The organism is Bifidobacterium sp. LH_389 (genome assembly GCF_056357235.1).
In genome coordinates this window covers 288,358-345,532 of record NZ_JBKEVR010000003.1, presented here as the reverse complement: position 1 = coordinate 345,532, position 57,175 = coordinate 288,358, and the positions used below count along the sequence as shown (strand labels likewise).

At 65.2% G+C, this 57,175-nt stretch carries 51 protein-coding genes, 2 tRNA genes and 1 other RNA gene (1 of these 54 cut by a window edge); 23 read left to right on the top strand and 31 right to left on the bottom strand.

What is annotated here, in order from left to right; translation table 11 throughout:
- Window positions 1-24: 24 nt before the first annotated feature.
- Together AC1AZA_RS05600 and ffs are read right to left on the bottom strand one after the other, a co-directional pair.
- The gene (locus tag AC1AZA_RS05600) at window positions 25-1,185 is read right to left on the bottom strand and encodes a phosphatase PAP2 family protein (RefSeq protein WP_476513749.1); all 1,161 of its coding nucleotides are present in this window, start codon (window positions 1,183-1,185) and stop codon (window positions 25-27) included.
- 23 nt (window positions 1,186-1,208) lie between these two features.
- Window positions 1,209-1,305: signal recognition particle sRNA small type (ffs, locus tag AC1AZA_RS05595), an RNA gene on the bottom strand.
- A 104-nt stretch (window positions 1,306-1,409) separates the two neighbouring features.
- On the opposite strand from ffs, the gene glf reads away from it, so the two are divergent.
- Window positions 1,410-2,570, top strand: coding sequence for a UDP-galactopyranose mutase (gene glf, locus AC1AZA_RS05590; RefSeq protein ID WP_476513748.1), 1,161 nt, complete (start codon window positions 1,410-1,412; stop codon window positions 2,568-2,570).
- Window positions 2,571-3,081: 511 nt separating this feature from the next.
- Here glf and AC1AZA_RS05585 read toward each other — a convergent pair.
- A complete protein-coding gene (locus tag AC1AZA_RS05585) occupies window positions 3,082-4,224 on the bottom strand; it encodes an inositol-3-phosphate synthase (RefSeq protein WP_476513747.1) in 1,143 nt (380 codons plus the stop codon).
- A gap of 260 nt (window positions 4,225-4,484) precedes the next feature.
- On the opposite strand from AC1AZA_RS05585, the gene AC1AZA_RS05580 reads away from it, so the two are divergent.
- On the top strand, window positions 4,485-6,824 hold the full coding sequence (locus AC1AZA_RS05580; protein WP_476513746.1) for a transglycosylase domain-containing protein: 2,340 nt from the start codon (window positions 4,485-4,487) through the stop codon (window positions 6,822-6,824).
- 175 nt (window positions 6,825-6,999) lie between these two features.
- On the opposite strand, the gene leuA is transcribed toward AC1AZA_RS05580, so the two are convergent.
- Complete coding sequence (gene leuA, locus AC1AZA_RS05575; protein ID WP_476513745.1) at window positions 7,000-8,910, bottom strand: 2-isopropylmalate synthase; 1,911 nt, start codon at window positions 8,908-8,910, stop codon at window positions 7,000-7,002.
- Between the two features lie 209 nt (window positions 8,911-9,119).
- Here leuA and AC1AZA_RS05570 point away from each other — a divergent pair, with 209 nt between their 5' ends.
- Complete coding sequence (locus AC1AZA_RS05570) at window positions 9,120-10,529, top strand: metallophosphoesterase family protein (protein WP_476513744.1); 1,410 nt, start codon at window positions 9,120-9,122, stop codon at window positions 10,527-10,529.
- Between the two features lie 40 nt (window positions 10,530-10,569).
- On the opposite strand, the gene nagA is transcribed toward AC1AZA_RS05570, so the two are convergent.
- The 3 genes from nagA to AC1AZA_RS05555 form a co-directional block, all read right to left on the bottom strand.
- A complete protein-coding gene (gene nagA / locus AC1AZA_RS05565; protein WP_476513743.1) occupies window positions 10,570-11,832 on the bottom strand; it encodes an N-acetylglucosamine-6-phosphate deacetylase in 1,263 nt (420 codons plus the stop codon).
- A gap of 73 nt (window positions 11,833-11,905) precedes the next feature.
- Complete coding sequence (gene nagB, locus AC1AZA_RS05560; RefSeq protein ID WP_476513742.1) at window positions 11,906-12,718, bottom strand: glucosamine-6-phosphate deaminase; 813 nt, start codon at window positions 12,716-12,718, stop codon at window positions 11,906-11,908.
- A gap of 101 nt (window positions 12,719-12,819) precedes the next feature.
- Window positions 12,820-13,440 (bottom strand): DUF5701 family protein, encoded by a 621-nt coding sequence (locus AC1AZA_RS05555; protein WP_476513741.1) that lies wholly within the window; start codon window positions 13,438-13,440, stop codon window positions 12,820-12,822.
- A gap of 134 nt (window positions 13,441-13,574) precedes the next feature.
- Between AC1AZA_RS05555 and asd the strand changes: the two genes are divergently transcribed.
- Complete coding sequence (gene asd, locus AC1AZA_RS05550) at window positions 13,575-14,669, top strand: aspartate-semialdehyde dehydrogenase (RefSeq protein ID WP_476513740.1); 1,095 nt, start codon at window positions 13,575-13,577, stop codon at window positions 14,667-14,669.
- Window positions 14,670-14,819: 150 nt separating this feature from the next.
- Here asd and AC1AZA_RS05545 read toward each other — a convergent pair whose 3' ends face one another.
- The 9 genes from AC1AZA_RS05545 to AC1AZA_RS05505 form a co-directional block, all read right to left on the bottom strand.
- A complete protein-coding gene (locus tag AC1AZA_RS05545) occupies window positions 14,820-15,383 on the bottom strand; it encodes an ACT domain-containing protein (protein ID WP_476513739.1) in 564 nt (187 codons plus the stop codon).
- Window positions 15,384-15,479: 96 nt separating this feature from the next.
- Window positions 15,480-16,244 carry an aspartate kinase gene (locus AC1AZA_RS05540; protein WP_476513738.1) on the bottom strand — a complete coding sequence of 255 codons (765 nt, stop codon included), beginning with the start codon at window positions 16,242-16,244 and terminating at the stop codon, window positions 15,480-15,482.
- Between the two features lie 341 nt (window positions 16,245-16,585).
- Window positions 16,586-17,188: a recombination mediator RecR gene (recR, locus tag AC1AZA_RS05535; protein WP_476513737.1), complete on the bottom strand. Its 603-nt coding sequence runs from the start codon at window positions 17,186-17,188 to the stop codon at window positions 16,586-16,588.
- A gap of 77 nt (window positions 17,189-17,265) precedes the next feature.
- Window positions 17,266-20,271 (bottom strand): DNA polymerase III subunit gamma/tau, encoded by a 3,006-nt coding sequence (gene dnaX / locus AC1AZA_RS05530; protein WP_476513736.1) that lies wholly within the window; start codon window positions 20,269-20,271, stop codon window positions 17,266-17,268.
- A gap of 137 nt (window positions 20,272-20,408) precedes the next feature.
- Entirely contained in the window at window positions 20,409-21,542 is a 1,134-nt protein-coding gene (locus tag AC1AZA_RS05525; RefSeq protein WP_476513735.1) for a diacylglycerol/lipid kinase family protein, read from the bottom strand.
- Window positions 21,543-21,593: 51 nt separating this feature from the next.
- On the bottom strand, window positions 21,594-21,953 hold the full coding sequence (locus tag AC1AZA_RS05520) for an Rv3654c family TadE-like protein (protein ID WP_476513734.1): 360 nt from the start codon (window positions 21,951-21,953) through the stop codon (window positions 21,594-21,596).
- A gap of 57 nt (window positions 21,954-22,010) precedes the next feature.
- On the bottom strand, window positions 22,011-22,364 hold the full coding sequence (locus AC1AZA_RS05515; protein ID WP_476513733.1) for a TadE family type IV pilus minor pilin: 354 nt from the start codon (window positions 22,362-22,364) through the stop codon (window positions 22,011-22,013).
- Entirely contained in the window at window positions 22,364-22,630 is a 267-nt protein-coding gene (locus AC1AZA_RS05510) for a DUF4244 domain-containing protein (RefSeq protein WP_476513767.1), read from the bottom strand. The genes AC1AZA_RS05515 and AC1AZA_RS05510 overlap by 1 nt, the downstream gene beginning before the upstream one ends.
- Before the next feature lie 184 nt (window positions 22,631-22,814).
- Window positions 22,815-23,528, bottom strand: a complete 714-nt coding sequence (locus AC1AZA_RS05505) for a hypothetical protein (RefSeq protein ID WP_476513732.1) — start codon at window positions 23,526-23,528, stop codon at window positions 22,815-22,817.
- Window positions 23,529-23,891: 363 nt separating this feature from the next.
- Between AC1AZA_RS05505 and AC1AZA_RS05500 the strand changes: the two genes are divergently transcribed.
- Entirely contained in the window at window positions 23,892-24,458 is a 567-nt protein-coding gene (locus AC1AZA_RS05500; protein ID WP_476513731.1) for a LuxR C-terminal-related transcriptional regulator, read from the top strand.
- 15 nt (window positions 24,459-24,473) lie between these two features.
- Here the strand turns inward: AC1AZA_RS05500 and AC1AZA_RS05495 are convergent, their stop codons facing one another.
- The 4 genes from AC1AZA_RS05495 to AC1AZA_RS05480 are packed head-to-tail and all read right to left on the bottom strand — an operon-like array spanning window position 24,474 to window position 27,698.
- The gene (locus AC1AZA_RS05495) at window positions 24,474-25,055 is read right to left on the bottom strand and encodes a hypothetical protein (RefSeq protein WP_476513730.1); all 582 of its coding nucleotides are present in this window, start codon (window positions 25,053-25,055) and stop codon (window positions 24,474-24,476) included.
- Entirely contained in the window at window positions 25,052-25,711 is a 660-nt protein-coding gene (locus tag AC1AZA_RS05490) for a type II secretion system F family protein (RefSeq protein ID WP_476513729.1), read from the bottom strand. The genes AC1AZA_RS05495 and AC1AZA_RS05490 overlap by 4 nt, the downstream gene beginning before the upstream one ends.
- Before the next feature lie 6 nt (window positions 25,712-25,717).
- Window positions 25,718-26,809 carry a CpaF family protein gene (locus AC1AZA_RS05485; protein ID WP_476513728.1) on the bottom strand — a complete coding sequence of 364 codons (1,092 nt, stop codon included), beginning with the start codon at window positions 26,807-26,809 and terminating at the stop codon, window positions 25,718-25,720.
- A complete protein-coding gene (locus AC1AZA_RS05480) occupies window positions 26,796-27,698 on the bottom strand; it encodes a CpaE-like family protein (protein ID WP_476513727.1) in 903 nt (300 codons plus the stop codon). The genes AC1AZA_RS05485 and AC1AZA_RS05480 overlap by 14 nt, the downstream gene beginning before the upstream one ends.
- 952 nt (window positions 27,699-28,650) lie before the next feature.
- Here AC1AZA_RS05480 and AC1AZA_RS05475 point away from each other — a divergent pair.
- The 4 genes from AC1AZA_RS05475 to upp all read left to right on the top strand — a co-directional run bounded on the left by AC1AZA_RS05475 (window position 28,651) and on the right by upp (window position 33,681).
- Window positions 28,651-30,888: an RNA degradosome polyphosphate kinase gene (locus AC1AZA_RS05475; RefSeq protein ID WP_476513726.1), complete on the top strand. Its 2,238-nt coding sequence runs from the start codon at window positions 28,651-28,653 to the stop codon at window positions 30,886-30,888.
- A gap of 208 nt (window positions 30,889-31,096) precedes the next feature.
- Complete coding sequence (locus AC1AZA_RS05470; protein ID WP_476513725.1) at window positions 31,097-32,146, top strand: NUDIX hydrolase; 1,050 nt, start codon at window positions 31,097-31,099, stop codon at window positions 32,144-32,146.
- A 49-nt stretch (window positions 32,147-32,195) separates the two neighbouring features.
- Window positions 32,196-32,864 carry a hypothetical protein gene (locus AC1AZA_RS05465; RefSeq protein ID WP_476513724.1) on the top strand — a complete coding sequence of 223 codons (669 nt, stop codon included), beginning with the start codon at window positions 32,196-32,198 and terminating at the stop codon, window positions 32,862-32,864.
- Between the two features lie 175 nt (window positions 32,865-33,039).
- A complete protein-coding gene (gene upp, locus AC1AZA_RS05460) occupies window positions 33,040-33,681 on the top strand; it encodes a uracil phosphoribosyltransferase (RefSeq protein WP_476513723.1) in 642 nt (213 codons plus the stop codon).
- 372 nt (window positions 33,682-34,053) lie between these two features.
- On the opposite strand, the gene araA is transcribed toward upp, so the two are convergent.
- The 4 genes from araA to AC1AZA_RS05440 form a co-directional block, all read right to left on the bottom strand.
- On the bottom strand, window positions 34,054-35,571 hold the full coding sequence (gene araA / locus AC1AZA_RS05455) for an L-arabinose isomerase (RefSeq protein WP_476513722.1): 1,518 nt from the start codon (window positions 35,569-35,571) through the stop codon (window positions 34,054-34,056).
- A 165-nt stretch (window positions 35,572-35,736) separates the two neighbouring features.
- Complete coding sequence (locus AC1AZA_RS05450) at window positions 35,737-36,429, bottom strand: L-ribulose-5-phosphate 4-epimerase (RefSeq protein WP_476513721.1); 693 nt, start codon at window positions 36,427-36,429, stop codon at window positions 35,737-35,739.
- A gap of 45 nt (window positions 36,430-36,474) precedes the next feature.
- Window positions 36,475-38,106: a xylulokinase gene (locus AC1AZA_RS05445; protein WP_476513720.1), complete on the bottom strand. Its 1,632-nt coding sequence runs from the start codon at window positions 38,104-38,106 to the stop codon at window positions 36,475-36,477.
- A gap of 294 nt (window positions 38,107-38,400) precedes the next feature.
- Window positions 38,401-39,780, bottom strand: a complete 1,380-nt coding sequence (locus AC1AZA_RS05440; RefSeq protein WP_476513719.1) for a sugar porter family MFS transporter — start codon at window positions 39,778-39,780, stop codon at window positions 38,401-38,403.
- A gap of 626 nt (window positions 39,781-40,406) precedes the next feature.
- Here AC1AZA_RS05440 and rplS point away from each other — a divergent pair.
- The 8 genes from rplS (at window position 40,407) to AC1AZA_RS05400 (ending at window position 46,429) form a co-directional block, all read left to right on the top strand.
- Window positions 40,407-40,781, top strand: a complete 375-nt coding sequence (gene rplS, locus AC1AZA_RS05435) for a 50S ribosomal protein L19 (RefSeq protein WP_476513718.1) — start codon at window positions 40,407-40,409, stop codon at window positions 40,779-40,781.
- 169 nt (window positions 40,782-40,950) lie between these two features.
- Complete coding sequence (gene lepB, locus AC1AZA_RS05430) at window positions 40,951-41,781, top strand: signal peptidase I (protein ID WP_476513717.1); 831 nt, start codon at window positions 40,951-40,953, stop codon at window positions 41,779-41,781.
- The gene (locus AC1AZA_RS05425; RefSeq protein ID WP_476513716.1) at window positions 41,781-42,524 is read left to right on the top strand and encodes a ribonuclease HII; all 744 of its coding nucleotides are present in this window, start codon (window positions 41,781-41,783) and stop codon (window positions 42,522-42,524) included. Before lepB ends, AC1AZA_RS05425 begins: the two co-directional genes overlap by 1 nt.
- Window positions 42,525-42,609: 85 nt before the next feature.
- Complete coding sequence (locus tag AC1AZA_RS05420; protein ID WP_476513715.1) at window positions 42,610-42,936, top strand: type II toxin-antitoxin system prevent-host-death family antitoxin; 327 nt, start codon at window positions 42,610-42,612, stop codon at window positions 42,934-42,936.
- Window positions 42,933-43,265 carry a type II toxin-antitoxin system RelE family toxin gene (locus tag AC1AZA_RS05415; RefSeq protein ID WP_476513714.1) on the top strand — a complete coding sequence of 111 codons (333 nt, stop codon included), beginning with the start codon at window positions 42,933-42,935 and terminating at the stop codon, window positions 43,263-43,265. Before AC1AZA_RS05420 ends, AC1AZA_RS05415 begins: the two co-directional genes overlap by 4 nt.
- Window positions 43,266-43,420: 155 nt before the next feature.
- On the top strand, window positions 43,421-44,518 hold the full coding sequence (locus tag AC1AZA_RS05410; RefSeq protein ID WP_476513713.1) for a LacI family DNA-binding transcriptional regulator: 1,098 nt from the start codon (window positions 43,421-43,423) through the stop codon (window positions 44,516-44,518).
- A 35-nt stretch (window positions 44,519-44,553) separates the two neighbouring features.
- Complete coding sequence (locus AC1AZA_RS05405; RefSeq protein WP_476513712.1) at window positions 44,554-45,228, top strand: LuxR C-terminal-related transcriptional regulator; 675 nt, start codon at window positions 44,554-44,556, stop codon at window positions 45,226-45,228.
- A gap of 1 nt (window position 45,229) precedes the next feature.
- The gene (locus AC1AZA_RS05400) at window positions 45,230-46,429 is read left to right on the top strand and encodes a hypothetical protein (protein WP_476513711.1); all 1,200 of its coding nucleotides are present in this window, start codon (window positions 45,230-45,232) and stop codon (window positions 46,427-46,429) included.
- Here AC1AZA_RS05400 and AC1AZA_RS05395 read toward each other — a convergent pair.
- From AC1AZA_RS05395 to AC1AZA_RS05385, 3 genes are all read right to left on the bottom strand, one after another.
- Window positions 46,426-47,301, bottom strand: coding sequence for a CPBP family glutamic-type intramembrane protease (locus tag AC1AZA_RS05395; protein ID WP_476513710.1), 876 nt, complete (start codon window positions 47,299-47,301; stop codon window positions 46,426-46,428). The genes AC1AZA_RS05400 and AC1AZA_RS05395 overlap by 4 nt on opposite strands.
- A 524-nt stretch (window positions 47,302-47,825) precedes the next feature.
- Window positions 47,826-49,523 (bottom strand): glucose-6-phosphate isomerase, encoded by a 1,698-nt coding sequence (pgi, locus tag AC1AZA_RS05390; protein ID WP_476513709.1) that lies wholly within the window; start codon window positions 49,521-49,523, stop codon window positions 47,826-47,828.
- Window positions 49,524-49,740: 217 nt separating this feature from the next.
- Window positions 49,741-50,874, bottom strand: a complete 1,134-nt coding sequence (locus AC1AZA_RS05385) for a mannose-1-phosphate guanylyltransferase (protein WP_476513708.1) — start codon at window positions 50,872-50,874, stop codon at window positions 49,741-49,743.
- Between the two features lie 177 nt (window positions 50,875-51,051).
- Between AC1AZA_RS05385 and AC1AZA_RS05380 the strand changes: the two genes are divergently transcribed.
- Both AC1AZA_RS05380 and AC1AZA_RS05375 read left to right on the top strand, forming a co-directional pair.
- Window positions 51,052-51,124: transfer RNA gene (locus tag AC1AZA_RS05380), tRNA-Thr, on the top strand.
- Window positions 51,125-51,172: 48 nt separating this feature from the next.
- Window positions 51,173-51,254, top strand: a tRNA-Leu gene (locus tag AC1AZA_RS05375).
- 184 nt (window positions 51,255-51,438) lie between these two features.
- Here the strand turns inward: AC1AZA_RS05375 and AC1AZA_RS05370 are convergent.
- The 3 genes from AC1AZA_RS05370 to AC1AZA_RS05360 form a co-directional block, all read right to left on the bottom strand.
- Window positions 51,439-52,104 carry a non-canonical purine NTP pyrophosphatase gene (locus AC1AZA_RS05370; protein ID WP_476513707.1) on the bottom strand — a complete coding sequence of 222 codons (666 nt, stop codon included), beginning with the start codon at window positions 52,102-52,104 and terminating at the stop codon, window positions 51,439-51,441.
- Window positions 52,105-52,115: 11 nt separating this feature from the next.
- A complete protein-coding gene (gene rph / locus AC1AZA_RS05365; protein ID WP_476513706.1) occupies window positions 52,116-52,883 on the bottom strand; it encodes a ribonuclease PH in 768 nt (255 codons plus the stop codon).
- 127 nt (window positions 52,884-53,010) lie between these two features.
- On the bottom strand, window positions 53,011-53,649 hold the full coding sequence (locus AC1AZA_RS05360) for a Pr6Pr family membrane protein (RefSeq protein ID WP_476513705.1): 639 nt from the start codon (window positions 53,647-53,649) through the stop codon (window positions 53,011-53,013).
- 136 nt (window positions 53,650-53,785) lie between these two features.
- Here AC1AZA_RS05360 and AC1AZA_RS05355 point away from each other — a divergent pair, with 136 nt between their 5' ends.
- Entirely contained in the window at window positions 53,786-55,117 is a 1,332-nt protein-coding gene (locus AC1AZA_RS05355) for a nicotinate phosphoribosyltransferase (RefSeq protein ID WP_476513704.1), read from the top strand.
- 330 nt (window positions 55,118-55,447) lie between these two features.
- Window positions 55,448-55,876: an HIT family protein gene (locus tag AC1AZA_RS05350; protein WP_476513703.1), complete on the top strand. Its 429-nt coding sequence runs from the start codon at window positions 55,448-55,450 to the stop codon at window positions 55,874-55,876.
- Window positions 55,877-56,066: 190 nt separating this feature from the next.
- Here the strand turns inward: AC1AZA_RS05350 and AC1AZA_RS05345 are convergent, their stop codons facing one another.
- Window positions 56,067-56,369: a DUF3039 domain-containing protein gene (locus AC1AZA_RS05345; RefSeq protein ID WP_476513766.1), complete on the bottom strand. Its 303-nt coding sequence runs from the start codon at window positions 56,367-56,369 to the stop codon at window positions 56,067-56,069.
- 118 nt (window positions 56,370-56,487) lie between these two features.
- Between AC1AZA_RS05345 and coaD the strand changes: the two genes are divergently transcribed.
- Both coaD and AC1AZA_RS05335 read left to right on the top strand, forming a co-directional pair.
- The gene (gene coaD, locus AC1AZA_RS05340; protein ID WP_476513702.1) at window positions 56,488-56,991 is read left to right on the top strand and encodes a pantetheine-phosphate adenylyltransferase; all 504 of its coding nucleotides are present in this window, start codon (window positions 56,488-56,490) and stop codon (window positions 56,989-56,991) included.
- Window positions 56,992-57,155: 164 nt separating this feature from the next.
- Window positions 57,156-57,175: the beginning of an ATP synthase subunit B family protein gene (locus AC1AZA_RS05335; protein ID WP_476513765.1), read on the top strand. 916 nt of this gene lie beyond the right edge of the window; only the first 20 of its 936 coding nucleotides appear in the window; the start codon lies at window positions 57,156-57,158; its stop codon lies beyond the right edge, outside the window.

Below are 57,175 nucleotides of genomic sequence, written 5' to 3'. Positions count from 1 at the left end.
ATGCGGCGGGCATGACACGCAGCCCTATTCACCGGCCCGCGCAGACGGTGAAGACGGCACAGGCGGGGCGGGAGGGGCGCCGACCAGTCCAGCCTTGCTCAGCGGAGCCGCGGTGAGCTGCCGGAGCGCCAAGGCAAGCCCGAACGTGAGCGCCGCGCATCCCGCGATCGTCACCTTCGCCACCGCGCACGCCGGGGACGCCATCCACTCCGGCCCCACGTCCAGCGACGGCGCGAACTGCCAGACCACGTACGCCGAGTACAGGCAGGCGATCGCACCGGCGGTGATCGCCACGCTGGCAGCGATCTGCACGCTGACCGAGCTGACGCGCGTGCCCGGACGGTCCATGCCCGAGCCGCGGGTGAACGCCAGCGCCAGCAGCGTCAGGCCCCCCACCAGCAGGTAAGCCATGACGACGTCGCTCGGACGGTGCCATCCGTTGGCGATGAGCAGCACAGATACCAGCGCGGACCACGAGGCGGTCAGCACGGCCGCCAGCGCCCGGAAAGCCCGCGGCACCGCGCACACCAGCACCAGTCCGGCCGCGATGGTGAGCACCGCATGCCCGGACGGCGCCGTGTTGATCAGGGGCGCGCCGGACTCGGTCACCACCGTGCGCACCAGCGTCTCGCGCGGCAGCAGTTCCTTGAGCAGGCGGGCCGCCGCGTAGGCGATCACGGCAAAGGCCGCCGTCTGGCCGACGAGCCGCCAGCGCCTGCGCATGAGGGCGATCGCCAGTCCCGCCACGCCCATGGCCACCGCCACGCCGATCATGAACGCCGACGACGAGAGCACCGCCCCCACGCCGACCGTACCGGTCATCCACCCGGGCACGGTCTCATAGAAGGATCCGAGGATCATGTCGTCAAGCTGCTGGCCTGCCACCGTGCGCACGGCCAGCCACCACACGCCGCCCGCCGCGGCCAACAGCAACACGCCCAGCAGCGCGCACAGCACCGCGCTCGAGAGTCGCGGGCGGGAGGCGAGCGGGTCGGAGGCAAGCATGTCGAGCGCATGCGCGCCCCGCGAAACGCTCCCGTGTGCGCCGTGCGCCCCCTGATCGGCGGCCGTGTCCCGGGGCCGCACGACGGGCCGGCGCACCTCCTGCGGGTCGGCAATCTCCAACGGTGCGAAGGTGGGTTCGGGGCGATTCTGCCCGGAAATGTCCTGCGGATGATCGGTCATGCCTACGACTGTAGCGCGACGGCATAAGAAAACCCCCACGCACCCGTCAGAGGCCACTTACCCTTGCTGCATTCCTGCCCTGGGGGAGTTGGGTGACGTAACGCCACGTGGAGGCTCTGGCAAGTATACACCACCCCTACCCATTCGGCGCGCGGGGCGCCGGCAAACCACCGGGTACCATGGAAACGAACATCTTGCATGAAAGAAACGGAAGGACACCACACATGGATGCGGATCTGGTGATCGTGGGCGCCGGCCTGTTCGGCCTGACCGTCGCACAGCAGGCCGTCGAACACACCGGCGCGAAGGTGGAGATCATCGACGTGCGCCAGCACATCGGCGGCAACGCCTACAGCTACGTGGACAAGGAGACCGGCGCGGAAATCCACCAGTACGGCGCCCACCTGTTCCACACCTCCAACAAGCGCGTGTGGGACTACGTGAACCGCTTCACCGAGTTCACCGACTACGTGCATCGCGTGTACGCCACGCACGACGGCGAGGTCTACCCGCTGCCCATCAACCTGGGCACCATCAACCAGTTCTTCCACGCGCACTACACGCCCGCCGAGGCGCAGAAGCTCATCGCCGAGCAGGCCGGCGAGCTGGCGGGCACGGACCCGACCAACCTCAACGACAAGGGCATCCAGCTCATCGGCCGCCCGCTGTACGAGGCGTTCATCAAGAACTACACCGGCAAGCAGTGGCAGACCGACCCGGCCGAGCTGCCGGCGAGCATCATCAAGCGCCTGCCCGTGCGCTTCAACTACGACAACCGCTACTTCAAGGACACGTGGGAGGGCCTGCCCAAGGACGGCTACACCGCTTGGATGGAGCGCATGATCGACGACCCGCGCATCCACGTGACGCTGGGCGTGGACTTCTTCGACGAGTCCCAGCCGCTGAACAAGAAGGCACTCGTAGGCAAGGTGCCGGTGGTGTACACGGGCCCGGTGGACCGCTACTTCGACTACGAGCTGGGCGATCTCAAGTGGCGCACGGTGGACTTCAAGGAGGCCCGCTACGACGAGGGCGACCACTTCGGCTGCCCGGTCATGAACTTCTCCGATGCGGACGTACCCTACACCCGCGCCATCGAGTTCAAGAACTTCAACCCGGAGCGCCGGGATTCCCAGAACCCGAACAAGACCGTGGTATGGGAGGAGTACTCCCGCTTCGCCGAGCGCGGCGACGAGCCGTACTACCCGGTCAACACCGCCGAGGACAAGGCCCTGTACGCGCAGTACGAGGCCAAGGCCGCCGCGGAGCCGAAGGTGGTGTTCGGCGGCAGGCTCGGCACGTACAAGTACTACGACATGCACAACGTGATCGACACGGCCCTGACCGCCTATGAGGAGCAGGTGGCCCCGCTGCTGGCCAAGTGACGGCAGCCGCCGGGCGCACGCCGTCGATGCGGCGGCGGAAGCATTGCGTGTCGATGCGGTAGCATAACCGCCGCGTCGACACGCCGAATGCCGCACATGCAATGATCAACCGCACGAATGCATTTTCGATTCGTGTGGTTGATTTTTGCCCTCCGGCCATATATCGGCGTTGGCATTCCGGCCATATTGCAACGAGGCTATCCGGCCGGAGACGGGAAAACAACCACACGAATCGGAAATATGATTTCCGGCCTCACCCCAAGAAGTCAATACAAAACAACTTTTAATCTATCTCTATTCAAAATTGACTATCCGCGGTAGACAAGGGACGACGCGTCACAATCGACGTCGCCGCGGAGCCGCAATCGGAACCGCAGACGGAACGACAAAACGGCAGCAAACAGCGGAGGGCTCCCCCACACAGGGGAGAGCCCTCCTTATATGCGGCTATGCTTCCTCACGCGCTCACGGCAACCGCGGCGCCGCGGCGACCGCGCATCCGACGCTCCGTTCAGGCGTGCCAGACGTCCTTGCCGGCGGCCTTGGCGGCGGCCACGTCGGCGTCAAGCTGCGCCTCGGTGCCCTCGGATTCGCCGGTGATGAACTTCTCCACGAGCGCCTTGGCCTCGTTGTCCTCGTGCTGCACGGCCGGCGACTTCATGAAGTACGCGGAGGCGGACAGCACCGGACCACCCAGACCGCGGTCCATGGCGATCTTGCAGGCGCGCAGGGCGTCGATCACCACGCCGGCGGAGTTCGGAGAGTCCCACACCTCGAGCTTGTACTCAAGGTTCAGCGGCACGTCGCCGAACGTGGTGCCCTCGAGGCGCACGAACGCGAACTTGCGGTCATTGAGCCAGGCCACGTAGTCGGACGGGCCGATGTGCACGTTCTTCGGGTCCATGTCGTGCGGGACCACGGAGGTGACCGCGCGGGTCTTGGAGATCTTCTTGGATTCGAGGCGGGAGCGCTCGAGCATGTTCATGAAGTCCATGTCGCCGCCCACGTTGAGCTGGTAGGTGCGGTCCAGACGCACGCCGCGGTCCTCGAACAGGCGGGCCATGACGCGGTGGGTGATGGTGGCGCCCACCTGGCTCTTGATGTCGTCGCCCACGATCGGCAGCTTGGCGTCGCGGAACTTCTGCGCCCATTCCGGGTCGGAGGCGATGAACACGGGCAGGCAGTTGACGAAGCCGCAGCCGGCGTCGAGCGCGGCCTGCGCGTAGGCCTTGTCCGCCTGCTCGGAGCCGACCGGCAGGTAGGAGATGAGGATGTCCACCTTCTTCTCCTTCAGCACGGCGGCCACGTCCACGGGCTCGGCGTCGGATTCGGTGATCATCTCGCGGTAGTACTTGCCCAGACCGTCACCGGTCGGGCCGCGCAGTACCTCCACGCCCAGATTCGGCACGTCGCAGAACTTGTAGGTGTTGTTCTGCGAGGCGAAGATGGCCTCGGACAGGTCGGTGCCCACCTTGGCGGCGTCCACGTCGAACGCGGTGACGAATTCCACGTCACGGATGCGGTAGCCGCCGAAGTTGGCGTGCATGATGCCGGGGATCTTGGCGTCGTCCTTGGCGTCCTTGTAGTACTCGACTCCCTGCACCAGCGAAGAGGCGCAGTTGCCCACGCCTGCGATTGCAACGCGGATACTCATGTATTCACTCCTTTTGAGGAAATGGGAAAACGATCCAAACGAACAGCTTACCGTTTCATCTGAGTGCAATACCAGCCATATTCTGAAAAGACGCTGGAAAATGCAGGCAAATGCGACACCCCCGCGAACGGTGTCGTTTTGCATTCGGTGCACGGAACCGCACGGAACCGCACGGAACGAGCACAATCTATGTACGGAACCTATGGACGTTTGCCGTCCCGCCGCCGCATTTTCACCCCCGGCCATTACGGTATGGGGTCATGACTACCGTTACCAGAACCGCGAGTTCCTCCGCAGGCCGCCCCCGCTCGGCATCGTCGTCGGGCCCACGACGCAAGGCCGCGGCGACGTCGAACCGCCACCGCCGGCACGGTATGGGCGGCGACGCCGGCGGCAGAAGGAACGCCGGCAACGGCCGCAACGGCAAGAAGCACCATCTGATCCTCAAATGCCTCGGCGGATTCATCGGCATCGTACTCGCACTCGGCATCGGAGCGTTCGCCTACCTGTACGTCACCACCGAGATCCCCGAGCCGGAAAAGTTCGCCATGGCGCAGAAGACCACCGTCTACTACGCGGACGGCACCACGCAGATCGGCTCGTACGCCTCGCAGAACCGCGAGATCATCGACTGCACCGCGCTGCCCGCCTACGTGGGCCAGGCGATCGTCGCCTCGGAGAACCGCACGTTCTACACGGATCGCGGCATCGACCTCAAGGGCATCGGCCGCGCGCTCATCAACAACGTGACCAAGGGCACGCGCCAGGGCGGCTCCACCATCACCCAGCAGTACGCCGAGCGCTATTACATGGGCGAGACCACCTCGTATCTGGGCAAGCTGCGCGAGGCGATCATGGCCACCAAGATCGCACAGACGGAGAGCAAGGACACCGTGCTGTGCAACTACATGAACACGATCTACCTCGGCCGCGGCGCGTACGGCATCCAGGCCGCCTCCAAGGCGTACTTCGGCAAGGAGGCCAAGGATCTGACCGTGTCCGAGGCCGCCATGCTCGCCGGCATCATCCCCGCACCCAGCACGTGGGATCCGGCCAAGAACCCCACCATGGCCGAGCAGCGCTTCGACCGCGTGCTGGACATCATGGCCCAGGACGGCTACATCACCGCCGAGCAGAAGGCGTCCGCCGCCATGCCCACCACCATCGAATACAGTCTGGAGAACGTGTACGAGGGCACGGACGGCTACCTGCTGCGCATGGTACGCGACGAGCTGACCGGTTCCGGTGCGTTCACCGAGGACGATCTGGACACCGGCGGCTACCGCATCATCACCACCATCCAGAAGGACAAGCAGGACCTGCTCTACCAGTCCGCCAGCCCCACGGCCAACGCCATGCCGGACGGCGTGCAGGCGGGAGCCATGAGCGCCAACCCGAAGGACGGCTCGATCATCGCCATCTACGCGGGTGAGGACTACCTGACCCACCAGCTCAACAACGCCACGCAGGCCACCTACGAGGTGGGCTCCACCATGAAGCCGTTCGCGCTGCTCACCGCCATCGAGCAGGGCACGAGCCTCGACACGGTGTTCAACGGCAATTCGCCGCGCGCATTCACCGGTCTGAGCGAGAAGATGAGCAATTCCGGCAATGCGAGCTACGGATACATCGATCTGTACACCGCCACCGCCAATTCGGTGAACACCGTGTACATGGACATGGCCCAGCATCTGGGTGACCATTTCGGCGCCAAGGAGATCGCCGAGACCGCCAAGACGGCCGGCGTGAGCGGCACCATCACCACCGAGGGCTCGGGCGCGTCCTACACCGTGCTCGGCAACGACGGTCTGAGCGTGAAGGACATGACCCAGGCGTACGCCACGTTCGCCAACGGCGGGGCCAAGGCCACGCTGCACATGGTCTCGCAGGTGCTGGATTCCGCGAACCAGAACCTGTACAACGCGCCCACGGCCACGCAGCAGGTGTTCGACGCGAATGACGTGGCCCTGCTGGACAAGGCGTTGACCGGCGTGGTCGAGTCGGGCACCGGCAAGACGCTGAGTTCCATCGGCAAGACCATGGCCGGCAAGTCCGGCACCGCGAACGACAACCGTGCCGTGAGCTTCATCGCGTTCACGCCGTCCATGGTCACCACCGTGGCGCTGTGGAACTCCGGGCAGGACGGCTCCGCGCAGGTGATGCCGAAGATCAAGGGCTATTCGTACGCCATGGGATACCCGGTCACGCTCGTCAAGGCGTACATGAGCCAGGCGCTCAAGGGCGTGGCCGACGAACCGTTCCCCGACGCGACCGACAACGGTACCGTCGGCGGCACCGACGGCACGTGGGGCACCGGCCGGCGCACGTATGCCACGCCGTCGCCCAAGGCCTCCGCCACCCCGTCCGATTCGGCATCGGCATCCGAGTCGGCATCGCCGTCCGCGTCCGCCAGCGCTTCGCCCTCGGCATCGGCAAAGCCCTCGGCATCCGCGAAGCCGTCCGCCAGCGCATCCGCGTCGCCGTCCGCCTCCGCGAAGCCGTCCGCCTCTGCGTCCGCCAGCGCAACGCCGTCCGCCAAACCGTCTTCCGGTTCGACCGCGTCGCAATCCGCATCGAACGGCGGCAACAGCGGCAACTGATCGCAATACCGCATATACGGGTGAGGGCCCGTCCCCGGTGCAATGCCGGGGACGGGCCCTCATCATATGGTCAGCGGTCAGCGCTCCGACGAACGGTCCGGTGGAGCGTTCGTAGCCGGCGCAACACCACGGAGTGCCGCGCCGGACACAGCACGCTGACCGGACGACCGGACGGTCAGCGTTCGGAACGGTTGATGCCCGAAATGATGGCCTTGAGCGAGCTGGTGATGATCGAGGAGTCAATGCCCACGCCCCAGATGATCCGCGCGTCGGAGTCCTCGCCCACCTGGCATTCCACGTAGGAGGCGGCCATGGCGTCCGTGCCCACGGACATAGTGTGCTCCACGTAGTCCATCACCGAGGCGTTGATGCCCAGATTGGAGACGGCGTTGAGGAACGCGGCGATCGGGCCGTTGCCGATGCCGGACAGCTCGCGCGTGACCGGCTCGTCCTTGCCGGGCTCCGCGCCGCGGTCGAGCAGCCTGACCTTGATGACGGTGTCCGAACCGTCCTCGCCGGAGCTGACGGCCACCTTGAGCAGCTTGAGGCGGCCCCACTGGCTGAGGCTGTCGTCGCGCACATCGCCCACCACGGCGCCGGCCGCGGTGACGCCGGACTCCTCGACGGGCAGGTACTCGTCCTTGAACAGGCGCCAGATGTCCTCGTCCTTGACTTCCTTCTTGGTGTCGTCCGCATACTTCTGCACGATCTTGTCGAACTCCACCTGCAGGCGCTTGGGCAGGTCGAGGTTGTGGTTCGTCTTGAGCAGGTAGGCCATGCCGCCCTTGCCGGACTGCGAGTTGACGCGGATGATCGCCTCGTACGTGCGTCCGATGTCCTTCGGGTCGATCGGCAGGTACGGCACGAGCCACACGAAGTTCTCCAGCGCGGCGCCGGCGCGGTCGGCGGCCACCTGACGGGCCTCGAGGCCCTTCTTGATGGCGTCCTGATGCGAGCCGGAGAACGCGGTGAACACGAAGTTGCCGGCGTACGGGTGGCGCTCGGAGATCTTGATCTGGTTGCAGTATTCGACGGTCTTGCGGATCTCCGGCACGTTCGAGTAGTCGATCTGCGGGTCCACGCCCTGCGTGAGCAGGTTCAGGCCCAGCGTGACCAGATCCACGTTACCGGTGCGCTCGCCGTTACCCAGCAGGCAGCCCTCGATGCGGTCCGCGCCGGCCAGGATGCCCAGCTCGGCGGCGGCCACGCCCATGCCCTCGTCGTTGTGCGGGTGCAGGGACAGCACCACGGATTCGCGGTCCTTGAGGTGCTCGGAGACGTACTCCACCTCGTCGGCGAACACGTTCGGCGTGGTCATCTCCACGGTGGCCGGCAGGTTGATGATCATCGGGCGCTCCGGCGTGGGCTTGATCACGTCGATCACCGCGTTGCACACCTCCACGGCGTACTCCGGCTCGGTGCCGGTGAAGGATTCCGGCGAGTACTCGTAGTACAGGTCGATGCCCTTCGCCTCGCCCTCCAGACGCTTGCACAGCTCGGCCGCGTCCGTGGCGAGCTGCTTGATCTCCTCCTTGTCCTTGCGGAAGACGACCTCGCGCTGCAGCACGGACACGGAGTTGTAGAAGTGTACGATCGCGCGCTTGGCGCCCTTGAGCGCCTCGTACGTGCGGCGGATGAGGTGCTCGCGGCACTGGGTGAGCACCACGATGGTCACGTCGTCGGGAATGAGCTCGCGCTCGATGAGCATGCGGATGAAGTCGAAATCGGTCTCCGAGGCGGACGGAAAGCCCACCTCGATCTCCTTGAAGCCCATGGAGACCAGCAGGTTCCAGAAGCGCAGCTTGCGCTCGGAATCCATCGGGTTCACCAAGGCCTGGTTGCCGTCGCGCAGATCGACCGAGCACCAGCGCGGGGCGCGGCGGATCTTCTTCTCCGGCCACGTGCGCTCCGGGTAGTCGAACGGGATCTGCCTGTCGTACGCCGCGTACTTGGTGTACGGCATGGCGCTGGGCTTCTGCGGGGAACCGATGAAACGCGCCGGCGGCAGCAGCGGGTCGTTGTTCCCTCCATTGGACGCTGCGGCCACGGCCGCAAGATCAAACACGGACGATTGATCCTGACCCATTACTCCTCCTTTGCTTGAAAATCGGCGCATCGCCGCCTTCGGGCAGATGCACGCTGCATTTGCGTTGCCGGGCACGTTACATGCCCGTAACAGCATCCCATCGTACCGTCTGCGCCGCCCAACGCCGCGCCCGTGCCACATAGCGGCTGCCATGCCGCAAGCCCGGCGAGCCCGCTGCGCGAGGCAGGCCCGGGGCTAGAGTGGAAGCCATGACGACTTTGCGTTTCCGGCCGGACGGCAGCTTCAGGGTTCTACAGATGGCGGACGTCCAGGACGGTCCCGACGTGGATCCGGACACCGTGGCGCTCATCGAGGCGGCGATCCGCGAGGCGGATCCGGATCTGGTGGTGTTCACCGGCGATCAGATCCGCGGCTACGACCCCGCCTGGATGCGCACGTTCCTGCGCCGGCGCGACGACCGGCCCGGCGACCACGTGCGCGAGGTGACGCGGCTCGAGGCGTGGTGGCGCAACACGTTCGGCGGCGCCCGCCTGCCCGATCCGCCCGAGACCGTCACCGACCGGGACACGCTGCTTCAGGACGCGCGCGCCAAGGTGAGCCGCTGCTTCGCCGGATTCCTCGGGCCCATCGTGCGTGCGGGCGTGCCGTTCGCCGCCACGTACGGCAACCACGACTTTCAGTGCGGCATCCTCGCCGATGAGCAGGACGGCCTCTACCGCCGGTTCGACGGATGCCTGAACCCCGTGCCTGGCACGCCACTCGCCTGCGAGCCCGGCACGTTCGCCCTGCCCGTCGAGGCGTCCGATGGCTCCGGTCGCGTCGCCATGAGCGTCATGATGGTCAACTCCGGCGATTACGCCACCGAGGATCCCTCCCCCGCGGACACCGTAGACGGCGAGCCGTCCGCACACCTCAAGTCCGAGCATCCCACGCCGTCGCAGTACGCCGCCAATCCGCGCGGCCTCGATCTGGCCGACTCGGACGGCTACGGCACGCCCACGCCCGCCGCGCTGGCCTGGCTCGGGGACGTGCAGCGCACTCTGGCCAGTCGCAACGGCGACGGCCGTCCCGTGCCCGCGATCGCCTTCCAGCACATTCCCCCGCAGGAGTTCTACCGGTGCCTGAAGGAGGTTCCGCCTTTCACACCCAACGCCGTGGAGGGGGCGCGCACGTTCGCCGGCCGCTGCTACGTGCTGGACCGCTCGGTGTGCCGCCCCGGTTCCGTGCTCGGCGAGTCGATCGGCTGCGCGGACGTGAACTGCGGCGAGGTGGAGGCGATGCAACGGGCCGGCGGCTACTTCGCACTTTATTGCGGCCACGACCACAAGAATGCGTTCGTGGGCCACGTGGACGGCATGGATCTGGGCTACGCACCCACCTGCGGATTCGCCTCCTACGGGCCCAAGTCCCGCCTGCGAGGCATCCGCCTGTTCGAATTCCGGGAATCAGATCCGTCCGCCTACGTCACGCGCATGCTCACCTACGGCGACCTGGTGGAGCGCTACAGCCACAACGAGGTGCGCGCGTTCATCGGCGACCATCTGGTGACCGGCGGCCCCACCCTGCGCGACCAGCTGCGCCGCCCGACCGTCTTCGCCACGCTCGCAGCGCTGGTCTCCTCGCTCGCCGCCGTCTGCATCCGCCGTCTGCGCCGTTAGCGGCACCGCGCGCGGCACGTGCGTGCAGCGGCGGCGGTGCTTACAAGGCCCGGCGTCCGGCGCACCACACGTGGCGGACCTCCAGCGTGCCCGGATCGGTGAGCAGCAGATCCGCCGCATAACCCGGGGCCACGAGACCGAGCGGGGCTCCGGTAACGGTATTCGGCCGGTCGAGGCCCAGCGCGCGCGCCGGCGTAAGCGTGGCGGCCTCGAGTGCATCCGCAAGCCCCATGCCGAGCTCGCGCGCGGCACGCCGCACGGCCACGTCCAAGGTGAGCGTGGAACCGGCGATGGCTCCGTTGGACACGAGCCTCGCATGCCCGTCCGTCACAGTCACATCGAGCGCGCCGAGCTTGTAGGCGCCATCCTCGCAACCTGTGGCGGCCATGGCATCGGTCACGAAGGCGATCCGGTGCGGCGCAAACCCCAGTCCCAGCCGCAGGGCCGGATCCGCCACATGGAAGCCGTCGTTGATGAGCTCAACGGTCACGCGCGCATCCTCCGCGGCGGCCGGGATCGGACCGGGCTCGCGGTGGTGCAGGCCATTCATCGCGTTGAACATGTGGGTCATGATGCGCGCGCCGGCGTCGAATGCCGCCCGAGCCGTGGCGTAGTCGGCATCGCAATGGCCTACGGCAGGCACCGCGCCTGCGGCGGCGAAGCGACGGATCGCCTCCATGCCGTGCGCACGCTCCGGGGCGAGCGTGATCTGCCGCAGCGAGCCGTCGGCCGCCTCGAGCAGCCGCTCCACGCGTTCCGGCGTGGGATCCGTCAGGCAGTTCGGATCATGCGCGCCCTTGCGGCTCAACGCGAGGAACGGCCCCTCCAGATGCGAGCCGAGCACGTCCGGGCGGGCGGCTGCAGCAACCTTCACGCGCCGGAGGTTGCGTTCCATCACGTCCAGCGGGTTGGTGATGAGCGAGAGCACCTGGCGCGTGGTGCCATGCAGCATATGGCATGCACGCGCGGTGTCAATGGCGTCCGGGCCCGGGTCGTCGAACGAGCGCTCCCAGCCGCCGTGCGCGTGGATGTCCACGTATCCGGGCGTGACGAGCATGCCGCCGGCGTCGATCACGTCCACGCGGCCGGAACCGCCCAGACGGGCGATGCGGGTCTCGCAATCCGCATCGCCTACACCCACGGCGTCGATCGCGCCGTCGTCCGTCACGCTCACCCACGCACCGGGCAGTATGCCGCGCGCATCGGCCTTCACGGCGTGCCGTATCACGAACGCGCCTTCGGGCTTGCCCCGCAGCGCCGCCGTCACGCGCGCCACGGTCTCGGTCCGTTCACGAACGTCCATTCGTTTCCGCCTTTCCTTGTCCGTCTCCGTCTGCCCGTCAGCGTCCAACGCCTCGCGCATGGGCCGGCCTTCGTCAGATGGACTGCCAGGCCGGCTTGTGCTCGAACGAATACCGGTAGTAGTCCTTGTTGCGCAGACGACCGGCAGCCTCCTCGTCCACGATGATCGTGGCGTGCGGGTGCATCTGCAGCGCCGAGGCCGGGCAGAACGCGCTGATGCCGCCCTCCACCGTCTCCGCCACGGCCTCCGCCTTGCCGGAGCCGAACGCGAGCAGCACCAGATGCCGCGCCTTCATGATCGTGCCGATGCCCTGCGTGATGCAGTGCGTGGGCACTTTGTTAATGTCATTGTCAAAAAAGCGGGCGTTGTCGATGCGGGTCTGCTCGGTGAGCGTCTTCACGCGCGTGCCGGAGGCAAGCGACGAGCCGGGTTCATTGAATCCCACGTGCCCGTCGGTGCCGATGCCCAGAATCTGCACGTCAATGCCGCCTGCCGCCTCAATGGCCGCATCGTACGCGGCACCTGCGCCCGCAACCTTCTCGCCGTCCTCGAGGGGCGTGCCATCCAGCACGTCGCCGGGCACGTGCACCTTGGCCGGGTCGAGGCCCAAAGGCCCCACGACCGTGCGATGGATGGTCGCATGGTAGGACTCCGGGTGGCTCAACGGCAGACCGATGTACTCGTCCAGCGCGAAACCCTGCACGCCGGAAACATCAATCGATTCCTCCTTGACGATCTTGGCGAGCGCCCGGTACGCGGCCAGAGGGCTGGAACCGGTGGCCAGCCCCAGCACCGCATTCGGCTTGCGCTTGATGAGATCCGCCACGCATCGGCCGTACAGCGCCCCGGCCTCCTCCTGATTCTTGACGATGATGACTTCCGCCATATCACACCACTTCCTTGTTAGGTATGTTTACATAAATAATCATGCGACCATCCCCGGACGCCGCACCCCTCCGCGACACGCCCGCCGGCGCAGCCCCGGTTTCAGCGGAACAGCGAGACGCCCCGCCGCCCCATGCAGAACGCATTGCCGAGCCACGTGTGCTTGGAATTCGGCCACACGGCTCCCAGCCTAGGTGCATTCTGACTCATCCAGATGCTCGGCACGCGCCCGTCCGCACTGCGCGAGCCGAGCAAGTTGAATCCGTTCTTCTCCTTGAGCCAAATGGGATGCTGCGTGGCTATGGCAAGCCCCTCCTCCAGCGTGAGCGGAATGCGCTCGTCCGAATCGATGAGCTTGCGCGCCACGTCGGGTTCCCGATTGGTGTACTTGGTGCCGGTATGCGGCTCCACCACAATGTAGAACGGCCCTTCCGGCGGCTCGAACCCGTCCTGCGGCAGGAAGCTCGCAATGTCTCGCGGGGGCATGGTGGTGAATCCGGCCATGCGGTTGATGGACGTTCGGGCGATCAGCGACTCCGGAGACACCAGCTCGCGCGTGGGGACGAGCAGGATGCGTTCGTCCAGATCGGTATGCTCGAGCGCCGCGATGAGCGGCTTGGCGAGCGAACGGAACGCGGCGGCGCTCATGTCCGCCACGTCCGGATACCCCAGCGCCACGATGCGGTCCAGCTGATGCTGCGCTTCCACGGATGCCTTCGACATGCTTCCAGTGTAGAGCACGCCCGCCGTCTTCTACCATGTGGAAACGGCAAGCGCCCGCCGCACATGCGCCCGTAGAATTGGTGGTCACGTGCATGCGCACGCATCCGCAAAGCCAGAAAAGCCAGAAGGTTGTTATGTCCGAAAAGTTGAAGGTGGGCGTCCTGGGCGCCACCGGCATGGTCGGCCAGCGTTTCGTCACCCTGCTCGAGAACCATCCGTGGTTCGAGCTGGTCACCGTGGCCGCCTCCGCGCACAGTGCCGGCAAGACGTACGAGGAAGCCGTGGGCGACCGTTGGAAGATGGAAACCCCCATGCCCGAGTTCGTCCGGCACATGACCGTGGTCGACGGCGACGACGCCGAAAAGGTCGCCTCGGGAGTGGATTTCATGTTCTCCGCGGTGAACATGCCGAAGGATCAGATTCGCGCCGTCGAGGAGCGCTATGCGAAGACGGAGACCCCGGTCGTCTCCAACAACAGCGCGCATCGGTGGACGCCGGACGTGCCGATGGTCGTTCCGGAGATCAACCCGGAGCACTTCGACGTGATCAAGTACCAGCGCAGGCGTCTGGGCACCACGCGCGGGTTCATCGCCGTCAAGCCGAACTGCTCCATTCAGGCGTACACGCCGGCGCTCGCCGCATGGAAGGAGTTCGAGCCGCGCGAGGTGGTGGTGAGCACCTATCAGGCGATTTCCGGCGCCGGCAAGACGTTCCGCGACTGGCCCGAGATGGTGGGCAACATCATTCCGTTCATTTCCGGCGAGGAGGCCAAGAGCGAGAAGGAGCCGCTCAAGGTCTTCGGCCACGTGGACGAGGCAAGCGGGCAGATCGTGCCGTTCGAGGGCCCGCTCAGGATCACCTCGCAGTGCATCCGCGTGCCCGTGCTCAACGGCCACACCGCCACGGTGTTCCTGAACTTCGGCAAGAATCCCACCAAGGAGGAGCTTGTCGACCGTCTGGTGAACTACACGTCCGAGGCGGCCAAGCTCGGCCTGCCGCACGCGCCGAAGCATTTCATCCAGTATCTCACCGAGGATGATCGCCCGCAGGTGAAGCTCGACGTGGACTACGAGGGAGGCATGGGCGTGTCGATCGGCCGTCTGCGCGAGGATTCGATCTTCGACTGGAAGTTCGTGGGTCTTGCGCACAACACGCTGCGCGGCGCTGCGGGCGGTGCACTCGAATGTGCGGAGATGCTCAAGGCGCTCGGCTACATCGAGGCCAAGTAAACGGCAGCCAAGTAACGCGGCGCCTCCAACGGCAGGGGCTCCCTGTAGCGGTTCGATCCGCCACGGGGAGCCCCTGCCGTTCTATGCGTTCAACGATTCGGACCTACACGATTCGGACCTGCATGCGTCAGTTTGCAGACCCGACCGCGGTCAGCGTCCAGTGCCGCCGTACACCACGGCTTCCACCTGATCGGCGTCAAGGCCGTAGGCGGTGTGCAGAGCGCGCACGGCGTCGTTGAGCTGGGCGAGCGGCACGAGTGCGGCGATGCGGATCTCGGAGGTGGAGATCATGAGCACGTTGATGCCCTTGTCGCTCAGGGCGTTGAAGAACTTCGCGGCCAGACCGGAGTGGGTCTTCATGCCCACGCCCACCACGGCCACCTTGCCCACGGCCTTGTCCACGTCGAACTCGCGGTAGTCGAGGTCGTCGTGGGACTGCTGGAGCACTTCCTCGGTCTTCTTGCATGCGGTTTCCGGCACGGTGAAGGAGATGTCCGCGGTGCCGGTGGAGGCGCCTGCCTGCACGATCATGTCCACGTTGATGCCTGCGGTGGCCAGTTCGCTGAATACCTTGGCGGCCATGCCCGGTTCGTTCGCCACGCCGCGCACGGTGACCAGCGCTTCGGTGCGGTCGTGCGCCACGCCGGAGATGACCGGGGCTTCGGGGCCAAGGTCGGGGAACAGATCTCCCATGGATGTGGTGTTGTCGCTCATTGTTGATTGCCTTTCACGCGAGATTGCGGACGGACGATCGCTGTCGCGTCCCGCCCGTCTTGTTCGCTTCGTTCGTTCTTTCGGGTTGTCTTCGGTTCAGTCGATGTTGGGCAGGGTGCGCGGGTTCACGCCGTCGGGCACGATCAGTGTGCCGGGGCGGTGGGAGAACGAGGAACGCACGTGCAGGGGCATCTTGAAGCGCTGGGCGTATTCCACGCAGCGCAGGGCAAGCACCTTGGATCCGCAGGATGCCATTTCAAGGATGGAATCGTAGTCGATGAAGGGGATGCGGCGCGCGGTGGGCACGATGCGCGGGTCGGCGGTGAACACGCCGTCCACGTCGGTGTAGATTTCGCAGATGTCCGCGCCGAGAGCCACCGCAAGGGCCACCGCGGACGTGTCGGACCCGCCGCGGCCGAGCGTGGTCGGGTCGCCGTCCTCGTTGATGCCCTGAAAGCCGGCGACGATCGCCACTTCGCCTTCGTCCAGCACCTGCTCGACGCGCGCGGGGCGCACGGCCTTGATGTGTGCGGCACCGTAGCGTGCATCGGTGAGGAAGCCTGCCTGCTGCCCGGTGAAGGAGTGCGCGCGGGATCCGGCGGCGTGGATGGCCATGGCCAGCAGGCTCATCGAGATGCGCTCGCCGGCGGTCATAAGCATGTCCATTTCACGCTCCGGCGGATTGCCGTCGATGCTCATGGCCTGATCGATGAGGTCATCGGTGGTGTCGCCCATGGCGGAGACCACCACGGCAACCTTGTTGCCCTTCTTTTTGGTTTCGATGATGCGCTTGGCCACGCGCTTGATCGAATCGGTATCGGCGACCGACGAGCCGCCGTACTTCTGTACGATGAGAGCCACGACTTTCCAATCTTCTCCGGGGTGTTCGCCTGCATGCACTGTAGGTGCAGGCGCACTGATTATACCGGGATCGGACTCGCCGTTCGTCGCCGGCATTCAGGATGCGGACCGGATGGGCGCGACGGCATGCCCAGCAATCTTTCAGGAAACGTCATCGTCCCTTGCATGTTGGTGCGGTTATATGGTTCTTGCCGGCGGCAACCGGCGAGGATCCGCAAGAATCCCCACAATTGAATCCCTTCTCTTCTTCTTTCCTTTTTCCTTTCCGTCGAGGAGCCCGGCCCAACCCGCCGGGCTCCTTGGCGTTTGCGGGCATCCCGCACGCAGTCAGACCTCTCCTCTCACACTTCGCGTCGACCGGCGAGCGCGCGTCCCAGCGTAATCTCGTCGGCATATTCCAGGTCACTGCCCACCGGCAGGCCGCTGGCGAGCCGCGTGACCTTGACGCCCAGCGGCCCCAGCAGGCGTCCCAGATACGTGGCGGTCGCCTCGCCTTCGATGTTCGGGTCGAGCGCCAGAATGATCTCGGTGACCGTGCCGTCCTTGAGCCGTTCGAGCAGCTGCGGGATGCGCAGATCGCTCGGCCCCACGTTGGCCATGGGGTTGATGGCGCCGCCGAGGACGTGGTACATGCCGCGGAATTCGCGCGTGCGCTCGATGCTCATCACGTCCTTGGGCTCCTCAACCACGCAGATCACGGTATGGTCCCGCCGCGGATCCTCGCACACCGGGCATGGGCTGGTTTCGCACACGTTGCCGCAGATTTCGCAGAACCGCACCTTCGCCTTGACTTCGCTGATCGCATCGGCGAGCTCCTGCGCCTCGCTGTCGGAGGCGCCGAGCAGGTAGAACGCGATGCGCTGCGCACCTTTGGGCCCTATGCCCGGAAGGCGCGAGAACGCGTCGATGAGGTTCTGTATTGCACCGTCATAGGCGAGCGCCATGATGGTCCTTTCTCTCGATGTTCCGAGGTCCTCCGACCGCGGCGAGCGGGCCGGCCGAGCCGACTGCGCGGTTCGCGTCACTCGTCGTCATGGGCTTTGGCCTTCTGCATGTTACCGGGGTTGCGCGGATCGTCGGCGGCGAATTCCTCCACCTTCTTGACCTCGAACAACTTCTTGAGGTCGTCCATGGCCATGGCGGTTCCCTGGCCGAGCACTTCGTCGTTCATCGAGTACTCGTCGTCGTCCGGGCCCACGCCCGCATTCGGCAGCGGCACCTCGCTCTGCGGACCGGTCTGCGCGGCATGGAACCGGCCGGCAACCGGCACTCCGAGCTGCACGCCAGTCCGCATGCCTCCGGGCTGTCCCGCCGTAGGCCGCGTCCACGGATCATCCTGCTGCCGAGCGTCGCTCCCGTATGGCTCCCCGCCGTACGGCTCGTTCCCGTATGCGCCGGCAGCCTCCCGATCGTCGTACGCAGGCATCGGGCGATCATCCGGTTCCGGCTCGTACGGCAGCGGCGGGACGGGGCCGTTCGCGGGGAATGGACCGTTCACAGGTACCTGCTGCGCTTGGTTCCCCGTCCGCACAGCCTGCGCGCCGATGGCACCGGTTTGCGGCCGGGAATCCGTATCGGGTACGCCGGACTCGTTTGGCTTGCCAGCCGCGCTGGACTCGCCGGCCGAGCTTGGCGGCGTGGCCCATGGATCGGTGTCGTCGCTCAGATCCGGCACCGCCACATGCTTGGTGTGGTGTTCCTCATGCTCCTGCGTCCGGGGCGGCTCGGTCACGGATGCCCCTGCGTCGGCCTGACCTGCCGGAGTGACCCACGGATCGTCGTCCGGCAGATCGGATGCGGAAGGATTGCCGTGCTGTGGCCTCACGCCAGACATTGCCGGAGTGCCGAATGCCGCCGCAGTGCCGGTCGAAGCGGCCCACGGATCATCCCCATCGTCCGGACCGCCGTTTGTCTGCCCGGTTCGACCGGTATCCATGTGGCCGGCCCACCCAGCCACGCCGGACTGCTCAACCTGACCGGACCGAGCACTCTGGTCGGACCGCTCGGCCCGCCCGCCTCGGTGTACGTCGTCGGCGTCGGCCGCGGCGGCGTCCCCCGCCGCGGAGTCGGTCTTCGGCTCCTTGGCGGCGACCGGTCCGGCGATGGCCGATGCCAGGCCTGCAGCGGCGATCCCGGCCTTGGCCATAGCGATCCGCGACTTGATGCTGCTCTGCTCGGCAGGCGTCAACTGGCTCAGGGGAGGCGCCATCTGCCCGTCCGCCATCTTCTCGGCGGGTGCAAGCAACACGCGCTCGCCGAACGTCCTGCGGGTGGCCGCGCGCAGAATGTCCACCACCTTGCGCGAGCCGTCCACGTCCTCGTCCGCCATGGCGATCGCGAAGGCGTACTTGCTCAACGGCGTATCGAACTTGATCCACAGCCGTCCGGCACCGGTGCGCGCGTCCTGTACGAGCTTGATGCGCGGCACCTTCTCGCGGGACACGTACGCCGCCACGTCCGCGGGCAAACCGGCCACGAGCGCATCCCAGCGTTCGTCGGGCGTGCCCTTCCCCTCTCCGGCCGAAACGCCGGCCGAAACGTCAGGCGATGCCGCCGACTGCCCCGAAACCTGAGGAGCCGGGGCCGAAACGCCGGGAGCCTGTCCGCGCTGCGCCTCCGGCGCGTCCGAGGCGGGCATGGCAGGCGTCTGCCCCCATCCGGTCCCCGCACCCGCTGGCGTCTGAGCCGTGGCGACGGGGGCAAACCCGGTACCGGCGTTGCCCACGCCCGCCTGTTCGTGCCGTTCGGCAGGCCCCAAGGAATCGTGTCCCTCCTGCCGACGCAGCACCCCAGCAAAGCCAGTGTGCTGCTGATTGCGCGCGGCGCCGGCGAATCCACCGCGGGCTGCCGGCGCGGCTTCATGGCCGGCGACGGAATCGCCGGCTCCGGCCTCGGCGGAAGCTCCAGCAACGGCTGCCGCAGTCACGGGCCCTGCGAGCAGCCGTGCGGCTAGCAGCTCGAGGCGCATGCGCGGCGATGTCGCCCCGGACATCGATCCCAGCGCGGTGTTGATGGTTTCCGCCATGGCGGTCAGCCGCTGCAATCCCAGCGCCTGAGACTGCCGTTTGAGCTCGCCCATGTCCTCGGCGGCCGCATCGTCGCTGAGGACCGATTCCGCCTTGGCTCCCCCGAGCGTGAGCACGAGCAGGTCGCGCACGCGGGAGAGCAGGTCCTCCACGAACCGCCGCGGGTCGAATCCGCCGACCACCACTTTCTGCACCACGCCGTAGAGCGCTTCACCGTCATGGTCCGTCACCGCATCGATGGCCTCGCCGATGAGCGCGCCCGGCGTGAAGCCGAGCAACGCCACGGCGCTGTCTTGACTGATCACGCCGTCGACCGATCCGACCATCAGCTGATCCAGCACGGACAGCGTGTCTCGCACGGACCCGCCGCCGGCACGCATGGTGAGTCTGAGCACGCCCGGCTCCGGCTTGATGCCTTCCTTGGCGCAGATGCTTTCCAGGTACGGCCCCATCACCTCGGGCGGCACCAGCCGGAACGGGTAGTGGTGAGTGCGCGAGCGAATGGTGCCGATCACCTTGTCCGGTTCGGTGGTGGCGAAGATGAACATCACGTGGTCCGGCGGTTCCTCCACGGTTTTGAGCAGGGCGTTGAAGCCCTGCGGCGTGACCATGTGGGCCTCGTCGAGGATGAAGATCTTGTACCGGTCGCGCGCGGGCATGGCGGCCACGCGGTCACGCAGTTCGCGGGCGTCGTCCACGCCGTTATGGCTGGCCGCGTCGATCTCCACCACGTCGATCGATCCGGGCCCGCCGGTGGCAAGGTCACGGCAGCTTTCGCACTCGCCGCACGGATGCGAGGTGGGGCCCTTGGCGCAGTTGACGCACCGGGCCAGAATGCGCGCGGAGCTCGTCTTGCCGCAGCCGCGCGGACCGGAGAACAGGTAGGCGTGGGTGAGTTTCTTCTCGTCCAGGGCGCGCATGAGCGGCACGGTGACCTGATCCTGACCGATCACCCCTTCAAAGGTATCCGGCCTATACCGACGGTACAGTGCCAAAGCCATGGTTCCTCCCTGTTCGTTGCCGAAGCTCTACCCTACCGTTCTAACCTACCGTCACCCGGCTATAGGCGTCGCGCATCCGCCCCGGGAGCCCCGGGAGAGCCGATCGGAGCCGATCCGGGGCGACCGGACGGTCTCGGTCACGCAGCCGGTTCGCTCCCCACGAACGCGCCGGTTCGCTCGTCTCGGCCGTCCCGCCGGAGCATGCCGGCCACGTCGCGTGCCGTGCGCACGGATTCCCCTACAGCCACCGCAGGCGGCACCAGCACGCGCAGCGCCCGGTCGCAGGCCGTCACCTTCACCGGCAGGTAGCCGATGTACTCGCCGTCCGCCATGAACACGGGAGGCTCCTCCCCCTCGTTCGCCCTCGTGATCTCGACGCTGCGCACGCGCTTCCAGCCGAAGCACCGGCAACTGAGCAGCCGGTCGCCGTATGCCTTGGAGATCGCCTCGGCGCATTCCGGCAGGTTCGGCACATGGTCCATCCAGATCAGGTCGAGCAGACCGTCCTCGAACAGCGAGTACGGGGAGACCTGGATGCCTCCGCCGATGTGCCGTGAGTTCGCCACCGTGAGCAGCGGGGATACGATGTCCCGCTCGTCCACGGTACCGTCCTCCAGCACGGCGCGCACATGGTAGCCGTAGCTGCGCATGTGGGTGAGCTCCACGAGTACCGCGGATAGGTAGCGCAGTGTGCCGTTGGGTAGCCGCGAATGGTTGGCGCGGTCGTTGATGCTGGCGTCCAGCCCGCAGGACAGCATGCCGGCGTAGTAGCGGTCGATTGGGGCGTCGGGCCGTTGCACGGCGTCGATCGGCGCTCCGGTACTCGGTTCCACGGCCCGTCCGCCGGGCAGCGACATCACGTGGCCCATGTCCACGTCGATGTGCGATCCGCGTACGATCGCCCCGACGATGCCTTCCACGGCCACGGTCACGCGGTCGATGGGCAGCTGCAGCCCCCGCGCGAAGTCATTGCCCGATCCGATGGCCACGATGCCGAGCGGCTTGCCGCTGTTGCCCACCGCGTTGGCGCCGAGAGCGATCATGCCGTCGCCGCCCACCACGACCAGATAGCCGTAGCGATCCGCTTCCGCCCTAGCGCGTGCCAGAGAATCGTCGAAGCTGGTGCCGGTCAGGTCGATGACGCTGAAGCCGTGACGTTCGCCCGCCGCCTGCAGCAGGCTGACCACCTGCGCATCGATTCTGGCGCCTCGCCCCTTGTCCGACGTGGGGTTGCCGATCACCGCCACGGTTGCGTACTGCTGCTGAGTCATACCGTTCAAGATAACCCAGCGGCCGCGGTGCGCGCCAGCCTCGCGCAGACGTTATTCGCAAAGCTCCGGTCCGGCGCGGGACTCGTAGGTCGTCTCGCGCATCACGGGCAGCCCGGTGTCCATGGCGGCGATCACCGTCACGTCGCCGTTGTCAAGCGCGCAGGAGACGAGCCGCACGTCGTGCTGCCGGGCCACGGCGTCGGCACGGGCACAAGGGTCGGTGGCACCTTCGCTATAGGCCATGGCGGCGGCGATCGCCATGGAGTCGGCTGCGGTGCCCGTCCGGGACCGGCACAGCATGAGCCGGCCGGCGACGGCGACCGTGCACAGCAGTACCGCCGCCAGCATGACCAGTGCGGCACCGACGACGGTCATCGAGCCTCGGTCGGCCCGGTTGCGCAGCATGTGCATGGTCGGTCTCCTTTCTGATGCATGGCACTGCATGACGGATACGTTCGGACGGCGGCATCAGTCCGGCACCGCCCGCTTGAATCCGATGGCATGCCCTTCCACGTGCGCCGGCAGCACGCCGAGCGGGCCGGGCAGCAGCGGGCAGCTGACACGTATCTCCCACCGGTCGGGCAGGTCGCGCACCGTCACGTCGGCGTCGCCGGCGATCGCGTGCGCAACGGATCCGTAGTCATCGGCGGTTTGCGTCACCGCGATCGACCGGGCGACGCTGCGGGCCGCCTCCTGACAGTCAAGGGAGACGGCGATGGCCCGGGTCAATGCCAGTAGCAGGAGCACCATGGCCATCACCGCCGGCAGCACAACCGCGAATTCGGCGGTAGCCGAACCGCGGTCGTAGCGATTGCGGATCATCAGCCCACGTTGAGCGCGGTCTGGATGATCTTGGTCAGCAGCGTCTTGACGGGCCCGGATTTGATGATGGCGAGCAGCACGCCGGCGAATGCGGTGGCCGCGACGAGCACCACGGCGTATTCGGCGGTGGCCGCGCCCTTCTCCGGTTCCGCGGTGACGGTTTTCAGGCGCGCGTCCAGCGTGCAGACGGCGCGCTGCAGACCGGCATGCGCGCGTTGCAGCGGGGTGGCGGGTTGCAGGGATTCGAGGGTGGTGGTGGGTGTCATGGTTGACGGGGACATGATCGTTCCTTTCTGGGCCTTGCCGGGAATGATTCCGATCGGATGACCGGATTCACCCGCCACCATGACTGATTCACCCGCTGAACTTAATGGTTTCGAGGTGATGTGGTCGAACGTGCCCCCCGGTCTCGGTTTCCGGGCGTGTCGCGGTCAGCCGCACCGCCGGCGGTCACCAGCCGACGTCCTGATACGCGTCGTTCTGGTGGCCGACCGCGATATTGCTCGCCACCTCGCAGGCGCGTGCTTCCGGAGCAAGCTCATCGTACGAGTACTCGCCGGTTCTCAGTTCCCGCGAATAATCGTCGGCGGCATAGGATTTCGGCACAATCTCGGCCCTGCGCAGACAGTCAGCCATCTGCATGTGCGGGTCCTGGTACAGGTTCGGATTGTCGACCTGCGAATTGTAGGCCATCGTAACGTACAGCACTTCCGCCGTATGGCATTGGATGGAAGCGGAGTAGAACGCACCGGCCTTCTCCGGACTTCCCCGCAACCCTCGTTGCGCATACAGACCATTGGCATAGCGATTGAGTTCCGGCTCCGGCTGGCCTTTGTCCGTCACGCACCGCTTGTAGTTTGCCCACGCCTTTTCGTAGTCCGACACGGCAATGCCGCCGGCCTGAACGGATCTTTCAAGAATGGCGATCTGACTGTCGGACGCATTGACGTCGTTTTTGGCATATTGCAGATTCATCGCAGTCCACTCCCGCTGCGAGGAAGCGAACTTTTCCGAAGGATTGCGGGTAATGATCCCCTGCTCCGACGCGGAGGGCGCAGAGGTCTGGCCGCCGGTTGCCCCGACGGACGAACCGCCGGCGCAACCCGCCAGAGCCAGCAGCAACACAGTAACCGCGCCGAACACGGCAATTCGTGATGGTTGCATGGTGCATCCTTCCGATACGGTCGACGAAATCGGGGTTCGCGCGATCCTCGTTGACGGCTGGTAATCCCGATGGCCCCATCGTAGGCATGCAGATCACGGCCGCCGGAACCGGCATGCACGCTCCGTTCAGAAATCCCCCATCCACCCCTTTCCCGTTACAGAATCTGCACAATGCCTGCCGTCGCGCAGACCACTGACTATGCTGGATGCTGAACACGGCAGAACAATCGGGGGAACAGGGATGCCATGGCAACGACTACTACCCGCACACCAATGCACGCAAGGAGGCGGCAGACCACCGCGAGATTCACCATGGGCATCGTCAATGCGGACGCCCTGTCCATGCGTTCCCTGCGCGAGATCATGCTCGATCTGGTTCCCGAGGCGCATATCCTGTGGACGGAACGCGACGGACGCGAGGCAGTGAAGCACTGCATCGCAGACCGCATCAAACCAGATCTGGTACTGATCGACCTGCTGCTCTACGGTTTGCAATGCAGCGACGCATGCCTGCTGATCCGCAGACGGTCGGCAAGCATCAAACTGCTGATCATGCAAACCTTCCCCATGGCAGACTCACGCAGCATGGCGGCGCGAGCCGGCGCACAGGGACTCATCGGCAAGGATGACGACGCCGCGATCGCAAACGCCCTGAAAACCGTGGCTGCCAGCGGCACCATGCCCGGCTTTCCTACTGCCGAGGAGGCGCATCGGCGAATCATGGAACGTCTGGGCACTGCGGGCAACCGCTTCACCGTCAGGGAAATGGAAATCATGGGGTTTATGGCGGACGGCGCCTCGAACGAGGCCGTCTGCGCTTCGCTCGGCATCGGTTCCGCCACATTGCGCCGGCATCTGCAGGATATTCGCATCAAACTGCATGCCCGAACCAACGTGCAGGCCGTGCTGACATGGCTTCAGGGAGGCTAGGCGCATCAGCCGAAATCAACCGAACAGCCCCACACCGAAGGAAGCGATGGCGGGCACCACGCCAAGGAGCAGGAACGACGGCAGAAAGCACAGGCCGGTGGGCACCAGCATGCGCACGCCGAGCTGAGCCGCGGCCTCCTCGATGCTCCTGCGGCCCTCGCGGTCCTGCTGCTCCACGGCGGCCTCGATGCGCGGCAATGGCGAACTGCCGTGCCGGTAGGCGGGCTCCAGCGTGTCCTCCAGCACCGCCATCAGTTCACCGAAGCGAGGATCCGCGCGAGCCACGGCCCATGCGCTGCGCCATCCCGTTGCGCGATGCAGCACCGCTGCCACGTGTTCCAGCAACGCACCGCAGTCCCCTCCCCACGCGCCGCCCACGGCTTCCAGCGCACGGGGAATCGACGCGCCCTGACGGATGGCCACGGCCAGCATCTCCAGCAGCAGCGCGGCGGACGGAAACTCGGCTCGCTCGATTCGCCCGGCAGTCCCGGCGCCGCCTCCGGCGCACACCAGCCGGTCGGGCCGTCGCATCCGCAGCCATACCGTACAGCCAGCGCATGCGGCGCTCGCCATGCCCGCCAACAATGCCGTCGTCATGTCGTTCCCCCGTCCTTCGTCTGAGGCATATCCATGTTCTCCAGCAATCGGCGCATCCAGCCCAGGCCTGCCGCGTACAAGGCCAGCCCGAGCGTCAGGCACAGCCACCCGGCCGGCGAGCCGAACAGCCACGGCACGGGATGCGCGCCCATGGCCTCACCCAGCAGCACGGTGAACACCGGCAGACCGGTAAGCAGCCGGACCGTCGCCTGAGGGCCGGCCTTCGCCTCCCTGCGGCGATCATCGGCAAGGCGCACCCTGCGATACGAGGTGCCCACGGCCTCCATGCAACGCGACGCCTCGCAGCCCAGCCGCTCGCTCAGCGCACATGCCGCAGTGAGCTGCCGACCCACCGTGCGCACGCATGCCTCGTCTTCGTGTTCGTCCGCACGGCGGGCCAGCGCCTCGACGGCCCGCGCCTCGCTCACCCGTGAGGTTGCGAAACGTCGACCGGCCTGCTCCTCGAAGGCCTGTACCATCGTGGCTCCGTTGCGCAGGGCGGCTACCATGGCGGCAATCGTCTGGGATATGCCGATGGCCGTGGCTTGCCTTCCGTCTCGATGCATCAGCGACGACAGGCGACGCCCGGCGCGATCGCGGCCGACCGGCCACAGCATGATCGCCAGCACCACGAACAGGGCAGTGAGCGCAGGCATGGCCGTTCACCTCGTCAACGGTACGGGCGGATCCGGCAGCCCGCTCGGAGCCGGCGGCACGCCCATCGCCCCGGGCACGCCCAGCCCCCAACGGTTGGCAAAACGGGACCATCCGCTCCGGTATTCGGGGGCACGCGCGCCGTCCCAGTACGCCAGCGCGCAGCCGCGCAACCCTCCGGAACTGCCCGCGGCCAGCGTGCCGATGCAGGCGATCCTGCGCCCCCGCCTGGTGCGTTCCGCATGGAGTACCACATCGAACGCGCCTTCCGCGAACAACGCCAGCGCGGCCGGTTCCATGCCGGCGAGCATGCCCAGCGCAGCCAGACGGGCCGGTACGCGGGCCACGCTGTCCGCATGGAGCGTGGCCATGCCGCCGTGGTGGCCGGAGTTGAACGCGCGCAGCAGGTCGGCGATCTCCTCGCCGCGGCACTCGCCCAGCACCACGCGGTCGGGCCGCATGCGCAGCGTGGCCTTGACGAGCTGCGGCAGACCGATCGCTCCCGCGCCCTCCACGTTAGCTTCGCGCGTGACGAGCGAGACGTGGTTGCGGTGCCCGAAGTCCCCGAGTTCGCGCACTTCCTCGACGGTGACAATGCGCTCGCTCTGCGCACATTCGGCCAGCAACGCCTTGAGCAGCGTGGTCTTGCCGGTGCCCGTGCCTCCGGTGATGAGCATGCTGGCCCGCACCGCCACCAGTCGCCGCAGGACCGTCAGCCAGGCCGGAGGCATCATGCCCTGCGCACACAACCGGTTCAGGTCCGCGCCGACGCGATCGGGAAAGCGGATGGAGATGGCGGCGCCCTGCGGCACCAGCGGGGCTATGACCGCATGCACGCGAATGCCGTCCGCGCTGGAGGCGTCCGCGATGGGACAGGCGTCATCCAGACGGCGGCCCAGCTGCGAGCATAGTTGGGCGGCGTATTCGCGCATCGTCCGGGGATCCTGCAACGGCAGGGCGATGGGTTGCTCAAGCATGCCGTCGCCGCGGTCCGCCCATACGGTGCCGTCGCAGGTGATGGCCACGTCGGTGACGCGTGGGTCGTCGGCGAGCGCGGAGAGCGGCCCGAAGTGCAGCCGGTCGCCCTCATGCCGTTCCATGGCCTATCACCGTCTCGACTTGACCGGCCAGAGCGTCGTAGACCCGCCTGTAGGCGCGCGGCACCTCGCGGATTCCGAGTCCTTCCAGCAGCTCGGCGGCCAACGTGGGTCTGGGTTCGATCTCGCCTGCGAGCGGGCAGCCGAGGTACGATTCGGCTTGTTCGGCATCCACGCCCGCCTTGCGCCGGGGCACGCCGCGTGGGTAGACGCCCAGCAGCCATTGTTCGCCCGACCGTTCGCCGCGCATCCGTTCCAGTCGTGCTCGAAGCGCGCGGGCGCGGGCCAATCCCGGTACCGAGAGCTCCACGACCATGAGCGTGGGAGCCCTGCGCAGCGCGGGGATGTTCTCCATGGGCGCACCGTCCCCGCAATCGACCACCACCGCACCATGCACCTGCGCCAGCGCGGTGACGGCGGCCTGCACGTTCCACCATTGGGCGGCCCCGTCGCGCCACGGGTCGGCACCGAGCACGCGTACGCCTTCCCACTGCGGCAGTTCTCGGCTCAGTGCCTCACCGTCAAGACGGCCCAGCGGCGCTTCGACGTCACTCATGCGCATGCCCGGCTCGCGTTCCAGTCCCAGCAGCACGTCCAATCCTCCGGAGGCGCAGTCGGCATCCACCAGCGAACAGGTGATGCCTCGTCCTGCCAACGTCAGGGCGAGCATGGCGGCGCAGACGCTCAGTCCGGCTCCCCCGCTGGCGCAGACGCATGCGATGGCGTTGCCGACGGACGGGGCATCGTTCTGCGGCACCGTGTGGCGGCTCGGACGCGAGGAGGGCGCAGGCCCTTCCATGTAGTATCTGGGCGGCGGCTTGGGCGTCGGATCGCCCGTCGCGGATTGCGGTTGCGCCGTCATGCGCGGCGGTGAGGTCAATGTCATGGTCATGGTCCGATCGAACGCCTTCGGGGCGGCGATGCGCAAGCCGGACGGCCTCCTGTGCACGAATGTACCCCCCCGATTCGGCATTGCGCGGCGTGTTGACGGGCACGTTCGCGCACAATCCCGCCCGGTGCACGAACGTGACGGGAGCCGGTGCGGCAGATGCTGTGCGAATGCACAGGAGACCTTCACGACACGCCGCTTACAGGCGTCCGTTCGCGGCGCGGAAGCGCAGAACGGCACATGACTGCACATGGCCACATAAGTCAAACGATGCACTCGCACGCAATGCACCACCGATACGCGCAGAAACCGCACAATCGCACAGCATTCGCACATTGCGCCGAGTCTTCCGCAGTCGACTTGCATCGCCCCGGGGAGGCGAATAATGTACCAACTACAAGGACAACTTCACAGCGCAGACCCACAAAGGTTATGGTCACGAGGACTGTTCCGTTGAGCGGGTATTGGATAGACTTACCGTTGCAACGAGGATGTTGTGCAGAGATTCTGCCCGTGAAAAGTGTTCTTGCAGGGAGGGCTTCCCTATCCGGAAGCCCTCCTTTTTTGTTCCGCGCGGTGCCCGCACGCACGCATGCAGCGCATATACGGCATACGGCGCATACCGCATGCAGCCGGAAGCCAGCACGTTTCGTCCATTCGGCCCAACCTGCACGCTCCAAAACGCAGCTTGGACCGATCATGCGAAAAAACGGCCGTTTTCGGGGCCGAAAATCGCTCGATCGGTCCAAGCTGCGAATTCAGGGGCACAGGTTGGACCGATCGTGCGAACGCGGGCGCGACCGCGCACACGGTCGCACGCTTCCTCGCGCGCACGCGTCCCCGGCCGCATACGCACGCAGCCTCCCGGCCGCACTCGCACAAACGTAGGTGAACTGCGGTTGAATTCTGCCGCCCGATTGCCGTGTCCCCCTCCTAAGCCTCTAAAGTAAGATGTATGGCCCAAATATTCGATGCACCCTCCAAGGCGATTCTGCGATCCCAGATCGCGGAGCATATCGCCGAGACCGACAAAACCGATAAGCGCGAGGCCCGAGCCGACGAACAGCCGTTGCCGGACAACCGCTTCTTCGACCGCGAGCTGAGCTGGCTGCTGTTCAACAAGCGCGTGCTGGAGCTCGCCGAGGACGAGACCCTGCCCACGCTGGAACGCGCGAGCTTCGCCGCGATCTTCGCCTCCAACCTCGATGAGTTCTTCATGGTCCGCGTGGCCGGGCTGAAGCGCCGCATCGACACCGGCATCGCCGTGCCGTCCGCGGCCGGCCTAAGCCCGCGTCAGGAGCTGCGCGCGATCAGCGAGCAGGCCCACCGCCTGCAGAACGAGCACGCCAACTACGTGATCAACCACATCCTGCCCGACCTCGCCAAGGAGAACGTCGTCCTCCTGAGCTGGGACAAGCTCACCGGCCCGGAGCAGGAGCGCCTGTCGCGCTACTACCGCCAGCAGGTCTTCCCGGTCCTCACCCCGCTCGCCGTGGACCCGGCCCACCCGTTCCCGTACATCTCCGGCAACTCGCTGAACCTCGCCGTGATCGTGGAGAACCCGTCGTCCGGCAAGTCCCACTTCGCCCGCGTCAAGATCCCCGGCAACCTCAACCGTCTGGTTCCGGTGGACGACCTGACCGACGAGGAGAGCCGCGAGGAACGCTATGGCTTCATCACCATGGAGAACCTCATCATCGCGCACCTCGAGTCGCTGTTCCCGGGCATGATCATCAAGGAGGCCCGCTCCTTCCGCGTCACCCGCAACGAGGACATCGACGTGGAGGAGGACGACGCCGAGAATCTGCTCAACGCCATGGAGAAGGAACTGCTGCGCCGCCGCTTCGGACCGCCGATCCGTCTGGAGATCTCGGACAACACGAGCCCGTTCCTCTCCCAGCTGCTCGCCGACCAGCTCGGTGTCACCACGGACGAGGTGTACCGCCTGCCCGCGCCGCTCGACTTCACCGTGCTCTTCGAGCTCGGCGGCATCGACCGTCCGGACCTCAAGTACCGCCCGTTCATCCCGACCACGAACCGTCAGATCGCCGAGGTCGAATCGAGCCGTGCGCAGGACATCTTCGCCGCCATCCGCGAGCGCGACATCCTGCTGCACCACCCCTACGACTCGTTCTCCACGTCCGTGCAGGCGTTCCTCGCCCAAGCCGCGGCCGATCCGAACGTGCTCGCCATCAAGCAGACCCTGTACCGCACGAGCTCCAACTCGCCGATCGTGGACGCACTCATCGACGCCGCCCACGCCGGCAAGCAGGTACTGGCCCTGGTGGAGATCAAGGCCCGCTTCGACGAGGACGCCAACATCGCGTGGGCCCGCAAGCTCGAACGCGCCGGCGTGCACGTGGTGTACGGCATCGTGGGTCTCAAGACCCACTGCAAGCTCATCGAGGTGGTGCGTCAGGAGGCCGACGGCCTGCGCCGCTACTGCCACGTGGGCACCGGCAACTACAACCCGAAGACCGCCCGCATCTACACCGATCTTGGCCTGCTCACCTGCGACCCGGTGGTCGGTCAGGATCTGACCCGCCTGTTCAACCAGCTGTCCGGCTACGCTCCCAAGTCGAGCTTCCACCGTCTGCTGGTGGCCCCGCGCACCATCCGTACCGGTCTGATCGCCCGCATCCGCCGCGAGGAGGAAGCCGCGAAGGCCGGCAAGGAGGCGTGGATCAAGATCAAGGTCAACTCCCTGGTGGACGAGAAGACGATCGACGCCCTGTACCGCGCCAGCCAGGCCGGCGTGAAGATCGACGTGGTGGAGCGCGGCATCTGCGCCCTCAAGCCCGGCGTTCCCGGCCTGTCCGAGAACATCCGCGTGCGTTCCATCCTCGGCCGCTTCCTGGAGCACTCCCGCATCTACGCGTTCTGCAACTCCAACGGCCCGCAGATCGGCGAAGGCCCGGTCTCCGGCCCCGAGGTGTGGATCGGCTCCGCCGACCTCATGCACCGCAACCTCGACCGTCGCGTCGAGGCGCTGGTCCGCGTCAGCGCTCCGGAGCAGGTGGACGAGCTCATCAAGTACGTGGACCTGCAGATGGCGGACACCACGAGCTCGTGGCACATGCAGCCGGACGGCACCTACGTGCGTCACTCCGTGGATGATGAAGGTCACCCGCTGGTTGACTCGCAGGAGTACCTGATCCGCAAGCACATGCGCGGTCCTCGCAACAGCCACTGAGCTGTAGACCACCGCCGAGAGCAAACGCTCGGCTCGCCAGCCGGGCGGCAATGCGCGCTTCACCGTGCGCAGCGAGTACAATCGGTGTTATCAGCCTAAGGCCGATACCTCTTCGTGAGGCATCGGCCTTTCGCGTACTTGCAGACAACATCAGCAAACAACGTTGTCTGAAGCACGGATACGTATCGGATGGAAGGGGGATTCGGCAATGGTCATGGTCGTGGAGGCTGCGGGGGGCATACTCTACCGGTGGCGCAACAATCATCCGCGCGACGATCCGTCCCAGGCACTGGACGCGATCGAAACCTGCGTGGTGCATCGTCCGCGCTACAACGACTGGACCTGGCCCAAGGGCAGGCTCAACCCGAACGAAACCGCCCGGCATGCCGCGGTGCGCGAGATCGGCGAGGAAACCGGTCTGAACGTCGCTCTGGGCACCTATCTGGGGGACATCGAATATCCGCTGCTCGACGAAGGCCGCGACACCAAGCGCGGCAAGGCCAAGGGCGTGGATACCAAGCACGTGCGCTACTGGATGGCCCGTCCGCTCGAAGAGGCGTCCAAGCAGCGGCTGCGCACCGCGTTCGGCCCCATTCAGCTGGCCGACCGCGAGGAGATCGACAACGTAGTGTGGCTGCCTGTGAACCGCGCCCGCCATGTGCTGTCCCATCCGCTCGACAGGGAAATCCTCGACCTGTTCACCGACCGCGTTCAGGAAGGCGCCACCGCCGCGCAGACCGTGCTGCTGGTACGCCATGCCAAGGCGGAGGCGCGCAAGACGTGGACCGGCACCGACGCGGAACGCCCGATCACCCCGCGCGGCGCGGCGGCAGCCTACGCATTGGGCCGCGAACTCGCCTGCTACGATCCCATGCGACTGGTCACCTCCCCGTGGCGGCGCTGCCGGGAGACGCTGAAGATCCTCTCCTGGCAGACCGGCATGCCGCTGGAAACCGCGGATCCGCTCACCGAGGATGCCTTCGCCGCGGACGCGGACGCCGCATGGGACTGCTTCCGTGAGCAGATCGTCACCACGCTCAACACGCAACGCAACACGGCGATCTGCATGCACCGTCCGGTGATCGGCGGCATTTTCACCCATCTGCGTACAATGTGTGCCACGAAAGCCTTGGCCAAACGGCTCATCCCCTCGACGCCCTACATGCCCACCGGCACCGCGATCATGTTCAGCGTCGTCAACGGGCCGGACGGGCCGCTCATCATCGACATTCAGAAAGTGGCGCCGATTGTCTATTAGCTCCTCAGGTTCCGTACATTCCGCAGGCTCCAGCTTCGCCCCCGCACGCTTGGGCGCGTCTCGCCCGGCCCGGCCCGCGCAGCTCGATCCGGCGTTGGTCAATCAGATCGCCGGCGGCGTGGACCCGGAACGGCTCAGCGATCTTTCGCACGCCACGGCGGCTTCCCTGCTGGACCGCGTGCACCACACCGAGGACCCGGAAGTGGTACGCCGCGTGCTTACGCTCGTGGACGTGGAAGGCGTGGATCTGGTGGCGGAACTGTGGAGCCATGCCGAACCGGACTCTCTGCCCGGCATTCTGTGGCGCCTGTACATGCTGCGCACGTGGATGACGCGCGATCGTGAGTCGATCTCTCGTCTGTGGCGCGTGGGCGAGCCGGTCGCCACCACGGCCAGTGCCATCGCCGGCGTGGATCAGGCGCCGACCGAGGATGACATTGCCCGTACCGCCGACTCCATCCTGTCCGGCGCATTCATGGGTGATTTCGCGGTTGCTCTGGAGCGTGCAAGCGCATTCTGCGACGTGATGGTTGCCGGGCTCGTCACGGAGGCCAAGCGCCGCAACGACCATGCGTCGGTCACGACGGCGGGCGGCACGGCAGATTCGGCGCAGCATGCCGCGATAGCCCGCATGCTGCATCACGCCGCGTCCCTGCGCCAGACCGCCGCGGATTTCCGTCACGGAGCCGCACTGTGGCGTCGCGGCAAGCTGGAATAAGGGGACTGATGCCTCGATTGCGTGTCGCAAGCGGTCATGCAGTACAGTGAGAGGGCGCGTCGGGCCGTGCTTAAGCCCCGGGCTCCATTTTTTGCCGCTGCGAGCGGCCTTTGCGCCGACAGGCGCTTTCACGGTTCGGCGCGTTTTCCCAGCCATCGTGGCTTACTCTAGAAGTATGGAACTTCATGTACTGAATCATCCGCTGGTTGAGCACAAGCTCACTGTCCTGCGCGACAAGCGCACCCCCTCCAGCACCTTCCGCGAGCTCGTGTCCGAACTCGTGATGCTCGAGGCCTACGAAGCCACCCGCAACCTGTCCGTGGTGGCCAAGCCCATCGAAACGCCCGTCGCTCCCATGACCGGCAAGAAACTCGCCGAACCGCGCCCGATCATCGTACCGGTGCTGCGTGCCGGACTGGGTATGCTCGACGGCATGACCCGTCTCATCCCCACCGCCGAGGTTGGCTTCCTGGGTATGAAGCGCGACGAGGAACACCCCACCCAGCAGGTCACCTACGCCAACCGTCTGCCGGATGACCTGACCGGACGCCAGTGCTTCCTCATCGATCCAATGCTCGCCACAGGTGGCACGCTGGTCGCCGCCACGCACTATCTGGCCGAGCGCGGCGCCAAGGACGTCACGGCCATCAACATCATCGCCGCTCCGGAAGGCATCAAGTTCGTGGAGGAGCACATCGACCCGTCCATCGACTTCAAGGTCGTGGTGTGCGCCGTCGATGAACGTCTCAACGACAAGTGCTACATTGTGCCGGGATTGGGCGACGCCGGCGACCGTCTCTACGGCGTCGTCGATTGATGGAGCGTTGGCTGCACTGAGCCTCAGATATGAAAACGGACACGAGCGTCTCGGTTCGTGTCCGTTTTCATATCTGCCCATATAATTTACGCCACGGAGCGAGCCCAGATGGCGGAAAAAATATGGCACGATATAATTTCCGCCATCTGGCACTGCCTAGTGGCGTATATTGTACGGATCCGTATAAAAACGTACGCGAGCACTCGGATCCGAGCACGGCTTTCGGACGATAGGACGATAGGACGATAGCCCTTCGGACCGATGTTGCGTGGCCGATTGCGGACCTGTAGATAGCGTTGGGCCCTCTCCGACGGTGATTGCCGGAGAGGGCCCAAGGTTACCTGCTAGAGTTCCGCGCTACCGCGGAGCATCTCAGTGCTGGTTGTTGAGACGGTGGTACATCTCGGACAGCTGCAGTTCCTTCTCGAACTGGGCGGCGTTAGTGTTCTCGTCGATGGTGGCGAGCTCGACGCCGGCGATGCGGGCGAAGTCCTCCCAAGCCTCACGGCCGACGGAGGTGGTCATGCAGGTGTGGTGAGAGCCGCCGGCGGTGATCCAGCACTTCACGGCGGTCTTCAGGGACGGACGCGGCTTCCAGACGGCGCGGGCGCAAGGCAGAACCTTGAGGGAGCCCTGCGGCTCGACGACGTCCACGACGTCCATGAGCAGACGGAAGCGCTCGCGCTCGTCGGCCATGGAGACGACGACGGCGCCTTCCTTCGGCTTGCCGGAGAAGACCAGACGGACCGGGTCGGCCTTGCCGCCGATGCCCAGCGGGTGGATCTCCAGCTTCGGCTTGCCGATGGTGCCGATGGACGGGGAGACCTCGAGCATGTGGGAGCCCATGTCGAGCTCGTTGCCCTCGGTGAAGTTGTAGGAGTAGTCCTCCATCAGGGAGGCGCCACCCTCGAGGCCGTAGCCCATGACGGCGCCGATGCGGACCAGCACGGAGGTCTTCCAGTCGCCTTCGGCGGAGAAGCCGTAGCCGTACTCGGAGGGCAGACGCTGAGCGCCGACGCCCGGCAGCTGCGGCAGGGTGCCGAGGTCCTCGAAGTTGTCGACGGCGGCGGTGCAGCCGTTGGCCTTCATCATGTTGACCATCGCGGCCTCTTCCTTGGCGGCGATGAACAGGGAGTCGTACTTGGAGTCAAGCAGCGCCGGGTCGACGTCATACTTGGCCTTGTAGTCCTCGATGAGGGCCTTGACCTGATCGTCCTTGACGGCCTCGTACGCGGCGACGAGCTCGTTGACGGACCAGGTGTTGATGGAGGCGCCGAACACGCGCTCGGCCTCGGTCTTGTCGCCCTCGGTGACGGCGACGTTACGCATGTTGTCGCCCCAGCGCATGACCTTCATGTTGTTGGAGGCATCCCAGCCGGCGCAGGCGCGGGCCCAGGTGCCGATCTGCGCGGCGACGTCCGGATCGGTGTAGTGGCCGACGACGATCTTGCGCGGAATGCCGAGGCGGGAGACGATGTAACCGAACTCACGGTCGCCGTGGGCGGCCTGGTTCAGGTTCATGAAGTCCATGTCGATGGTCTCCCACGGGATCTCCTTGTGGTGCTGGGTGGCCAGCTGCATGAGCGGCTTGGTGAGCACTTCGAGGCCGCGGATCCACATCTTCGCCGGGGAGAAGGTGTGGCACCAGGCGATGACGCCGATGACGTTCGGGTTGGCGGAGGCTTCGACCATGAAGGCCTTGACGCCGTCGGAGGACTTCAGCGTCGGCTTGAGCACGATCTTCGCCGGGATCTTGCCGGTGTTGTTGAGGTAGTCCACCATCTCGGCGGCGTTGGCGGCCACCTGACGAAGCGCTTCCTCACCGTAGAGGTCCTGCGAACCGACGCCGAACCAGATTTCCTTGCCCTCGAAGGGGTTCTCGATTGCCATGATTGGCTCCTTTGACTTCATTGTGTTGTGTTCAGTTATGAATTCGGACTAAGTGCGTTCTCAGTGCGCAGCACTGACTTAGCGGGTGCAGATGCAAGGCGCACCGAGGGAAGGCGTGCGATGGCACGTCGACCGAGGAGCAACGCCGCAGCTGCGCCCGATAAATCAGTGCTGGCCGTAGACGTTCTGGTAGCGGTCGTTCAGCTTATCGATATCCGCCTGCGGGATCTCGATGATGTTGCCGAGCTGACGGGCGGCCCACATGGTGTGGGCGACTTCCTCGGTCATGGCGGCGGCCTTGACGGCGGCTTCAGCATCCTTGCCGATGGTGAAGGGGCCGTGGTTCTGCATCAGCACCGCCGGGGACTTCGGGTACTTCTTGAGGGTCTCCACGACGCCTTTGCCGATGGCCTCGGAACCGATGAGACGGAACGGGCCGACCGGCACCAGGCCGCCGAACTCGTCGCCCATCATGGTCAGGCCGCAGGGGATGTTCTGGCCGGTGGCCGCCCAGGCGGTCGCGTAGGTGGAGTGGGTGTGCACGACGCCATAGACATCCGGCATGTTGCGGTAGATGTAGGCGTGGGAGGCGGTGTCGGAGGACGGGGCCTCGGTACCATCGACCACATTGCCGTCGAGGTCGCACACGACCATGGAGCCCGGGGTCAGGTACTCGTAGCGCACACCGGAGGGCTTGATGACGAACAGGTCCGCGGTGCGCAGACGCTGGGACACGTTGCCGGCCGTCCAGACGACCAGGTTCCACTTGATGAGCTGCTCGTGCAGGGTGGCGACAACCTCGCGCACCTGCTTGACTTCGGCCCGGACTTCGGGACCGTAATCAGCCAACGTTGCCATGTTTGGCTACCTTTCTTGCATTGTTTGTTGACGGTATGGAAACAATCACTTGCTCTGCAGATCGATGTTGCGCACGGCGCTCTTCTCGATCGCAAGGCCTGCCTGGAAGCGTGCGAAGAAGTCCTCGAAGCCCTGAACGTCCTCGGGATCGGGCGTCTCGGTGGTGGACTGGGCATCCTTGAAGACGCGCTCGTCGAGGTAGTCGGCCAGCGGCCACGGGGTGTGCCACAGGTAGTCGGCCAGCACGGCCATGCCCCAGGCGCCACCCTCGGCGGCGGTGGACATGACCTTGATCGGGGTGTCGAACGCGGCGGCGAGAATCTTCTGCGCCACCTTCGGGGTGGTGAAGATGCCGCCGTGGCCCACGAGGGAGTCGATCTTGACTTCCTCATCCTTGGTCATCACGTCCATGCCGATCTTGACCGGGCTGAAGGCGCTGAACAGCTGGGCGCGCATGAAGTTCGCGAGGTTCATGTGGGCCTCGGGGCTGCGGGCGAACAGCGGGCGGCCCTCTTCGAGGCCGGCCAGGAATTCGCCGGAGCGGAACGGGTAGTTGAGCAGGCCACCGCAGTTGGCATCCGCTTCATCGCTGATGGCGGCGCGGAACAGCGTGCCGTACAGGGCACCGGTCGAGATGGGCTGGTCGATGGCCTTGGCGAAGTCGCCGAACAGGCTGACCCACGCGTTGAGGTCGGAGGTGAAGTTGTTGGCGTGGCTCATGCCCGCGAGGTCGCCGGCCGGGGTGGTGACGAGGTCGACTTCCGGGTGCAGGCGGGCGAGCTTCTTCTCGAGCACGACCATGGCGAAGATGGAGGTGCCGGCGGAGACGTTGCCGGTGCGCACGCGCACGGAGTTGGTGGCGACCATGCCGGTGCCGGCATCGCCTTCCGGCGGAGCCAGCACGATGCCGGGCTTGAGGTAGCCGTCCACGTCGAGGAGCTTGGCGCCTTCCTCGGTGAGCTCGCCGGCGGGGGTGCCCGCAACGAGCGGCGTGGGCAGCAGGTCCTCGATCTTCCACGGCTGGGCTTCGATCTCGGGCAGCGCGTTGAACTTCTTGAGGAACTCGGTCTCGTAAGTCTTGGTGACGGGGTCGATCGGGAACATGCCGGAGGCGTCGCCGATGCCGTCGACCTTCTTGCCGGTGAGCTTCCAATGGACGTAGCCGGCGAGCGTGGTGATGAAGTCGACCTTGGAGACGTGCTCTTCCTTGTTGAGCACGGCCTGGTAGAGGTGGGCGACGGACCAACGCTCGGGGATGTTGTACTGGAACAGGTCGGAGAGCTTGAGGTGGGCCTGATGCGTGTTGGTGTTCTGCCAGGTGCGGAACGGGACGAGCAGGTTGCCGTCCTTGTCGAAGGCAAGGTAGCCGTGCATCATGGCGGAGAAGCCGATGTGGCCGATGCGGGTCAGGCGCTCGCCGTAGGCGTTGTAGACGTCGTTGGCCATGGCCGCGTAGGCGACCTGCAGGCCGTGCCACACCTCGTCGAGGTCGTAGCTCCACAGGCCGTCCACCAGATGGCTGGCCCACTGGTAGTCGCCGGAGGCGATGGTGCGGTACTGATCATCGATGAGGACCGCCTTGATGCGGGTGGATCCGAATTCGATGCCGAGGGAGGTACGGCCGCCGCGAATCTTCTCGGCGAACTCCTGCGGCGAAACAGGCTCTTTTTCAGCCATCTTTGCTCAGCTCCTTAACGCTGTTCACAAGGACTCAAAACTGTGTGCGTTCACAAAACGACCGACGCAGGAAACGGGAGCCGTTTCCCATCGCGCAGATGGACGCCATTGTATTTCTGTGAGCGCTCACAATTCCTGATCTACAGGATACCGCATCGCACTCACCGTCGCCACGGCGAGTCTTAAGAATTCACCGTGCGGACATGTTTGCTGGTGGATATGGCAAGGGCGCGCCAACGCCGGAACATCAGCGTCGGTGCGCCCTTGGAGACTATCGGCCGATTGGCCGGCCGATCACTTGGACCAGAAGCTCTGGATCTCCTCCAGGGTCTTGCCCTTGGTCTCCGGGACGAGGAACTTCACGCCCAGGAACGCGATGAGATCCATCACGGCCCAGAAGATGAAGGTGCCGCCGCCCCAGCTGGAGAACATCACCGGGGTGAACTGGGCCACCAGGAAGTTGGCGCCCCACAGGAACACGGTGCACAGACCGGCGGCGCGGCCGCGCAGGTAGGTCGGGAACAGCTCGGAGATCATGACCCACGTGACCGGGCCCATGGAGAACGCGAAGGACGCGATCACGAGGCAGGCGAAGATCAGCGTGAGGACGCCGGGCCAGTTCAGCAGCATGGACAGGCCCATGAGCGCGTAGAACACGCACATGCCGAGGGAGCCGGCGAGCATCAGCGGCTTGCGGCCGAGCTTGTCGATGAAGTACATGCCCACGAAGGTGAACACGAGCTCGACGAGACCGATCAGCGTGGAGCACAGGAACGCGGCGGTGTCACCCTGGAAGATGGGCTTGAAGATGGTCGGCGCGTAGTAGGAGATGGCGTTCTGACCGACGGCCTGGTTGAAGATGGCCAGGAAGATGCCCACGAGCATGGCGTGCGCCAGCGGAGCGTGGAACAGGTCGGAGAGCTTGCCCTTGGCGTTCTCGGCGATGGAGGCCTCGATCTCGGCGGCCTCCTGCTTGGCGGAGGCGGTGCCGCCGATGCGCTCGAGGACGGCGAAGCCCTTCTCCTTGTTGCCGGACTGCAGCAGGAAGCGCGGGGACTCGGGGGACAGCGCGAGGGCGATGAAGAGAATCAGGGCCGGGATGGCGCCGATGCCCAGCATCCAGCGCCAGGCCATGTCCGCGAAGTCGGACTGGATGCCGCCCATGCCGGCGATCCAGAAGTTGATGAGGTTGGTCAGGAAGATGCCGAGGATGGTCAGCAGCTGGTACATGGAGGACAGGGTGCCGCGGTACTTGGCCGGAGCGCACTCGGTGATGTAGGTGATGGCCAGCGAGGAGGCGAGACCGATGCCCAGACCGCCCAGAATGCGGGCGATGATCATGGAGGTCGGGTCGTTGACCATGGCGGACCACAGGGCGGCCACGAAGAAGGCCGCGGCACCGATCAGCAGCACCGGGCGACGGCCGATGCGGTCGGAGATGAAGCCGGAGACGCCGACGCCGATGACGCCGCCGATCATGATGGAGGAGATGATGAGGCCTTCCATAGCGGCGGAAAGCTTCCACAGCGCGGACAGGTACACAATGGCACCCGAGATGCTGACGGTATCGTAGCCGTACAGCAGACCGGCCAGACCGGCGCTCACCGCCAGAATGACCACGTACTTCATGGAGCCCTGCTTTTCCGCAGCGCCCGCCTGAGCAGTCTGAGACATTGTTCTTCCTTGATTTATGTTTCACCCTTTGCGGCGGATCCCCCGTAACCTGCCATGTCCCGGCAAACCCGTCAGCAAATCGATCATAAGCAATCACAATCGCTCACTCTCGATTACCAACAGGAATGTTAGCGCTCACGTTTCCCTGTGTCAACTTCATGTAAATCCCTTATTTTTCAAGGTTTTCTTGGCGTGTCGCCGCCTTCGTAAGCGCTCTCAATCCAAATTTGACCCTAAATTGTGTTGCAGTTCACTTTTCCGGCATTTTTTATACATTTATCGGCTATGTAGACAATTATGATCATTTGTGCGCAGCGGAGGCTCGGGCCGGAGCGAACGGCCGTACGGGCACGCATACGGACAGAGCCGCGGACACGCACCGGTCCGCAACGTCCGGCGCATGCCTTATATTGGTCGATTGCTGTGCCGAGCCGCGGGTGGCCGCATGATCCCACGGTTCAACAGGTCCAGCCGGGCGGGACGACACCACGTCGTCTCCAGCCTCCCGGCGGATTGGCAGGCCTCCCCGAGGCAGACCGAGGGGAATCCAACTTCGGCCGCCCGGCGTCCAACCGCCCGCCCGGCCACCGATCAGCGCTGACATGCGGCAGTGCGGAGGAACAATCATGGCTAACTACATTGAAGCCTTCGAGGCCAAGCACCTCAAGCCGGCCGAGGAGATCCCGGCCTTCCGCCCCGGCGACACCGTCGAGGTCAACGTGAAGATCAAGGAAGGCAACAACTCCCGTCTTCAGGCCTTCACCGGCGTGGTGATCGCCCGCAAGGGTGCCGGCCTGCACGAGACCTTCATCGTGCGCAAGATCAGCTTCGGCGTGGGCGTCGAGCGCCGCTTCCCGGTGCACTCCCCGTCGATCGACTCCATCAAGGTCGTGCGTCTGGGCCGCGTCCGCCGCGCCAAGCTGTACTACCTGCGCAAGCTGCGCGGCAAGGCCGCTCGCATCGTCGAGCGCCGCGACAACAAGGCTCAGGCCAACGCCTGATCCTTGCCCGCAAGGCTCGCTTGCTGAAGCGGTCCGGTTGCCCTCTACGGCGGCCGGGCCGCTTTCGTATCTCCGTCCCATCCCCGGGCCGCACGTGCCATCTCCCCGTCCGCCGTCCCCGCCGCCCGGTCCGCCGCGCGTATGATGGAACGCGAACCAAGGAGGGGACATGCAATCCGATCAGATCCCGCAACCCGGTATGCCGTCCGGCGCACAGGCTGCCGCGGCCGCCGAACGAGACACGCATACGTTCGCCGTCGCGGACCACGGCGTGGACCCCTCCCCCATGCCCCATCGCCGGCATGCCAAGCCGGCCGGTACACGGAATCCGGGCAATGACGACCCGGACCGCTTCGGTTTCAAGGATTTCATCGTCTGGTGTGGCATTCCCGTCGTCGTGGTGCTGCTCCTGCGCCTGCTCGTCTTTCCCCTGTACTGGATCCCGTCCTCGTCGATGATGAACACCATCCTCAAGAACGACCGCGTGGTCACGTTAAGCACGCACATCGTGCCCGCCTCGAAGCTGCAGCGCGGCGACGTGATCGTCTTCAGGGACCCGGCCAACTGGCTTGGTGAGGAGGAGGGCGGCCACAACGGCTACCTCATCAAACGGCTCATCGGCCTGCCGGGCGACGTGGTGGCCTGCGCCGGTCCGGGCGAGCCGCTGACGATCAACGGCGTGGCGATCGACGAGACCGCCTACGTGCGCCCCGGCTCCGACCCGAGCCAGTTCGCGTTCAGGGTCACCGTGACCGCCGGCAACGTATTCGTGCTGGGAGACAACCGCGGCGCGTCCGCCGATTCCCGATTCCACCCGGACGACGGCAACAACGGTCTGGTTCCCATGGCGAACATCTCCGGCCGGGCATGGTTCACATTCTGGCCGCTGAACCGCATCGGGCTCATTGCCTCGCATCACGAGGCCTTCGCCGCCGTACCAAGCGCTACGCAGTCCTCCGCATCCGCCGCCGCGGAACCGTCCAACGGGGACGCAGCCTGATGGCAGGGCGCGCCCCGAAGGCCGTTCCGGTCCCCACGCTAGACATGGAACGCGAGCTGGCCGCACAGGGCTACGGCGTGATCGTGGGGTTCGACGAGGTGGGACGCGGCGCGCTGGCTGGCCCCGCCATGGTGGGCGCGGCGGCGATCCGTTCCGCCGATCTGCTGGCCGGCCGGGTGGACGTGCCGACGGGGGTGGCCGACTCCAAGCTGCTCACCGAGCGACGGCGCGAGGCGATCTTCGACGAACTCACCGATTGGTGTGCGGCGTACGCGGTCGGATCGGCCTCGAACACGGAGATCGACGAATGGGGCATCGGCTATGCGCTCGGCGTGGCCGCGCTGCGGGCCCTCGACGAGGCGGAACGCGCGCTCGGGCTCGGCGATGCTGCGGGCGGCCGGACGGACGGCGGCACGACCGGCATGCGCGTCGGCGCGATCCTGGACGGGCCGTTCGACTACATCTCCAAGGCAGTGCACACGTTCGACGCACCCGCAGTCCCCGTCTCCCCGCACGTCCTCACACGCGTGAAGGGCGACATGCACTGCGCCACCGTGGCCACCGCCGCCGTGATCGCCAAGGTGACGCGCGATCGGCTCATGCAGCGCATCGCCGCCGATCACCCCGAATGGGAACCTTACGGCTGGGCCTCCAACAAGGGCTACGGTTCGGCCGCGCACCGGGCCGCGATCGCCGAACTCGGTCCCACGCCCCTGCACCGGGTGAGCTGGCATCTGAACTGACCCGTCCGGGCCAACCCCACCGAGCTCTGGGATACGCATATAATAGTGAATATCATCGTGAATTTATGAATGAATCGGAGATCCCATGACAACGACCATCCAACTGCCGCAGGTCAATCAGACCGCGTCGATCAGCGACTTCAGCAGAGGCAAGGCATCGGCCACGTTCGAGCTCGCGCATAAAGCACCGGTATTCGTGCTGAACCACAACAAGCCCACCGCCGTCATCATCGGCATCGACGAGTACAACGCCCTGCGCGAGCATCTCGAAGATCTGGAGGACGAACGTCTGGCCATGGACCGCCTCGACGGCTGGGACGGCACGACGACGGTCCGCGAGGAGGACATGCTCCAAGAGGCGGGTCTCACCCAGGATGACATCGACGCCGCCCCCGAGGCGGAGCTCGCATGAGTGACTGGACCCGCCGATGGCTTCCCGAAGCCGCCAAGGAATTCTCGAAATTCGACAAATCCACGCAGGCGCAGATCCTCAAGGGACTCATCAAAGTCTCCTCCAATCCCCTGCCTGACACCGAAGGCGGCTACGGCAAGCCCCTGCGCAACGGCAACCGCGCCAAGCTCGCCGGACTGTGCAAGGTCAAGTTCCGGAATCTGGGGATACGGGTCGTCTACAAACTCATCCGAACCGATGCCGAGATGCTGATCATCGTGGTCGGCATCCGCAGCGACGACGAGGTCTACAGATTCGCCGACGAGCGCAGGCGCAGACACGGCATCTGACCTGATCGCGCCACGGCAAACGGCGGCAATGAAATCGATTTCCGTGAGGAAATGACGTCGACTCGCCGTGAACGCTCACATCAATCGTTTATCTTTGTGTATGCTCGAAAGAAAACAAGGGCAATTGCACAGACGTGGGAAGAAGCGGTACACACATGAATGGCAACAAGCGTCCTTCGATGTTTGAAGTGGCACGACTGGCCGGGGTGTCCCACCAGACCGTCTCCCGCGTCATCAACCACTCGCCGGACGTCTCCGATGCCACGCGCGCCAAGGTGGAACAGGCCATCGCGCAGCTCGGCTACCGCCGCTCCAATTCCGCGCGCGCCCTCGCCTCGAACCGTTCGCGCACCGTCGGACTCATCGCCTGCTCCATCGACTTCTACGGGCCCATCAGTACGCTGGCGTCCATCGAGCTGGGCGTGCGCCACCACGACATGTTCCTGTCCGTGGTGATCGTGCCGCAGCAGGAGTTTGAGCGCAAGGGCTTCGATTCAGCCGGCCGCAGCTTCAGCGAGCAGGACGTGGACGCCTTGGTCTTCATCGCCCCCACCGATGCCACGCTGCTGGCCGCACTGCGCATGGACACCGTTGTGCCGCGCATCATCATCACGTCCACGCATGGCGCGGTGACCGTGGACGAGGCTGTGGCCCTGAGCGGCACGAAGGGACCGGTGTCGTTCATCGGCATCGACCAGTGGACCGCCATGCACGACATTGCGGACATGCTCCACGGGTTCGGCCATCGGGACACCATGTACCTGACCGGCCCGTCCAACTGGCGCGACGCCTCCTCACGCCGACTCGCATGGGAGCACTACTGCGCCAAGCTCGGCATGGCCACGCGCATACTGGACGTGGACTCCTGGGATTCCGGCAAGGCGTACCTCGCCCTCAACGAAACGCTGGACGCCTGCCAGTCAGCGGGTGAACAGCCGCCCACCGCCATCGTGTGCGCCAACGACAATCAGGCCGTAGGCGCCATCCGCGCACTGCACGAGCATGGGCTGCGCATCCCCGAAGACGTGAGCGTGGTGGGGTTCGACGACATTCCCGGCGCGGACAACTTCTACCCGCCGCTGACCACCGTGCACCCGCACTTCGCGGAGGTGGGCATCAAGGCGACCGCCAGCATGCTCTCCATGCTCGGCGCCACCGAAGCGCCCCAGTTCGACCGGACCGCCCACGGCTCCGGTCTGGTGCTCGCCGATCTGACCGTGCGCGACTCGACCGGCCCCGCGCCGGCGCGGTAAGGGCAGACCCCGGCAATACGTTCGATTTGCGGAAGATGAGCGGCATGACTTCGACGAGCATCGCCATATTGGACAACGACATCACCAGCATGACGCTGATTGCGCGGATCCTGCAGGAAAAACTGCCCGATTGCCCGTTGCGCTGGCTGGAGACCAGCGGATACCGGGCGATTGACCGCTGCCTTTCCGCCCCAACGCAACCGGACATTCTGCTGTGCGATATGTCCCTGACGGACATTTCAGGGCCCAGAGTGTGCAAGACGATTAGGGCACAGGCAACACGGCCGCTGATTCTGGCCATCACCTCGTTCCCGCTGTCCCAGTATGCGTCGATCGCCGCGGCTTCGGGATGCCAGGGCATTCTGGAGAAGACCAGCATACCGGCGGAAATCGCGCAGGCCGTGGATGCGCTCACGCACGACCGGACCTACTGCAACGAAGCCAATGGGTTCGAGACGGCATTGGCCTCCCATAACCGGCTGAGATATTCCGGCGGCCAGAACAGTCAAAACGGCTATACCCTGACAGCCAAGGAAATGTTCATCATGGATAAGCTTCTGGAGGGATACACGCTCAAGGAGATATCCGAACAGCTGCGCGTCAAGGACGTGACTGTCAGAACCCACATCAGTCACATCAAGGACAAGCTGCAGGCCAAGAACCTCAGCCAGGCGTCGATTCGGTGGTTCAGGATGAGGGAGGAGCTCTAGGTTGCAACAGCGCATCGCAACTCCCCTCAGCGCGTCCATGATCGGAGCCGTGATCCCGATCGCCATGATGCTGATCGTGATGAACCAGTTGCTCTCGCCCATTACGATCGCGGCATGTCTGAACTCCGGCACGCTCGTTTTTCTGCTGCTCGGAGAATACCTCCGACCCAAGCCGATCAGCATCGCCATACTGTGCTATTCCGTCATATCCACCATCATCTTCGCGTCGGCCATCAACATGTCGATCGTGGCCGCATGCATTGCGATCGGCACGCTCATACAGACCGGCGACGGCACGGTCGGACGCTATGCGTTCATAGCCGAATTGGTGTTCGTCAACATCTTCTATATCTACAACAACACCGCCTCGGTCAATCGCATATTGTTCTTCAACATTCTGTACACGTGCATGCTTACCGTGACCTATGCGGTCAGCGTATCCATGCAATGGAAGGATCGGGCCGCGCAATATGACGGCATGCGCCATGAGCTGGCCATCAAGGCGATGCATGAGCGGCATCAGCGCGAGCAGCACGCCATAGCGACGAAACTGCACGACGCGACGACCGGTGATCTGACATATATCATCCTGCTGACCCAGCGGCACCGCGAACAATGCGACAATCCGACCGACAGGGATGCCTATGCGGCAATCGAACGACGGGCGGAGGAGGCGCTGCGCAACATCCATGAGGTCATCAACGTCTTGAATGATGCGGATCCGTCCCTGAACCGGACTCGGACACTCAACGAAAGCCACGCGGACCTCATGGACTCGGTCACGCGCTACTGCCGGCGCAGGGACGAGGAACTGGCAGCAGTCGGATTCCGCGGGACGACGGCCATACAGGGAGCCGCGCCCCGACTGCGCCAACCAGACGACGATCTGGCCCATGACCTGGAAACCATACTCAACGAGATATATGCCAACATCATGAGGCATTGCGAAACCGCTAGGCTCGACTATCTGGTCACCGTCCATTTCGACGATTCGGCGGTACGGATCACGGAAATCAACGAGCGGAGCGACGCGACGGTAGGCGGCAAATCCGGGACGGGGCTGAAGCATCTCTCGGAGATTGTGCAACGCCGCGTCGGCAGGGTCAACGTGATTGACGACGACCATAATTGGATCCTGCAGATCTCAATACCGTATGATGGCGGTGCCGGATCGACGAGCCTTGCCAAGCACGTGGACTAGCGAAGCGCCTCCCCGCTTATGATCGCATTGCGCCGCATCCTCCGCTCGACGAACAGCACCACACACAGCAATACGCCGATACCGAGCATGGTCAGTTCAATAGTTTGATAATCGTAGGGCCAGTACAAAATAGCAATGTCGGCGACCTCATGTGCAACGATGATGCCGATCAGGGATCCCGTGCATTTATAAATAACTACGACCGCGCAAATCCATATCACATGAGACAACGCCGGGATACCCTCATACAAGTGGTATGAGACTCGGAGTATTCCTTCAATGCAAACGACCCATGCCCACGGAACATTACAACGACGCAATATCACCACAATGAGGAAAAAGGCGATGATTTCCTCCATAATAGGACCAAGTGTCGTTTGTGCAACACCCAGCAACTGCGCCTCTTCGCCAATGGTCAGCATTTGTCCATCGCCGGACGTCACCCTCGGATCAATATGGAAATACATGAGTATGTGATACATGGCCTGAAACGCATATCCGCCCAGTATGAACATAAGGAGCGAAGATGAGAATGACATGCAATGAGACAGCAATCCAACCGGATTGCTCCCGTATTTTGGCTCAACGTAGTGCAACAACGCATACGCCAAGCACAGCGCGCCGGCGATTTGTCCTACGCTGATGAGAACGCTTTCCTCAATGTCTTTCACATTCCACGGCCCTATGGCATTGTAAATGCTGACCGGACCGGGATCGAACAGAAACCCGAATGGTACAATACCTCCGTAAATCCACCAGAAGTACGCCAGTCCCACAAGTACCATGAGAATCTTCAGCCACAGTCGGCCGTGCATTGGCTGAATGCCTGTGTTGTCTGCGCAGAGCAGACGCTTCACTTTCTTCAATGTCATCCCCCAAAGAGCTGATGTATAACCAGCACATAGCCCAACTATATATCATCTATAAAAATAGGACGCTTACGCGCCCTATCATACTCACTAATTCGCTAATAGCGCTTTAGCGGTCTTTTCGAAAACAACCCCTAGGAGTACATATAATATCAGGCAATCCCGGACCTGCACCAGAATCCCCACCACAGCCATCCGGACAAACTAGTACCGCATTATTCGTCCCCACAAGCGGGCTGCCAAGACTCATGATTACAAGTAAAGAAGCGATTGACTTAATCATTTGTTCCTCCTTCACTTGAATAAGTTAGTTCACGTCCTTCAATCACCATAATCGTCCATCAACGTTTGTTGATGGCCTGTGGCTCCCGTCCATATACGCAATTGGGGCCTGCCGTCGCTCAATGCAACGGCAGGCCCCAATGAAGCGGCGAAACTCAGAACTCGCGACTGCGGACGGCGCAAGCCGACCGCCAAACAACACCGCCGCGGAGCGAGAACCGCAAGTTCTGACCAAGCGGAGCGACTCAGAACTCGCGGTTCTCGCGATAGAACTTGATCAGCGCCTGGGTGGAGGCGTCCTGGGCGGCCAGGGCGTCGTCATCCTTGGAGATGGCCGGGGTGATCTGCTTGGCGAGCTGCTTGCCGAGCTCCACGCCCCACTGGTCGTAGGAGTCCAGACCCCACACGGTGCCCTCGACGAGGGTGATGTGCTCGTACAGGGCGATGAGCTCGCCGAGCGCGAACGGGGTCAGGGCCACGCCGAGGATGGACGTGGTCGGCTTGTTGCCGGCGAACACGCGGGCCGGCACGATGGCCTCCGGGGTGCCTTCGGCGCGGACCTCGTCGGCGGTCTTGCCGAACGCGAGGGCCTTGGTCTGGGCCAGGTAGTTGCCGAGGAACAGCTCGTGCACGTCCTGGTCGCCGTCCTTGACCGGGTTCGGGGTGTTCACGAACGCGATGAAGTCGGCCGGGATGAGCTGGGTGCCCTGGTGGATCAGCTGGTAGAAGGCGTGCTGGCCGTTGGTGCCGGGCTCGCCCCAGAAAATCTCGCCGGTCTGGGTGGTGACGGGGGTGCCGTCCCAGCGCACGGACTTGCCGTTGGACTCCATGGTCAGCTGCTGCAGGTAGGCCGGGAAGCGGTGCAGGTACTGGTCGTAGGGCAGCACGGCGTGCGCGGCGGTGTGGAAGAAGTTGCGGTACCACACGTTGAGCAGGCCCATGAGGGCGACCACGTTCTTCTCCACCGGGGTGTTGACGAAGTACTCGTCGATCTCGTGGAAGCCGTGCAGGAACTCCTCGAAGCGGGCCGGGCCGAACACCACGGCGAGGGAGGTGCCGACGGCGGAGTCGACGGAGTAGCGGCCGCCGACCCAGTTCCAGAAGCCGAACGCGTTGGACGGGTCGATGCCGAACGCCTCGACCTTGTCCAGGGCGGTGGAGACGGCCACGAAGTGCTTGCGGATCGCCTCGGCGTTCTTCTCATCGGAGCCGTCGATCGCGCCGGAGGCCTTGAGGCCCTCGAGCAGCCAGGTCTTCGCCTCGCGGGCGTTGGTGAGGGTCTCCAGGGTGGTGAAGGTCTTGGAGACGATGATGAACAGCGTGGTCTCCGGATCCAGGCCGCGGGTCTTCTCAGCCAGATCGTTCGGATCGATGTTGGAGATGTAGCGGGCGGAGATGCCGGCGTCCGCGTAGGGCTTGAGGGCTTCGTAGGCCATGTTGGGGCCGAGGTCGGAGCCGCCGATGCCGATGTTGACGACGGTCGTGATCTTCTTGCCGGTCACGCCCTTCCACTCGCCGGAGCGGACCTTCTCGGCGAAGGCGTAGATGCGCTCGAGGGTCTCGCGCACGTCCTTGACCACGTCCTGGCCGTCGACGATGAGCTTGCCCTCGTCCTCTTCCGGACGGCGCAGCGCGGTGTGCAGCACGGCGCGGTCCTCGGTGTTGTTGATGTGCACGCCGGAGACCATGGCCTTGACGCGCTCGTCCAGCTTGACGTCCTTGGCGAGGTCGGCGAAGAGCTTGAGGGTCTCGGGCTTGATGAGGTTCTTGGACAGGTCGAAGTGCAGGTCGCCCGCATCGAAGGAGAGCTGCTCAACGCGCTCCGGTTCCTCGGCGAACCACTTCTTGAGGCTGATGCCCTCGGCCTGGAGATCGTTGTAATGCTTCTGCAGCGCCGCCCAAGCCGGGGTCTGCGTTGCGTCGACAGGAGGATTGATGGCCATGTGATGGGTCCTTTCATCAAACGTTGAAAGCGCCACGGCACCGGCGGTAGTCCGGCGTCCGCACCGTTTCCTTCCGTACCACAATTTACTCACAAAAGGGGACAGAACCGCACAGTTTCAGTGACCGCACGGTGGCCGGACGGTAACCGTTCAATGGCCGTTCGGCAACGCCACGGTGGCCGCGCTGTGACTGTACGGTGAAGACCACGGGCGGCCGTTACAGCACCGAGGTGCGGCCGATCGCGCGCAGATGCGCCACCATGGCCTTGACCTCCTGACTGCGGGCGCGAGGGGCGATGAGCAGCGCATCCGGCGTGTCCACCACCACCATGTCGTCCACGCCCAGCAGAGCCACCGTGCGCCCCGACTCGGGCACCACCACATCCCCGGCGGAATCGACGCAGGCCACACGGTCCGCATCCCCCAGAATCTTGAGGTTCCTCTCGTTGGCGCTCGGCAGCAGCGCCGCCACGGAATTGAAGTCGCCAACATCGTCCCAGCCGAACCCGCCGGGCACCATCGCCACGCCGCCGTCCAGCGACAGCGGCTCGGCGATCGCATAGTCGAAGGCGATTTTCTCCAGCGACGACCAATAACGATCCATGGCGATGAGCCGCTCATCCGGGCCCGCATCCCAGGCGTCCGCGATGCGCCCGATCGCCGCGGCCATGTCCGGCTTGTAGGTGCGCAGGCGCTCGAGCAGCACGCCGGCGCGCATCACGAACATGCCGGCATTCCAGCGGTACTCCCCGGTGGACAGGTAGGCCAGCGCGGTGGCGGCATCCGGCTTCTCCACGAACCGGCGCACCAAGCGAGCGTCGGGCGCGTCCGGAACCTCGGCGGCAAGCGAGGCGCCCTGACGGATGTAGCCGAACGCGGTGGACGGGCGGGTGGCCGCAATGCCGATCGTGGTCACATACCCGGCACGGGCCGCGGCCACGGCCTGTCTCACCGATTCGGCGAAGGCGGCGTCGTCTCGGATCACATGGTCCGCAGCGAACGACCCGACCACGATGTCCGGCCCGTAACGACGGGCGAGCACGGCCGCGGCGAGCGCGATGGCCGCCGTGGAGTCGCGCGGCACCGGCTCGGCGAACAGGCTGCGCGCCCCCAACTCGGGCAGCTGCTCGCGCACGGCGGCCTCGTGCTGCGCGCCGGTGGAGACCGTCACATGGTCCGCGCCGGCTATGGCGGCGAGACGGTCGAAGGTGGACTGGATCATGGTGCGCCCGGAGCCGAGCAGGTCGTACAGGAACTTGGGACGCGCGGCGCGGCTCAGCGGCCACAGGCGCGTACCGGTGCCGCCGGCGGGGATGATCGCGTAGAAATCGCCGAAGCTCGTGGAACTCATACGATCATTGTTCCACGGACCGCGGGATTGCGCACTGCATTCCGGGCACATTCCGGGCACATTCCGGGTGCGCTTCGGGCGTGTTCCGGGGCGCCACGACGGCGATTCGACAAAACCTCCCGGGTACGGTATAGTCTTGTTCTTGTGCGCGGGAGACGTATGCTTCCCGATCGGCACGCCACTTTAGCTCAGTCGGTAGAGCGGCTCACTCGTAATGAGCAGGTCGACAGTTCGATTCTGTCAAGTGGCTCGAATGCCCTAGGTTCCGGTTCACCGGTTGGCCTAGGGTTTTGCATATGCGCGCATGGCGAAATTGGTAGACGCGCAGGATTTAGGTTCCTGTGACTTCGGTCTTGGGGGTTCGATTCCCCCTGCGCGCACTCTACTGTCCCTATCGTCCTTACCGTCGCATCGCGTTCTTCCATTCGGTCCAACCTATGGCCTGCGAATCGCAGCTTGGACCGATCATGCGAAAAAACAGCCGTTTTCGGGGCCAAAAATCGCGCGATCGGTCCAATCTGCGCAATAGGAGGCACAGGTTGGACCGATCGGGCGAACAAACGCTTACTTCAGCAGTGCTTCGATGGCGGGCACGAGCGCGCGCAGGGCCTTGCCGCGGTGCGAGACCGCGTTCTTCTCCTTCGGGGTCATCTCCGCGCTGGTCAGCGGCTCGCCGAAGTGGTCCGGCTCCTCGCTGGTGCGGCCGGGCTGGTCGTCCGGCACGAAGATCGGGTCGTAGCCGAAGCCATGCTCGCCGCGCGCCTTGCGGATCACCATACCCGGCATCTCGCCGATCTCCACGGTCTCACGGAACTCGCCGTCCTTGCCCTCGACCGGTACCACCAGCGCGGCGGCGCAGCGGAAGCGCCCGGTGCGCTTGGCGTCCGGAATGTCCTCGATTTGCGCGAGGAGCAGCGCGTTGTTGGCCAGATCGTGACCGTGCGCGCCGGCCCAGCGGGCGGACAGAATGCCGGGCGCATTGCCCATCACATCCACGATCAGCCCGGAATCATCCGCAATGGCGGGGCATCCGGTGCGGCGGGCCACATCACGGGCCTTGAGCAGCGCATTCTCCTGGAACGTGACGCCGGTTTCCTCGGGGTCGGGCAACTTCAGGCTTCCGGCGGACACGAGTTCGATCCGTGCGGCATCCTCGCCGAGCCCCTCCTCGAGGATGCGGCGAATCTCCACGAGCTTGCCTTCGTTGTGCGTGGCGACGATGAGCTTCATGATGCTTCCTTTCAGTCCGTGGCGAGTGCGGCCTGCTGGGCGGCCTGCAGCTCGCGGTTGCCCTTGGCGGCGAGGTCGAGCAGGGTGTTGAGTTCGTCGCGGTCGAACGGACGGTGCTCGGCGGTGCCCTGGATCTCGATGAACTTGCCGGAGCCGGTCATGGCCACGTTCATGTCGGTCATGGCTTTGCTGTCCTCCACGTACGGCAGGTCCAGCATGGGGGTGCCGTCGATCACGCCCACGGACACGGCGGAGACGCTGTCCTGCAGCACGCGCGCGGCGGAGCGGATGTGCTTGTGGCGTTCGGCCCAGTTCAGCGCGTCCACGAGCGCCACGTACGCGCCGGTGATCGAGGCGGTGCGGGTGCCGCCGTCGGCCTGGAGCACGTCGCAGTCGATCTGGATCTGATTCTCCCCCAGCGCCTTCATGTTGACCACGCCCCTGAGGCACCGGCCCACGAGGCGGCTGATCTCGTGCGTGCGGCCGCCCACCTTGCCTTTGACGGACTCGCGGTCGGTGCGCTCGGCGGTGGCGCGCGGCAGCATCGCGTATTCGGCGGTCACCCAGCCCAGACCGGAATCCTTGCGCCAGCGCGGCACGCCCGGCGTGAATGTGGCCGTGCACATCACGCGCGTGTTGCCGCAGCAGATGAGCACCGAGCCCTCCGGCACGTCCGTGAAGTGACGGGTGATGGAGACGGGACGCAGTTCGTCCACCTTGCGCCCGTCGGGGCGGACCACCGTGTTCATGCCGGCCAGCAGATCCTTGATTTCAGTCATACTCAACACTCCTTGATTCTCCGTCAGACCCTAGCACCCACAGGGCACACACGGGGCGTGCACCGCCTCACAAATTTGCTGTTTTGCGCATTCTGGAGGCTCGCGAGAGGGCCACAGATGCGCATGATCACAAATTTGCGAATGTGCGCGCGGGCAGGATGCGGTCGACGAGGAACAGGGCCAGACCGCCGAGCAGGAACGCCCCCAGATAGGTGACCGCGTTGACGCCGAGCTGCGGCCAGCCGATCGCCGCCACGTCCACGAATGAGTATGGGTACATGGAGCCGTTCGAAAGCGGCTGGTCCGGGAAGAACGCGGCACGGATGAGCACCATGGCCAGATAGGCCGGGAAGTACAGCAGCCAGGTGAGCGGGTAATGCCACTTGAAGCGACGGTGTTCGTCGAACAGCAGGAAGTCCGCCACGGCTGCGATCGGGGCGACCACGTGCACCAGCGTGGCGGTGGGCAGGCCGAAGAAGTACAGCGTGTCCGGCCCCATGACGGCCGGCGGCAGGATGAGCCACGCCACCAGTCCCGTGATGGCCATGTACAGGGTGACGCAGCCCTTGAGCCACGCAGGCGGCTGCATGCCGCGCACCAAGGTCGCCGCACCCGCCCACAGCATGACGAAGGCGAACACGATGTTCGACTGGTTCGTGAAATACACCCAGTCCCATGCCTTGGCGCCGGACCACGTATTATACGTGCCCATGACGGAGGCGGCCGCGGCAGCCAGACGGAGCAGTCCCGCAATGAGTCTCATCATGCCTCCACCCTACCGCCGTCGCCGCCGCGAGGGAATCCCCACGGAACACGCGGATGACTAAACACGCGGATGACTATAAGTCAATCCGGCCACAGGCGAGTAGGCTTTTGAGCAAATGCCAAGAAGGAGAATTTCCATGGGCGCATATACCGATTATTCGCCGGCGCTGATGACCGACATGTACGAATACACCATGCTCGACGCGTGCCTCAAGGACGGCACCGCGAACCGCAAGTGCGTGTTCGAGGTGTACACCCGCCACCTGCCGGAGGGCCGCCGCTACGGCGTGGTGGCCGGCACCGGGCGCATCCTGGACGCCTTGGAGCACTTCCGCCTGTCCGAGGAGGACCTGAAGTTCCTCTCCGACCGCAAGGTGGTGAGCCCGGAAACCGTCAAGTGGCTGGAGAACTTCCGCTTCACCGGATCCGTCAAGGGCTACCGCGAAGGCGAGATGTTCTTCCCGAACTCCCCCATCCTGCAGGTGGAAGGCACGTTCGGCGAGTGCACGCTGCTGGAGACGCTCATCCTGTCCATCCTCAACTACGATTCCGCCGTCGCCTCCGCCGCGAGCCGCATGGTCTCCGCCGCGAAGGACCGTCCCTGCATGGACATGGGCGGCCGCCGCACCAACGAGTGGGCCGCCGTGGCCGCCGCGCGCGCCGCCGTGGTGGGCGGGTTCAAGGGCACCGCCAACCTGCTCGCCGCTCAGATTTACGGGCTCAAGGCCATCGGCACCGCCGCGCACTGCTTCACGCTGGTGCACGACGACGAGCGTCAGGCGTTCCGTTCGCAGATCGCCGCACTGGGCGAGAACACCACCCTGCTCGTGGACACGTACAACATCGAGGAAGCCGTCAAGACCGCCGTGGAGGTGGCCGGCCCCAAGCTCGGCGGCGTGCGCATCGACTCCGGCGACCTCGCCTCCCTCGCCCAGCGCGTGCGCAACCAGCTCGACGCCCTGGGCGCCACGAACACCAAGATCACCGTCACCAACGACCTCGACGAATACGCGCTGGCCGCCCTGCAGACCGCGCCGGTCGACTCCTACGGCGTGGGCACCATGCTGGTGACCGGCTCCGGCGCCCCCACCTGCGCCATGGTGTACAAACTCACCGAGCGCGAAGGCGCGGACGGCGTGATGACCCCGGTGGCCAAGAAGAGCAAGAACAAGGCCACCGTTCCCGGCCGCAAGCTCGCCTTCCGCTCCTACGAATACAACCTGGCCGACTGCGAGCACATCATCTCCGGCTCCGAGACGGCGCTGGCGGCGTACAAGCCGGATCCGGAATGGAAGGATCTGCTCGTGGACTACGTGGACCACGGGCAGATCGACCCGCAGTACCAGGGACACGACGCGATCGTGGCCGCGCACGAATACCGTGCCAAGGCGCTGGCCGAGCTGCCGATCACCGCGCAGTCGCTCATGAAGGGCGAGCCGGTGATTCCGACCGAAACTACGGTCCTGTAAGGACCTGCGTTCCGGCCGGAATCCGTCGCGGCCGCGGTGGCCGCTCCCCTCACCTACGGGCAACCCACAGGGTTGCCCGCCAACGGCTCGGTCGACCGAAACTACGGTCCTGTAAGGACATCCCTTGCCCAGATTGAGCAGATCCAGTGCGCCGAGCGCGATTTTGGCCCGCAGCGCACCGGATCCGCTCAATCCACGTGACGGCCGAACACGGGCAGCGTGGGGCGTGGGGCGTGCGTTCGCTGTGCACAAGCCGGCAACAGCGAGCGCATGCGCCGCGCATTCAGTACAGTGGGCAGTGAATTCGCTCAACCATCAAAGGAGAACAGCATGAGTGAAGCACAGCCCTGCGGATACTGCGACGAAGGCGAGGCCCTGGCCGCGTTCGGCATCAAGATCATGGACCTGCCGGCGAGCAAGCTGGTGCTCTTCAAGGAGCAGAGCCACCCGGGCCGCGTGATCGTGGCCTCGAAGTTCCACGTAGACGAGATCGTGGACCTCTCGAAGGAGGATCGCGAGGCGTTCCTGGAGGACGTGAACCGCGTGGCCGAGGCGACGCACGCCATCTTCCACCCGGACAAGATCAACTACGGCGCATACGGCGACACGGCACACCACCTGCATTTCCACCTCGTGCCCAAGTACCACGAGGACGAGTTCGAGTGGGGCACCACGTTCGCCATGAACCCCGACCGCACGTACCTCACCGATGAGGCGTACGACGAGATGATCGCCAAGTACAAGGCCGCACTGGCCTGAACCGGCCTAAGCACGGGCCCAGCGCACTCGATCCGCTCAATCCGCGCACTGCCAAACCGCAGATCGAGCTTATGCAATGCGCCGGGCCCGTTCTTTCGCGCTCACGCACTGGATTTGCTCAACCTGCCGCAGACGGACCGCAGATCGAGCGAATCCGATGCGGCGTGCGGGCCAACCCGGCACAGCGAACTCAGTGCAGCATTTCCTCGTAGATGCGCTTGCAATCGGGGCACACCGGGTACTGCGACGGGTCGTGCTTGGGCACCCACACCTTGCCGCACAGGGCCACCACGGGCCGGCCGGTCATGCGCGACTCGGCGATGCGCTCCTTGGACACGTAGTGGGCGAAGCGGTCGGCGTCGCCGCCATCGTCCTTCCTGGTCTCCTCCTCGGTTTCCGGGCGCTCGAGCACCGCGGTGCCGGTTCCCTGATCCGGCGAGGACAGCGGGCTGACCGGGTCCGTCAGTTCGTCGACGATGATGTCGTGCAGCATGTCCATGTCTTCCGCCTTTCCTGCAAATTTCCTGTACATCACTCTCCTTGCCCATCATAGTTACCTCGCGGGCCGTTCGCTCCCCGAACTTTCCGCGCCACGCGGTAGTCTGGTGTGCATGACAATCGCTGTATGCCCCGGCTCGTTCGACCCCGTCACCGCAGGTCACTTGGACGTGATCGAACGATGCGCGAAATTCTTTGACGAAGTGCACGTCGTGGTGGCCGTGAACGCCGCGAAGACGCCGATGTTCTCGGTCGAGACCCGCACCGACGTGATTCGTCGTGCGCTGGACAAGGATGGCTTCCCGAATGTGAAAGTGGCGTCCACGGACGGGCTCATCACCGAATACTGCCGGCGCGTGGGCGCGGAAGTGATCGTCAAGGGACTGCGCCAGAACGGCGACTACGAGGCCGAACTCGGAATGGCGCTGGTCAACCGCAAGCTGTCCGGCGTGGAGACGCTGTTCCTGCCGGCGAACCCGGTGCTCGAACACATCTCCAGCTCGATCGTCAAGGACGTGGCCCGTCACGGCGGCGACGTGACCGGCATGGTGCCCAGCTGCATCGTGCCCATGCTGGCGGAGGCCGTGCAGCGCGAGCAGAAGGAAAGGGGCCGGTGATGACCGACGACAATCTCACCCGGGAATTCTCCTCCGAAGACTTCAAGCCGCTCAAGGACGACGACACCGGCGAGGCGCACACCGTGGAGGTGCATTCCGCGTCCGTGGTCGTGCCGTCGGGGAACACAGCGCCGACCGCCGCGCCTAGCTCCGCGCCCGGTTCCATGCCCAAAGCCGATGCGGA

Coding starts and splice junctions, on each gene's coding strand:
- upp (WP_476513723.1), top strand. CDS start 33,040: ATGGAACTTCATGTACTGAATCATCCGCTGGTTGAGCACAAGCTCACT.
- AC1AZA_RS05345 (WP_476513766.1), bottom strand. CDS start 56,369: ATGCTGCACGACATCATCGTCGACGAACTGACGGACCCGGTCAGCCCG.
- AC1AZA_RS05510 (WP_476513767.1), bottom strand. CDS start 22,630: ATGACACCCACCACCACCCTCGAATCCCTGCAACCCGCCACCCCGCTG.
- AC1AZA_RS05370 (WP_476513707.1), bottom strand. CDS start 52,104: ATGAAGCTCATCGTCGCCACGCACAACGAAGGCAAGCTCGTGGAGATT.
- AC1AZA_RS05580 (WP_476513746.1), top strand. CDS start 4,485: ATGACTACCGTTACCAGAACCGCGAGTTCCTCCGCAGGCCGCCCCCGC.
- AC1AZA_RS05515 (WP_476513733.1), bottom strand. CDS start 22,364: ATGATCCGCAATCGCTACGACCGCGGTTCGGCTACCGCCGAATTCGCG.
- AC1AZA_RS05360 (WP_476513705.1), bottom strand. CDS start 53,649: ATGATGAGACTCATTGCGGGACTGCTCCGTCTGGCTGCCGCGGCCGCC.
- AC1AZA_RS05495 (WP_476513730.1), bottom strand. CDS start 25,055: ATGACGACGGCATTGTTGGCGGGCATGGCGAGCGCCGCATGCGCTGGC.
- pgi (WP_476513709.1), bottom strand. CDS start 49,523: ATGGCCATCAATCCTCCTGTCGACGCAACGCAGACCCCGGCTTGGGCG.
- AC1AZA_RS05485 (WP_476513728.1), bottom strand. CDS start 26,809: ATGGAACGGCATGAGGGCGACCGGCTGCACTTCGGGCCGCTCTCCGCG.
- AC1AZA_RS05450 (WP_476513721.1), bottom strand. CDS start 36,429: ATGGCAACGTTGGCTGATTACGGTCCCGAAGTCCGGGCCGAAGTCAAG.
- coaD (WP_476513702.1), top strand. CDS start 56,488: ATGACAATCGCTGTATGCCCCGGCTCGTTCGACCCCGTCACCGCAGGT.
- AC1AZA_RS05350 (WP_476513703.1), top strand. CDS start 55,448: ATGAGTGAAGCACAGCCCTGCGGATACTGCGACGAAGGCGAGGCCCTG.
- AC1AZA_RS05440 (WP_476513719.1), bottom strand. CDS start 39,780: ATGTCTCAGACTGCTCAGGCGGGCGCTGCGGAAAAGCAGGGCTCCATG.
- glf (WP_476513748.1), top strand. CDS start 1,410: ATGGATGCGGATCTGGTGATCGTGGGCGCCGGCCTGTTCGGCCTGACC.
- AC1AZA_RS05480 (WP_476513727.1), bottom strand. CDS start 27,698: ATGACCATGACATTGACCTCACCGCCGCGCATGACGGCGCAACCGCAA.
- asd (WP_476513740.1), top strand. CDS start 13,575: ATGTCCGAAAAGTTGAAGGTGGGCGTCCTGGGCGCCACCGGCATGGTC.
- AC1AZA_RS05415 (WP_476513714.1), top strand. CDS start 42,933: ATGAGTGACTGGACCCGCCGATGGCTTCCCGAAGCCGCCAAGGAATTC.
- AC1AZA_RS05555 (WP_476513741.1), bottom strand. CDS start 13,440: ATGTCGAAGGCATCCGTGGAAGCGCAGCATCAGCTGGACCGCATCGTG.
- AC1AZA_RS05500 (WP_476513731.1), top strand. CDS start 23,892: ATGCTCGATCTGGTTCCCGAGGCGCATATCCTGTGGACGGAACGCGAC.
- AC1AZA_RS05470 (WP_476513725.1), top strand. CDS start 31,097: ATGGTCATGGTCGTGGAGGCTGCGGGGGGCATACTCTACCGGTGGCGC.
- nagB (WP_476513742.1), bottom strand. CDS start 12,718: ATGGCGGAAGTCATCATCGTCAAGAATCAGGAGGAGGCCGGGGCGCTG.
- AC1AZA_RS05520 (WP_476513734.1), bottom strand. CDS start 21,953: ATGCACATGCTGCGCAACCGGGCCGACCGAGGCTCGATGACCGTCGTC.
- araA (WP_476513722.1), bottom strand. CDS start 35,571: ATGGCAATCGAGAACCCCTTCGAGGGCAAGGAAATCTGGTTCGGCGTC.
- AC1AZA_RS05490 (WP_476513729.1), bottom strand. CDS start 25,711: ATGCCTGCGCTCACTGCCCTGTTCGTGGTGCTGGCGATCATGCTGTGG.
- AC1AZA_RS05410 (WP_476513713.1), top strand. CDS start 43,421: ATGAATGGCAACAAGCGTCCTTCGATGTTTGAAGTGGCACGACTGGCC.
- nagA (WP_476513743.1), bottom strand. CDS start 11,832: ATGGACGTTCGTGAACGGACCGAGACCGTGGCGCGCGTGACGGCGGCG.
- AC1AZA_RS05420 (WP_476513715.1), top strand. CDS start 42,610: ATGACAACGACCATCCAACTGCCGCAGGTCAATCAGACCGCGTCGATC.
- AC1AZA_RS05445 (WP_476513720.1), bottom strand. CDS start 38,106: ATGGCTGAAAAAGAGCCTGTTTCGCCGCAGGAGTTCGCCGAGAAGATT.
- AC1AZA_RS05385 (WP_476513708.1), bottom strand. CDS start 50,874: ATGAGTTCCACGAGCTTCGGCGATTTCTACGCGATCATCCCCGCCGGC.
- AC1AZA_RS05600 (WP_476513749.1), bottom strand. CDS start 1,185: ATGACCGATCATCCGCAGGACATTTCCGGGCAGAATCGCCCCGAACCC.
- AC1AZA_RS05425 (WP_476513716.1), top strand. CDS start 41,781: ATGGCAGGGCGCGCCCCGAAGGCCGTTCCGGTCCCCACGCTAGACATG.
- AC1AZA_RS05475 (WP_476513726.1), top strand. CDS start 28,651: ATGGCCCAAATATTCGATGCACCCTCCAAGGCGATTCTGCGATCCCAG.
- AC1AZA_RS05395 (WP_476513710.1), bottom strand. CDS start 47,301: ATGACATTGAAGAAAGTGAAGCGTCTGCTCTGCGCAGACAACACAGGC.
- rplS (WP_476513718.1), top strand. CDS start 40,407: ATGGCTAACTACATTGAAGCCTTCGAGGCCAAGCACCTCAAGCCGGCC.
- rph (WP_476513706.1), bottom strand. CDS start 52,883: ATGACTGAAATCAAGGATCTGCTGGCCGGCATGAACACGGTGGTCCGC.
- AC1AZA_RS05525 (WP_476513735.1), bottom strand. CDS start 21,542: ATGACTCAGCAGCAGTACGCAACCGTGGCGGTGATCGGCAACCCCACG.
- lepB (WP_476513717.1), top strand. CDS start 40,951: ATGCAATCCGATCAGATCCCGCAACCCGGTATGCCGTCCGGCGCACAG.
- AC1AZA_RS05355 (WP_476513704.1), top strand. CDS start 53,786: ATGGGCGCATATACCGATTATTCGCCGGCGCTGATGACCGACATGTAC.
- leuA (WP_476513745.1), bottom strand. CDS start 8,910: ATGGGTCAGGATCAATCGTCCGTGTTTGATCTTGCGGCCGTGGCCGCA.
- AC1AZA_RS05505 (WP_476513732.1), bottom strand. CDS start 23,528: ATGCAACCATCACGAATTGCCGTGTTCGGCGCGGTTACTGTGTTGCTG.
- recR (WP_476513737.1), bottom strand. CDS start 17,188: ATGGCGCTCGCCTATGACGGTGCAATACAGAACCTCATCGACGCGTTC.
- AC1AZA_RS05570 (WP_476513744.1), top strand. CDS start 9,120: ATGACGACTTTGCGTTTCCGGCCGGACGGCAGCTTCAGGGTTCTACAG.
- AC1AZA_RS05405 (WP_476513712.1), top strand. CDS start 44,554: ATGAGCGGCATGACTTCGACGAGCATCGCCATATTGGACAACGACATC.
- dnaX (WP_476513736.1), bottom strand. CDS start 20,271: ATGGCTTTGGCACTGTACCGTCGGTATAGGCCGGATACCTTTGAAGGG.
- AC1AZA_RS05585 (WP_476513747.1), bottom strand. CDS start 4,224: ATGAGTATCCGCGTTGCAATCGCAGGCGTGGGCAACTGCGCCTCTTCG.
- AC1AZA_RS05545 (WP_476513739.1), bottom strand. CDS start 15,383: ATGAGCGACAACACCACATCCATGGGAGATCTGTTCCCCGACCTTGGC.